Genomic DNA, 57,671 nt, shown 5'->3' on the forward strand with positions numbered 1-57,671 from the left:
ACTAGAAAGTTCTAATACTACTTTATCATTTTCTGCAATATCTTCTATTGAAGCAAAAAGTGGTGCTCCTATATTGCCTCCAACCCAAGTCTTATACCCTTGTTCTTTTAGCATACTATATATAAGAGATGTAGTAGTTGTCTTACCATCACTGCCTGTAACCCCATACACCTTGGCAGGACAATACCTAACAAACTCCTCCATTTCCGAAGTTATGTACGTTCCTTCACTTTTAGCCTTTAACAGACATTCACTATCTATTCTCATTGAAGGAGTTTTAAATATTACATCAAAGCCAGTTAAACGTTCTAAGTAATTTTCCCCTAAGGAAAGCTTAACTCCTTTAGCTTTAAATTCTAAAGCAATGTCTCCCAATGAACTTTCATCTTTCTTATCAAATCCAGTTACATTAGCACCTAACTTAACTAAGAAATGTATTAATGGAATATTGCTTACTCCCATACCAACTACAGCTACATTTTTATCTTTAATAAATTCCTTGAATTCGTTAAAACTTTTCTTCAAAATTACCCCTCCCTAATAGCTTAATCTATAAACATTAAAAGTTATAAATGCTCTCAATTATTAATATATATTGTGACTCAAAGTTTGAAACTCATCAGTTTTCATTATAACACGTTTCTGTAAACTGCAACACTTTTAACAGCTTCTTTTATAAATTATGATGCATAATATTCATTTAGCTTAAATATTATTATATGAAATCAATTTGAGGTGGCAAGCTATGGCAATATTAACAATGCTATTAACACTTCCATTTTTATTTATAGCCTATAAGAATAGAAAAGATACAGAAGAATATCTTTTATTGAAGCTTTTTGGAATTTGGATAGTCTGTCAACTATACATAATATTAAATAGTTATTATAGACTTCCTTTTGGACTATTAATCGCTGTATTCATTGTATATAAGTCTAAACAAAATAGATTTTCTAAATTTATATCACTAGCTATAGGTACTGTAAGTTTTCTAACCAGTTCGCTTATCTATGTAATATTTTATTAATATAATAAAAATCATCAAAATTGTTGGAATATATTTAATATAAAAACTTTATGCTTTTATATTGAAAACTAATATCCTTCTGTGCTATACTCTAGCAGTACCGTAAGGAAAACATTAATTTAATTCCCCAATTTAAATTAAACATATAATATATCCCCATGATAAACCCCATTTACACCGAATAGCGATATTCGGTATTTTTTTTACTTTATTTCTGTAAAATAAAACCTCCACCGTTAATTTCAGTGGAGGTTTTGCTCTTTTTAGAACTCTAATTTATTCTCTATAAACTTTTCAAGCTCATCTATGCTTATTCTGAATTGCTGCATAGTGTCTCTATCTCTTACTGTTACTGTATTATCTTCAAGTGTATCAAAGTCTATTGTAATACAGAATGGTGTTCCTATTTCATCTTCTCTTCTGTATCTCTTACCTATACTTCCAGTTTCATCATAATCTACGTTAAATTTTTTACTAAGTTTGCTATATACATCATTAGCTTTTTCTGAAAGCTTCTTTGTTAATGGCAAAACAGCTGCCTTAAATGGAGCTAATGCTGGGTGAAGATGAAGCACAGTTCTAGAATCTCCACCTTCAAGTTCTTCTTCATCATAGGCATCTGCCAGGAATGCTAGAACTACTCTATCTGCTCCTAATGATGGTTCTATGCAATATGGTACATACTTTTCATTTGTAGTTGGATCTAGATAACTTAAATCTTCTCCTGAATGCTCAGCATGCTTCTTTAAATCATAATCCGTTCTATCAGCTATGCCCCATAATTCTCCCCAGCCAAATGGGAATAAGAATTCAATATCTGATGTAGCATTGCTGTAGAAAGATAATTCCTCTTTAGCATGGTCTCTTATTCTTAAATTGCTTTCCTTCATTCCTAAGGAAAGTAAGAAATTCCAGCAGTGGTCCTTCCAATACTTGAACCAATCTAAGTCAGTTCCTGGAGTACAGAAAAACTCAAGTTCCATTTGTTCAAATTCTCTAGTTCTAAATATAAAGTTTCCCGGAGTTATTTCATTTCTAAAAGATTTACCTATTTGTGCTATACCAAAAGGAACCTTTTTTCTTGAAGTTCTTTGCACATTCTTAAAGTTTACAAATATACCTTGTGCAGTTTCTGGTCTTAGGTAAACTTCAGACTTTGAGTCTTCAGTTATTCCCATATAAGTTTTAAACATTAAATTAAACTTTCTTATATCTGTAAAATCTTTTTTTCCACACTTAGGACAAACTATATTATGTTCTTCTATATATTTCTTTAGTTCTTCATTGCTCCAACCATCTGCACTAGCTACTTCAGCTCCATTTTCTGTCATATGATCTTCCACAAGTTTATCTGCTCTAAATCTAGCCTTACATTCCTTACAATCCATTAGAGGATCAGAAAAACCTCCAACGTGTCCTGAAGCAACCCATACATCACTATTCATAAGAATAGCGCAGTCAACACCAACGTTATATGGACTTTCTTGAACAAATTTTCTCCACCAAGCCTTTTTAACATTATTTTTAAATTCAACCCCTAATGGACCATAATCCCACGCATTGGCAAGTCCTCCATATATCTCTGAGCCAGGGAATACATACCCTCTGCTTTTTGCTAGCGCAACAATTTTATCCATAGTCTTTTCTACAGCCATTGATATCCCTCCTATATTAATAGTTATATTATTACCAAAATTAACATAAAAATTTAGGTATAAAAAAAAGACCTATACCATAAGGGACGAAAAAATAATCTCCGCGGTTCCACCCTTTTTGGCATTAGCCCTACTTTCATAATTATTCACTCAAAAGCGCCGTTCATAACAGTCCTTTAGCTGTTTTCACCATCCACAGCCTCTCTAGAAAATTTCTGCTATTACTCCTCTTTCTCATTGTGACCTATAAATTTATATTTATATTTTACCAAAACTTAGATTTATGTCAATATATTCATTGATATATTATATGAAAAAACATTGATTCTATACACATATATAATATGTACAAAATCAATGTTTCTGTTTACTTCAAAAAATAAAATGGCTCCGTGGAGAGGACTCGAACCTCCAACCCTTCGGTTAACAGCCGAATGCTCCGCCATTGAGCTACCACGGAATGTTTATCACAATGAATATTATAGCATAACTTCATATTTTTGCAATAGTTTTTTATAAAAAACTTATATGTTTCTTCCACTATAGCTAATAGAATTCCACATTTTAATTTTTTCATACTTAATAATTAAAATAAAAAGTGAGGAGATATTCTCCTCACTTTAAAAACTATTGTTGTGGCTTCATTGTTGGGAAAAGAAGAACATCTCTTATTGAAAAGGCATCAGTTAAGAACATTATTATTCTATCTATACCTATTCCTAGTCCGCCTGTAGGAGGCATACCAATTTCAAGAGCATTCATAAATTCCTCATCAATTACATAAGCTTCATCATCACCAAGCTCTCTTTCCTTAGCTTGCTGCATAAATCTATCCCTTTGAACTATTGGATCATTTAATTCAGAGTAAGCATTACATACTTCTCTTCCATAGATGAATCCTTCAAATCTTTCTGTAAACTCAGCATTTCCTCTCTTCTTCTTAGTTAAAGGAGAGATTTCTACTGGGTAGTCACATAAGAATGTAGGTTGTATTAGCTTATCCTCTGCATATTCTTCAAATAGTGCATTAAGAATGTCTGCTTTTGTACAGTCCTTTATTTCTTTTTTAAACTCAAGATGCTTTTCTCTAGCTATAGTTTGTGCTTCTTCATCTGTTTTAATTTGTGTAAAATCTATACCTGCATATTCCTTTACTGCATCTACCATAGTTAGTCTTCTCCAAGGTGGAGTAAGGTCAATTTCTGTTCCTTGATATATAACCTTAGTGCTTCCGTTAACCTTTTCAGCAACATATGCCACTAAGTTTTCCATAATTTCCATCATATCATTATAATCTGCATATGCCTCATATAACTCAATCATTGTAAATTCAGGATTATGTCTTATATCTATTCCTTCATTTCTGAAGTTCTTCCCCATGTCATATACCTTTTCAAGACCACCAACTATACATCTCTTTAGATATAATTCTGTAGCTATTCTTAAGAACATATCAATATCTAAAGCATTGTGGTGAGTAGTAAATGGTCTTGCAGCTGCTCCACCTGCTATTGGTGAAAGAATAGGAGTTTCTACTTCTAAATATCCTCTATTATCTAAGAATTCTCTTATATATCTTATAATTTTAGTTCTCTTAATGAAGGTTTGCTTTACGTCTTCATTCATAACAAGATCAACTTCTCTTTGTCTGTATCTTAAATCAGGATCCTTTAATCCATGCCACTTTTCTGGTAATGGCTTTAATGATTTAGATATTAACTCAAAGCTTGTTATATGAACTGTTATCTCTTCTGTCTTGGTTTTAAATACAGTTCCTGTTATGCTTACCCAATCACCAATATCAAAGGATTTATACTCTTTTAATCTTTCTTCACCAACGTCATCTATCTTTATGTATACTTGTATTCTTCCTTCTCTGTCCTGTATGTGTGAAAATCCTGCTTTACCATGTACTCTCTTGGACATAAGTCTTCCTGCTACTGTAACCTCTTGTCCCTCTAAAGTATCATAGTTTTCCTTAACTTGTGTAGATGTATGAGTTCTCTTTACCTTATAAACATCAAATGGGTCTCTGCCTTCTGCTTGAAGGTCTGCTAACTTTTGTCTTCTTTGCTTTACAAGTTCATTAAACTCAGCTTCTTGCTGCTGTAAATTCAATTCCTCATTTGCCATTATTTTACCTCCTCTATTGGTTAGAAACACTGGATAATATACAGATTGCTAGTATATTATCCAAAAGTTTACTTTTGCTTTTATCTTAATGTTTCTTTTGTATAAATGACTCAACTATATAAGTACCCAGTATGAGACTAAGCACATTATCTTCTAATTTCTAAAATTTCGTATTTGCTTACTCCATCTGGTACTGGTATTTCTACAATTGCTCCTACCTTTTTGCCTACAAGACCTCTACCAACTGGAGATTCATTGGATATTTTATTTTCCATTGGATCAGCTTCAGCAGAACCAACTATAGTAAATTCCACTTCCTCATCAAAATCATAATCTTTTACTTTTACTATTGATCCAACACTTACAATTTCAGTTGAAACATCTGTTTCATCTACTACTGTAGCATTTTTTAGCATATTTTCTAATTGCATTATTCTTCCTTCAACAAAAGCCTGGTCATTTTTAGCTTCATCATATTCTGAGTTTTCGCTTAAGTCTCCGTAGCCTAATGCAACTTTTATTCTTTCAGTTATTTCTTTTCTTTTAGTAGTTTTAAGGTATTCTAGCTCATCCTCAAGCTTTTTAACACCCTCGTAAGTCATAACATATTTCTTTTCAGCCATTTTTTTCTCCCCTTCTAAATGATTTACTTATAATTCCCTTTACCCTGCAAAAAATTCATTTGTTTTATTTATATCTAACACACATTAAAAAGAATGTGAGCAATATTTATAATATAACGAATAATATCCCTAAGTTTTTAACTTAGAGAATCACCATTTACTAATCATTTAAGTAATTATAAATCAGCAACTGTTCATTGTCAACATTCTGAATTAATGTGATTATTCTTTTACCATATTATTGAACTTTATTTTATCCATAAAGACTCCATTATATTTAAGTGAAGCTTCTATATCTTTTTGATCCATCTGACTCAATATAGCTCCTAGAAGTTCCGCAGGTACTTCTAGACCATTCATCTCCCAAGGAACTGAGTATGTAACATCATTAACTGCATTATCCATAAAGCTTGGGTGAAACATATTGTTAATATACCATATTGACTTTTTTGAATTAACCTCAATTGATTCAGAGGTAATTATAAAATCTGCTGAGTCTAATGCGTATTTTACATCATTAGTTACTATTGGCGATACTCCATAATTAGCTATTATATAGTCGCTCAGAACTGAAGCCTTCTTAATATTTTTAGATAAAAGAACACAATACCTACTTTCTTTAGCTAGCTCAGAAATTATATTACTATTTATATTTTCAGCAGCATCATATATGACAATGCAGCTGTTTTTAATGCTCTTCTTCTTTAGTCTTAATAGCAGCTTTATGCTATTAACAACACTATAGGCAAACAATCTCCTCTGAAAATCATTTAGATATTCATAATCAAAGATTCTGCTTGTTTTTGGTGCTAGATTTACCTCTGTGCCTTTCATATACTTTCTAGCTATTTCCATATTTTTGGTGTATGCTCTCTTATTAAAATTTGGTGGAAGTTTTACACGAGAAATATTCATATTAAGATCTTCTATAAAACTTTCCCCCTCAAGGGTTATCTTAACCCTATCCTTTATACGTCCCAGGAAGCTGCCGTCCTCATAGTGCTTGTTCAAATCTGAACTAATATAAACAACAGGCCTCATTCTTCCTTCTCCTTTCACTGGTCGCACGGGGTAACTTGTCGATTGCCACCGACAAGTGTCCGGGGTAATTTTTAACGCTAATTAACATTAGCTAATTTTCACCTTCAACCCCGTAAATGTCCGTTTAGGACATTTACCTCCTTTATTATTTATACATTTATCATATTATGAATATATGTATAGAATAACAAAAAAAGAAGTTTTATAGTGTTTCTTTGTACTTTAATAATATATCTATTACATTTCCGCTGCTTTTTTCAGTATTAATTAGGTTCTTAACATCTGTGCAGTTTTTTATGCCTTTTACATACCAGCCTATATGCTTTCTCATTTCTCTAACAGCCTTATCTTCTCCAAAGTAATTAACAGCTAGCTTAAGATGCTTTATGCACATATCAACCTTTTCTACATCTGTTGGATAGATAACTTTTTCACTGGCTAAGGCTTGTTTTATTTCTCTAAAAAGCCATGGATTCCCCATTACTCCTCTTGCCACCATTATTCCATCACAACCAGTAGTGTTTACAATATCAACAGCAGCTTCTACACTAAATACATCTCCATTACCTATTACAGGAACAGCCACACTATCCTTGACCTGTCTAATTATATCCCAATCAGCTTTTCCTTCATACATCTGTTCTCTAGTTCTTCCATGCACAGCAATTGCATCTATGCCAGCCTCTTCCACTGCCTTTGCAAATTCTACAGCATTAACCTCACGTGAAGTAAAGCCCTTTCTAAATTTAACTGTTACAGGCTTTGGTGTTGCCTTCTTCATTTCCCTTATAATATCTTGGGCCAACTTGGGATTTTTCATAAGAGCAGATCCCTCTCCATTTTTAACTATTTTAGGAACAGGACAGCCCATATTTATATCTATAATACATATATCATCGTTATCATTAAACATTTCACAGGCTTTTGCCATAATGTAAGGGTCACTTCCAAAAAGCTGAACTGCTACTGGTTTCTCAATTTCCGATACCTTAAGAAGCTTCTCAGTATTTTCACTTCCATAATAAAGTCCTTTACTGCTCACCATTTCAGTATATACAAGGCCACAGCCCATCTCCTTGCAAATACCCCTAAAAACAATATCTGTAACTCCTGCCATGGGTGCTAAAAACACATTGTTTTTAAACTCTAAATTGGCTATTTTCACTAGATCACCTGCTCTTGATTTTTTTCATATATAATTCTTAAACCTTCTAAAGTTAAGTAAGGTTCTATTTTATCTATATGTTTTGATTCCTTAGCTATTAAACTAGCCAGGCCGCCAGTTGCTATTACCATAGCATTCTTTTCACCAACTGCTTCCATTTCCTTTTTCATCTTTTCAACTATATAATCAACTTGACCAATATAGCCATATATTATACCTGCCTGCATACTGCTAACCGTATCCTTGCATATAACTGCTTGTGGCATAATAAGTTCTACTCTTGGAAGTTTTGCAGCTCTTTCAAATAGTGCCTCAGAAGCTATCTTAATCCCAGGACATATGGTGCCTCCAAGATAGTCTCCATTCTTTGTAACTGAACAAAAAGTAGTTGCTGTACCAAAATCAATTAGTATGAGCGGACATCTGTACATTTCATGTGCAGCTACAGCATTTACAATTCTATCGGCTCCAACTTCCTTTGGATTATTATATTTTATATTTATTCCATTCTTTACTCCTGGGCCTACTACTAATGCCTCAACCTCAAAAAACTTTCTTATCATATGCTCAAGTGAGTACATTATATTTGGTACTACTGAAGATATAATAACTCCCTCTACATCTGATGGATCAAGCTTTTCTTGGAGAAATAATTGTATCACTTGAATACCATATTCATCGGAGGTTCTTTTAGAATCCGTAGATAATCTCCAATCTGCTATAAGTTCCTTCTTATTATACACACCTAAAACAATATTGGTATTTCCAACATCTAGAACTAAAATCAATTTACACACTCCTTATAAAACAAGAGCAGCATTTCAGCTGCTCAAGCTTATTTATTATAAACTTTACTCAACTCTAGTAATTAAAGCCCAATTTATAACTATAAAATTAACAATTTAATTTTAACAACTAACTAAATTTTGTCAAGTGAAACTTTGTCCTATTAAACCAAATGTAACCACAAACATAAAAAACCAATCTATAGATTTTAATATAATATCTATAGATTGGCTTTATTCACATTTTACCTATTTATATTAGCTATTAGAATAATCCTAGTATTGTTCCATCTTCAAGAATATCCATTCTTTCTGCAGCGGGAACCTTTGGAAGTCCTGGCATTGTCATAATATCGCCTGTTAGTGCTACTATGAAGCCTGCTCCATTTGATAATCTTACTTCACGAACCGTAACAGTAAAATTCTTAGGTCTTCCAAGCAGACTTGGATTGTCTGATAGTGAATACTGAGTTTTTGCTACGCAAATTGGAAGCTTATCCAACCCTAGCTTTTCAAACTCAGCTATTTGCTTTACTGCAGCTGCAGTAAAGGATACCCCATCAGCTCCATATATCTCTTTAGCTATAGTATTCATTTTTTCTTTAATTGATAATTTGTCATCGTATAAACATCTAAAATCACTGTCTGCACCATCTACTATTCTAAGTACACTTTCAGCTAGTAAAGTTCCACCTTCTCCACCTTTTTCCCAAACTTCAGTTAGTGCAACTTCTACTCCAAGCTTATTGCAGCTTTCTTCAATAAGTCTAAGTTCTTCATCGCTATCAGTTATGAATTTATTGATAGCAACTACAACTGGAACTCCATACTTTTTTATGTTCTCTATCTGTTTTTCAAGGTTAACAATTCCCTTTGCCAGTGCATCTACATTAGGTGTGCTAAGTTCATCCTTTTTAGCACCTCCATGATGCTTTAAAGCTCTTACAGTAGCTACAATAACTGTACATGCTGGTTTCAAGCCGCCATATCTGCATTTGATATCAAAGAACTTTTCAGCTCCAAGATCAGCGCCAAAACCAGCTTCAGTAACAACATAGTCTCCTAATTTAAGAGCTGTTTTTGTTGCAAGTAAACTATTGCATCCATGGGCTATATTAGCAAAAGGTCCACCATGGATTATTGCAGGTGTGTTTTCTAAGGTTTGAACTAGATTAGGCTTAATGGCATCTTTCATTAGCATAGCCATTGCTCCCTGAACCTTTAAATCTTTACAGAATACTGGTTCTCCATCTAAATTGTATGCTATTAAAATATTACCCATTCTATTCTTAAGGTCCATTAAATCCTTAGATAAGCATAATATTGCCATAATTTCAGAGGCTACAGTAATCATGAATCCATCTTCTCTTAAAAATCCATTAGCCTTACCGCCAAGCCCTACAACTATTTCTCTAAGTGCTCTGTCATTCATGTCCATTACTCTTTTAAAGGTTATTCTTCTTGAGTCAATTCTTAAGGCATTTCCTTGATGAATGTGATTATCAATGGCTGCAGCTAGTAGATTATTTGCTGCTGTTATGGCGTGCATATCTCCGGTGAAATGTAGATTAATGTCTTCCATAGGTACTACTTGAGCATTTCCGCCCCCAGCAGCCCCTCCTTTAACACCAAATACTGGTCCTAGTGATGGTTCCCTTAATGCAATTACCGCATTTTTACCTATTCTACACAATGCCTGTCCTAGTCCAACGGTAACTGTAGATTTTCCCTCTCCTGCAGGAGTTGGGTTAATAGCTGTTACTAGTATTAACTTGCCATCTGGCCTTTCTTTTCTCTTTTGGAGCACATCCAAGGATATTTTACATTTGTATTTTCCATACAAATCTATATCCTCTTCAGTTAATCCTAATCTTTCAGCTACGCTTACTATGGGTTCCATTTTAGCACTTTGAGCAATTTCAATATCGCTTTTCAAGGCTATCCCTCCTTCAGTAAAATATTATGAGTTTACCCTTTTCATAAAACAGCAAAGCTAACAATGTGTTTTGGTTGATTTTTATTCATAAACTCTTAAGAAAGAGTAAATTCCTTCATCAGTACTCTAATATTATATCATTGTTATAAGAATTTTAATACAATTACAAAAACAAAACTTTTATTCACAAAAAAAGATTAATGGCGTATTACGCCATTAATCTACTCTTTATGCATTATTAAATACTTCTTCAAATTCAACTGCTTCAAGCTTTTCTTTTTCAAGTAAGGCCTGAGCCACAGCATGCAGCTTATTGATATTCTCTGATAATAGCCTTTCAGCTTTATTATAAGCTTCATCAGTAAGCCTTCTTATTTCATTATCTATACTAGCAGCTACTTCTTCACTGAAGTTCCTGCTCTTTCCCCAATCTCTGCCTATGAACACTTCATCATGGCCTCCACCAAAGGAAATTGGTCCTAATTCATCACTCATACCATATTCCATAACCATTTTTCTAGCTATATTAGTGCTTCTGTCTATATCACTCTTAGCACCAGTACTTATGTCTCCAATAACAAGCTTTTCAGCAACTCTGCCGCCTAGTAAGCTTACCATCTCGTCCTTAAGTCTTGATTTTGATGTATAGGATCTATCTTCTTCAGGAAGATGCATTGTATATCCTCCTGCCATTCCTCTTGGAATAATACTAATCTGATGAACTGGGTCAGAATTCTCTAGGAATTTAGCAACTACTGCATGACCAGCCTCATGATAAGCTGTAAGTCTTCTATCCTTCTCACTTACAACTCTGCTCTTCTTTTCTGGTCCTGCCATAACTCTTGTTGCAGCTTCCTCCAAATCTTCCATTTCAATTAACTTTCTATTATTTCTAACTGCTAGAAGTGCAGCTTCATTTAATAGATTTTCAAGATCTGCTCCTGTAAATCCTGGAGTTCTCTTAGCTAATACATCAAGTTTAACACTTTCAGCTAAATGCTTGTTTCTTGCATGAACCTTTAAAATTTCTTCTCTTCCCTTAACATCTGGAGCACCAACAAGTACCTGTCTATCAAATCTTCCTGGTCTAAGCAGTGCAGGGTCAAGTATATCAGGTCTGTTTGTAGCTGAAATAATAATTATATTTTCATTAACGCCGAAACCATCCATTTCAACAAGCAGTTGATTTAAGGTCTGCTCTCTTTCATCATGACCGCCACCAAGTCCTGCTCCTCTTTGTCTACCAACAGCATCAATTTCGTCAATAAATATAATACATGGTGAACTTTTCTTTGCTTGCTCAAATAAGTCTCTTACTCTAGATGCACCAACTCCAACAAACATTTCTACAAAGTCAGAACCAGAAATGCTGAAAAATGGCACCCCAGCTTCACCAGCAATAGCTTTTGCAAGTAAAGTTTTACCTGTTCCTGGAGGTCCAACTAATAGAATTCCTTTAGGAATTCTAGCTCCCATCTCAATATATCTCTTTGGCTGTTTCAAGAAGTCAACTATTTCTTGAAGTTCTTCCTTTTCCTCATCGGCACCAGCCACATCATCAAAAGAAACCTTTTTTCTGTCCGGAGAAGCCATTTTAGCTCTACTCTTTCCAAAATTCATAACTCCTCTATTGCCGCCACCGCCTTGAGATTGCTGCATAAACATAAACCAAAAGGCAACTAACAGCACAATTAAGAGAATTGTAGGTAGATATTGAATCCACATTGGTATATTAGTAGGTCTTACATATACCTCTTGCACATCACCATTCTTAGGATATTGGCCAATAAATTGGAATAATCTTTCTGATGGAACTACAGTTTCAAAACTATTTCCATTTTTAAGACTTCCAACAACAGTCATTTTATCTTCTCGAACTTGAAATTTAGTTACGTTATTATTTATCCATTCTTTTTGAAAATCATTAAAGTTAATCAAAGTAGCACTTTTGCCAGTCTCTACTAAAGCAAGAGCTGCAAAAATAACTATTATGAGAACTATAATCCAGGCCATTACACTTGAAAACTTCTTCATACAGGCCCCCCTCTCTTTCTAGTTAGTCTATATTGTAAAATTGTATCATAATGAATTTTTGTTTACAATAAAATTAAAAGAAAATTACTATTAATTATTTATAAATTTCTTCTTTCAATATTCCTATATATGGTAAGTTCCTGTACTTCTCTGCATAATCAAGTCCGTATCCAACTAAAAAATAATCTGGCACAGTAAATCCTGTATATTTAACATCTATATGTGCCTTTCTTCTTTCTGGCTTATCAAGCAGACATACAATTTCAAGGCTGTTTGGTTTTCTTCCATTTAGATATTCAATTAGATATTTTAATGTAACTCCACTATCAATAATATCCTCTACAATAAGTACATCTTTTCCTTCAATCTCAAAATCAAGATCCTTCAGAATTCTAACTACACCTGAGGATTTTGTAGAACTGCCATAGCTAGATACTGCCATGAAATCCATGCTGCAAGGGATAGTTATTTCTTTCATTAGATCAGACATAAACATTACTGAACCTTTAAGAACTCCAATAAGTACTAATTCTTTTCCATTATACTCTTCACTTATATTATGCCCTAATTCTTTAATCTTTTCCCTAATCTTATTTTCATCCATTAGTATTTCTTTAATATCTTCTCTCATGTTAGAAAGCACCTCTTTCAATTTTAATTTCTAATACATTTTTTGTATCTTTTGTTATTTTAAATTTATCACTGAGTCTATAACCTACAATCCAAGCTATATCTTCTCCAAAGCATATAAGTGGTATACTGTCCCTTTCTGGCTGAGGTATTTTTAAATCAATAAATAAGTCCTTTAACTTTTTACTTCCCCTCATACCCAATGGAGTAAACCTATCGCCGTCCTTTCTTTTTCTTAATAACATTTCACCTTTTATCTTGTCAAAATCAAAATACTTTATATAGTTCTGTTCCTTAACGTTAATTTTTCGCTTATCTAGAAGCAGCTGCAAGGTAACAGTTATATTTAATTCCTCTATAAATTTTGAACAGTTTACTTCTAATACATACTCATTATTTAAAGTAACTTTTTTATTTTCTTCTCTTATATATAATTCAATATTCCCATAATTATTTTGGGCTATTATATTTTCTGGCAGCACAACCTTTTTACCAGTTGAATTATTTTGAATATGAATTATATCGTAAATATGTACCTTTTCAAAATTATTCAAGCTTCCTTTTAAGGATAAAAGCGCATGCCTTATTACCCTAGTAATTACAGCTTCATGTTCTTTAAAAGCATCCTTGTTTATTATAACCTTATCACAATTCTTATCACAATACTTTTTAAAGCTTTGAATAGAAATATATTCTAAATAATCATTATCTGTACTAACAGTTTGAGATAATCTATTTAAAGTATTAACTATATCTTCATTAAAATTTTCTTTTATATAAGGTATAAGTTCCAGCCTTACTTTATTTCTTGCATAAATATTTTCTAAATTTGTTTTATCTATTCTAGGCTTAAGATTATTTTCCATACAATAATTTTCAATTTCATCTCTTGTAATATTTATTAGAGGTCTTATAAATATATTCCCTCGAACAGGCTTAATTCCTACTAACCCTTCAATACCTGTACCTCTCATTATTCTCATAAGCACGGTTTCAGCCTGATCATTAGCATTATGAGCAAGTGCAATCTTATCTGCATTATGCTCCTTCATTAATTTGTGAAAAAACTCATATCTTGCCTCACGCCCTGCACTTTCAGATGATAAATTTCTTTCCATTGCAAGCCTATTTATATCTACCCTCTTACTAAAGAATTTTATATCATTTTTTTTACAGTATTCTTCAACATATTTTTCATCTTCATCTGCTTCTTTTCCTCTAAGGCAGTGATTTACATGTGCAGCTATAAGCTCTAAATTGAATTCATCCTTTAATGTATGTAAAATATGAAGAAGGCAAATAGAATCTGGTCCACCGGATACCGCTACAATTATTTTATCTCCATTTTTAAGCATTGAATACTGCTTAATAGCCTTTAAAACCTTATCCTTCAAAGCTAACACATCCCTATATTAGTATTATACGGCTTATTATAACATAAAAAAGAAAAAAAAAAGAAGAAATGAAGTATATTGATTTTATCCCTCATTCCTTCATTATGTTTTAATATAAACTATAAACCTTTGATACAAGTACTGTCATGTCATCCTTTATCTTTTCGCCGCTTAGCTCTTTTGCCTTATTTATTAGCTGTTCAGCCAGCTCCTTTGGATTACTGCAGCTTGTTTTACCTAAAAAGTCTACTACCCAATCTTCTTTCCCCACATGTTCATTATCATAATCAAGCATGCCATCGCTAACCATAACTATTATATCTCCATTTTTAACTGTCTTTTTCACAATATCTATATCTACTTTATCCAAAATTCCCATTGGTAAAGTCTTGGACTTAATTGTCTCTATTCTATTTCCAGATTTAATAAAGCTTGCTACTGCCCCAACTTTCATAAAGTCTACTTCTCCAGCATATAAATCTACACTGCTTAAATCTACTGTAGAGAACTTTTCGTCTTCAGAGAACTTTAATGTCATTATAGAATTTACAGTGTTTATAGCAGTAGCCTTGCTAAATCCAGACTCTGCAAACTTTTCTATTAATTCTACTGCTGCAGTACTCTCCTGCTCTGCTTGAGGTCCTGAACCCATTCCATCACTTATTATTGCCATATAGGTTCCATCGTTTAGCTTTCCAAAGCTGAAGCTATCCCCACTATATTTTTCTCCATCCTTACAGAGACGTCCTGCGTATGAGGACACATGAAACTTAGGCATTTCTTCAAAGGTAATAGAACAGCTCTTTTCCTCAGTATGTATACTGCACCCCTCATCACTAACACACATTGGCCTATCTAATACCTCATTTAATAATGGTAGTATTTCTTTTACACAAAGCTGACTTCCTCCACAAGGATCCATAGTAAGTTTTACTACAGTCCTATCATTTTTATCGTTATAACAAAATATATCTCTATATTTTATTCCTTTTTTCTCAAGCACTCTTATTATATTGTTTTCTGCCTCACAATTGAATTTTATATCAGCATTAAATTCTTCAATTATTTCACCAACAGATGCAGCCATATTGTTTATTTGTGCTGCTAAGAGCTCCCTTCCTTCACTTAGTCTTGTTCTCCACATTTCATTAATAATATAATTATTTACTATATCCTCTGTATTTTGAACTAAAGCAGTTCTTTTTACACATTTTCTTTCAAGTTCCTTTGGTATCACCTTTCTTTTTTCTTGAAAATTTTGTATCAAATCTCCAAAAGCACTATATGTATAGTAGGTTTCTCTCTTCCAACACATAGCTTTCATATTGCAATTGCTGCAAACTCTGTCAGCTAAGTTTTCAACAAGTGCAGTACTCTTATTTTTCATAGCCAGTTTATCATTATCAGCTAGATTCTCCAATATGTCAGACATATTATATAGTACCTCTGAAAAACTATCCAATCTCTTTATAAAAATGTTTTTTACTTTTTCAACATATCCTTCACTCAAGTCCTCCTGCTTCTTTTCATAATCTAATTCTAAAGCTAGCTTATCATATATCTTCTTTGGAATTGAGTAAAATACCAAACAAGCTATTAATGCCTCTATAATTTTAAAGGCTGCTGAAGTTTCAGTTTTTGAGTAAATATTAATTATTAGAAAGGAAACTATATAAGCAAGTCCAGTTAGTACTTTTCCACTATCCTTAAAGATTCCTGAGATAAGTCCACAAAGTCCATATACACTGACATACATCATCATATTATTCGATCCCATGCCTACTATAACGCCTAATGCAACTCCGCTTGCTGCTCCTACTGAACTTCCTTTTATATAGCTTACTACTAAAATAAATCCCAATGCTAAAACATTTCTAACTGACACACCATAAATTGATGCTCCCCAGGTTCCAGCTACTACTAGAGAAGCTGTTACTGCCATACTTATTATTTCCTCATTATTGAATAAATGTTTACTTTTCAAATCGGAAAAGCAAGTTATTGAATAATTGATAATATAATATAGTGGATAGATGCAAGCAATTTCGAAAAAAGTAGTAAATAGTGTAACTCCCAAAGTTACTTTACCAACTAATAGTTTAAATAGAGTAAACTCTACAAACATCACTACAAACATCATTATTAGCTTTTTTCTTTTATTTATGTCATCTACTATGTAGCTTAAAACTGTTATGGTTCCTATAACAGTCAAATATGCCGGTAAGTATTTAACATTATTGTACAAGGATGCATAACCAACAAGAGTACCACAGCCTACAATAAGAGTAATCTTTTCCTCCTTATGCATCAGCATAGATAGCAAGAATGCAATTCCAAAAGGTGCCATAAAATTAATCAGCATAACCCTGCTTATTAGCAGCGAAATAAAAAAGTACATCAGTACTTTAATAATAAATTTTAAATCTACCACCTTTTTATTAGTTTGCTTGTCCACTTTAATAGTTCTTTGATAAGTCAAAATATCTGCTCCGTACTGCATTCTTATAACCTCCACATCTTAATTACGTTGTTTTTATTATAGCAGAGGTATCAGGAAATAATTGTCATTTACTAGGTGGCTTATTTTTTTTTTATGGACATTTATCACTAACATTTTTCAAATAATTACTATATGTAGAATTTACTGTTTTTAGAACCAAAAGCCAAAATTTATTTGATATACAACACTTTCTTGGATTTAAGCATTTTTATCATAAGTTAATTAACTATATGTTAACTTACTATATTTATGAACAATTAGCCAAAAATATGTCGTACTTTAAAACTTTTTTATTTTTATGCCGTCAATATTCTCTTTAAATAAAAGATATGTCACATAAAAAAAATTACTGCAAATTTATTGTAAAATGGATAGATATAAATTTTAATAAAAAGAAGTTTTACATAAACATGTTTACCAAAAAAACAAAACTCACAGAATAATCTGTGAGTTATCTGGTAGCGGAAATAGGACTTGAACCTACGACACATCGGGTATGAACCGATTGCTCTAGCCAACTGAGCTATTCCGCCATACTATTTAATTTAATTGGTTGCGGGGGTAGGACTTGAACCTACGACCTTCGGGTTATGAGCCCGACGAGCTGCCAGCTGCTCCACCCCGCGATATTGGTGCTGAAGACCGGAATCGAACCGGTACGGTGTATTACCACCGCAGGATTTTAAGTCCTGTGCGTCTGCCAGTTCCGCCACTTCAGCATTTGGTAGCGGAAATAGGACTTGAACCTACGACACATCGGGTATGAACCGATTGCTCTAGCCAGCTGAGCTATTCCGCCATATTATTAAATTAATTGGTTGCGGGGGTAGGACTTGAACCTACGACCTTCGGGTTATGAGCCCGACGAGCTGCCAACTGCTCCACCCCGCGACATTGGTGCTGAAGACCGGAATCGAACCGGTACGGTGTATTACCACCGCAGGATTTTAAGTCCTGTGCGTCTGCCAGTTCCGCCACTTCAGCATATCGTTTCTTCTGACGACATGATTTATTATATATGATATAGTATCTAATGTCAACACCTTTTTAAACTTCTTTTTCAAATCACTATTCATGTATTATAAGCAAGGTTTAAACCCCTGAAATAACTAGGTTTATCCTTAAAACCATTTAGAACTACAAGAGAATTATTTATTGTAGATAATTTATTATTGTAGAAATTAAAAGGAACCTTAATTGGTTCCCCTATTTTAATAATTTGAACTTTTTCTATATCCTCGTCCCTTTGAATCCTGATGCTTCTTTAGGTCTTGAAATCTTTCCTCACTATCTTTTAGGAATTTAGATAATCTATCTTCAAAATTCCCATTGCCTTTGTTCTTTTCAGAACTCCAATCTACTTCTACAGGTCTTACAGATTTTTTCTGCGGCATAGCTTGCTTAATGGATAGACTTATCTTACCATTATCATCCACTGAAATAACTTTAACCTTTACTTTGTCTTGTTCCTTTAAATGATCTCTGATATTTTTTACAAAGGTATCTGCCACCTCAGAGATGTGAACTAAACCTGTTTTCCCATCCACTTCAACAAATGCGCCAAAGTTTGTAATGTTAACCACTGTACCTTCAAGGATACTTCCTGTCTGTAAGGTCATATTAAAAAGACTCCTCCTTAAAATAATGTTTTATATTAATATAAATTATAAACTATGTTAGCTATTTTTTATTTATTACAGGAGTCTCACCTTCCTTAATCATTTGAAGTCTTTCCCTCGCAAGCTTTTCAATATATGCATCAGTTTTAGACATCTTTATTTCATCCTGTAATTTCAAATTTTTATCTTTTGCTTTTGAAAGTTCTTGATTCTTAACTTTAATTTCAGAGTTAATTTTAGCAATAGAAATTTGAGTACCTATTAGTACATAAGAAACATATAAAAGAGCCGCTATAAAAATTATTCGTTTAAATCTAAACTTCTTTTTCATATGTATTTTCTCCTTTAACACAAAAAACTAAAAAGCCTACTCAAATAATTATTAACTTAAAATAATAAAGCTAAGTCTCATACATATATTTTAAATTCATTTTATGTTTTCTTCAAGTTATTTCTTAATGATTTTTTTCTTATTTTTAAATTTCACCTTATAAAAGCCAATCTTAAATGGATATAATATAGTATTCATGAAAATTCTTGATATCTTTCCAATAGAATTAAATATTCTATACTGTATTATCAAAAATATTTTACTTATAAATACCATATATATAAGTAAACCTATAGCAATAAACATGTAAGCATACATTCCAAGATGTGTGCTCTTGGTAAAAACTAAAAAAATGAATACTACTATTGCAGTAAAAATCCAAAATAAGGTATCTTCAATAAAAGTCACTACTTTATTTGGGTTTTTTAATCCCCTCATAATTCTATATAGATCAAATAATCCTCCCGTTATTACCCCTGCCAATAAACAAAAGAAAACTAGCCTTGCCTGTACACTAATTGGTAATATCATAATAACCTCTACTTAAATAATTTAGCGATTATGCTTTCTTTATCTTTTTTTGCCTCAGAACCCGTATAAACACAGGAATTAACGGTACCAATTATTATTACTTCTCCATTTTGTACATCAAGCTTATTCATCTTAAGCCCCTCCCCCTTTACAGTTAAGGAACCTAGAAGTGTGTTTAGCATTATCTGATCCTCATTAAAACTAATGACCTCTACTACTCCACTTAAGATAAGTCTCTTTCTGTTTTCAAGAGTTAAATTGGTTTTTTTATCTTCTATCCTTATTTCTTTTTTTACTTCCATGTTATCCTCCCTTGCATACATTTGTGTACATAAAGGATAAATATCTTTTATGTCCCCACTTGTAATTATTTATATGCAATGGAGCGTTTATATATTACAAGATAGCCACCTCAAAGCTGGAGCAGTGTTTAAAACCTCACAGCCATTACTTATTCTTCGTCTGTGTCTTCCTCACCAGCTAGAAGTTCATACATAGCCTTAGCATCCTCTTTTCTTACGTGCTCAAGAGTGCTTGTTATTCTTGCTTGTAAACTTTTAGCAGCAAACTTTATTTCTATAATGTCCCCTTCTTTAACTTCTGTTCCTGGTTTTGCAACTTTATTGTTAATAGACACTCTTCCAGTCTCACAAGCCTCTTTTGCAACTGTTCTTCTCTTTATAATTCTAGATACCTTTAAATATTTATCTAATCTCATCTCTATCCCTCACTACAATAGATAATAATATCCGAATTTGGATAAATAAAAAAACCCAGATGGAAATCTAGGCTTTTTATTGAAAAAGTTATTTGTTGTCTACCTTTTCCTTGAATTCTTTTCCTGCTTTGAAAACTGGAACTACTGAAGCTGGAATGTTTATTTCTTCTTTAGTTCTTGGGTTTCTTCCAACTCTTGCAGCTCTTTCTCTAGTTTCGAAAGTTCCAAATCCAACTAATTGAACTTTTTCTCCTTTAACTAAAGCTTCTTGAACGCTTTCTATGAATCCTTTTAAAGCTGTTTCTGCATCTTTCTTAGTTAATCCACTTTTCTCTGCTATGCTTGTTATTAATTCTGCTTTGTTCACTTTTGTACCCCGGTATCAAAATCATAGATTAAACTATGATATTTATCTTATGGGCCTTTAAGATATGGCTTATCACCATCAACCAGGTTTTTTCACCTCCTAAAAAACTAAATTATTTTACAGCCCATTTTTTTATTGGTTATTTAATAAATTGGATTTATTTATAATTATAACCATATACTACACTGTTAGTCTAGTAATTTCTACTATATTCTTCATAAGTTTAAAAAATCCTTCTTTTTAGGCTATTTTTTATAACCTTTTTGCTTCCTCCCAGAACTCATCCATCTGTTCCAGGGTCATTTCTTGAAGTTTAAGACTTTTTTGGGAAGCCTTATCTTCTATGTATTGAAAGCGATTAATAAACTTCTCTATAGTATAATTTAATGCAAACTCAGGGTCAATGTCAAGGAATCTTGATACATTTACGGTAGAAAATATCAAATCCCCTACTTCTTCTTGTATTTTTGCCCTATTATTGCCTTTATATACATTCTTTACTTCCTCTAATTCCTCAATTATCTTATCCATAGCTGCTTCTACATTATCCCAATCAAAGCCAACCTTCTTAGCCTTTGCCTGAACCTTTTCTGCTCTTGTTAGGGCTGGTAGACTTCTCGCAATAGCTTTTAATTCTTCAGTATAGGTTTTAAGCCCTTTTTCTTTCTTTTTTATCTCTTCCCAATTACTTAATACTTGCTCTGAAGTATTGGCAATTGCATTTCCAAAGATATGAGGGTGTCTTTCGATCATTTTATTGCATATTCCCTCTGTTATATCATAAATATCAAAATAGCCTTCTTCCTTACCTATTCTTGCATGGAAAACTACTTGAAGCAATACGTCACCAAGTTCTTCAATAATTTTATCGTCATCCTGTTCATCTATTGCTTCAACTACCTCATAGCATTCCTCTACAAGGTACCTCCTTAAGGTTTCGTGAGTTTGCTCTCTATCCCACGGACACCCATCTTCACCTCTTAAAGTGTCCATTATTTCCACTAAATCATGAAAATCTCTTACATTATTTAAATCTTTAGGAATATATACGGAAGTAAGATAATCGATATCCTCCTGTCTATCAAGTTCATATAAAGGAATTTTTCTAACACTCTCTAGATCCTTAACTCCTGCGGCTCTTACAAAATATATTTCCATATCGTCTCTATAGTACTCTGAAAGAGCAAGCTTAACTTCTGAAGCTATAAACTTATCATAAACTTGAGTAATAACAGTTCCAATTCTTTTATCTAACACTTGATTTTTTATATCAAATGCATCTACTATCTTTATTCCTTCTACTGGATCGATCTTTAATGCCTCCATCATTGCATCTACGAAGCTAACTGCTGGTAATATATTAAGATCAATGTTTTTTTCCTCACAGCGTTTTATTAATATATTAACTGATTTCTCCGCCACTAGAGGATGCCCTGGTACAGCGTAAATTAAATTTTCATATTTATCATGTTTTTCAATCAAGTCCTCTACAATAGCATTGTATACCTGATCAAAACTATCAAGTGTATCATATTTTTCATCATAGGTTTCAAATTCAATACCTAAGCTCTTAATATACTCAATATTAGGATGCTTATAAGTTCTTAAATAAACCTTGCTGCCTTCCCTTAAAGCCTCTACTGCTCCCATTGTTAGTGCGTCCTTAGAACCAGGTCCAAGCCCTATTACTTTTATCATGTGCTGTTCTCCTTACTTTCTTAAAAATCTTTTCTTTATGTAGCTATATTTAAACACTCCTAGTAATAAAATTAATAATCCATATACCAATGCCCCTCCCAGAACAGAAACCACACAGGAAATTGCATTGCTTACTGTATAATTATAGACATTCATATAAATAAATACAACCGCAATTATCATTAAACATGAAGCTAAGGTTGGTTTTATAATCACATCAAAATAATCCAAAGATATTTTTAAGTTTTTCTTCATAATCCAAATATTTAGTAAAGCTGCGACTATATACCCACAAATACTTCCTACTACCGCACCATATATATTTACACCTGGAATAGGCACTAGTACAAAATTTATTATTACCTTTACCAAACAGCCTATACCAAGATTTATAACTGGAGTTATATATTTCCCCATACCCTGCATAATAGCTGTACTAGTTTGGGCCAAAACTATAAAAGGTATTGTTAGAGCCAAATATTGAAGTATTTTGTATCCTGCAGCATGTCCTGGAAAAATTAAATTCACTATAGGCATGGCCATAAAATAAAGTCCCAGCGTAGATGGTATGGCAATTACCATTGACAGCTTCATTGCCATATCTACCTTACCAATAAGCTCTCTTCTTCTATTTAATAAATGTGCTTCTGCAATCATGGGAACCAAAGAAGTGCATAGGGCCATGGACAAGGTCAGCGGAACACTAACTAATACAAAGGCCTTTCCAGTAAGTTGTCCATATAAAGTTGTAGCTTCTGAATAGTTAAAGCCTGCTTGTAAAAGCTTTTGAGGAACTAATATAGAATCTATAAGACTCATTATAGTCCCCACTGTAGCACCTAGTGAAATAGGAATTGCTGTATATAATAGTTTTGTAAGAATAATTCTATCCTCTCCTGACTTCCTCACTTTAAATTCTTTTCTTACCTTAAAATATCTACTTATAAGATATATCCCTGCCAATATTCCACCAGCAGCAGCTCCAAAAGCAGCCCCTCCTGCTGAATATTCTATACCTTTAGGGAGGAGGATAAAGGCAAGTCCAACTCCTACGCAAACTCTTCCAAGCTGCTCAATGATTTGTGATACAGCAGTTGGATACATATTTTGAAGGCCTTGAAAGAAGCCCCTAAATGCACTCATCATAGATATCACTATAGGTGCTGTTGAGATACCTAAAAGAGAATAATAGGCCTTATAATCCCACTTAAAAAATGCTATGAGCTGATTTGAAAATGCTAAAAGTACAGCTGTAAAGCCGCCACCAAGTATAACCATAAGCAGCATTGCCTTTTTTAATACAACTATGCTGCCATCCTTATCACCTACAGCCACTTTTTCAGATACCATTTTAGAAACAGCTACTGGAATACCGGATGCTATAGCTATAAAAAAAGTGTATAGTGGATAAGACATTTGATAGTAGCCTATCCCTTCATCTCCTATGAGCATTATAAGCGGCCATCTAAAAAAGAAACCCAAGAACTTGGCCACAATTCCTGCAATACCTAAAATAAAAGTACCCTTGATCAATGATTGTTTTTTCATTTATTTCCCCCTCCACCCAGTCACTAAGCAATTTATCTATTTCCCAATAGTAATTTGTCCATTAAGGCCCACTAGGAACCTTAATGCCTAAATTACTCCATCAAATTATAAATATTTATATTCCAAAAATATTATTACTTTTTTCCATTGAACTTGAATATTTTATTTAGATATTGTCAAGAATTGAAGTTGAGCAAAAAACAAATGGCAGACATGCTGCCATTAGCGTTCTGCCACTATTGTTCCATTTGCTTGCCCAAGAAGGCTGATGCAGTTTCGGCTAATTTTAACTCTAGTTCTCCGAGCTTTTCTCCTGACTGCTTAGCTAGTATTATTACAGCCCCAATTGCATCTCCTTCTGATACTATAGGAGAAATTATTTGGGCATTGTATTTTGTTTCAGCTTCTTCATCATCATAAAGGGCTAATACTTTATTTCCACCTTCTCCAAGCATTACTGTTTTCCTGTCTTCCATTGCTCTTTCAAGTTCGTTGCTTATCTTCTTTTCTAAGTAATCTTTTTTTGGTGCTCCACTTGCTGAAATAATAGCATCCTTATCAGCTATAAGCACTATATGTCCTATTGATTGTTGAAGTGACTCTGCATATTCCTTTGAAAAATCGCTTAACTCACCAATTGGTGAATATTTTTTGAGGATAACTCCACCTTCTCTATCAGTGAATATTTCTAATGGATCCCCTTCTCTTATTCTCAAAGTTCTTCTTATCTCTTTAGGAATAACTACTCTTCCTAGATCGTCTATACGTCTAACTATACCAGTAGCTTTCATTTATAACTTACCTCCTATAATTTAGAATAAAAATATATAAAACTTAGTTGTATTATTATTATCTTTCCAAATGTGAAATTTATACACAGTTATACTTAAAATTAAAAGACGATGCCATAAGACACCGCCTTTATTATTATTTTACATATTCTTTTCGTAATACTTTACATTTGCATCTTTCTTCCATTGTTCAATAGTATCATTAACTTTCTTTTGCTTTTCTGAAGTTAATAAATTGTTTCTTATATCTTCCTTAACAGTTTCAAACTTTTTAACTGGATACTCTTCTTTCTTTATGTCCTTTATAACATGCCATCCAAAGGAAGTTTGAACAGGTTGAGATATAGTTCCTTCTGGAACAGCAATGGCAGCAGTCATAAAGGTCTTATCATAGTTAGCATCATTGTATTCAATAAATCCTAAGTCTCCACCGCTTTCCTTAGCAGCTGGCTCAGTTGATACTTCCTTTGCTACCTTTGCAAAATCTTCACCCTTATCTAATCTTTCTTTTACTTTCTTAGCTTCATCTTCAGTTTTTAGAAGTATGTGGGCAACGTGAATTCTATTTGGCTTTTCGGTAAATTCAGTTTGATTTTGGTCATAGTACTCTTTACACTTAGCATCATCAACTTTAACGTCTTTTGTTATATCATCAGTTACTTTTCCAATTATAACATTATCTTTTATATATGCTTTTAAAGACTCTTCAGTATAACCAGCTTGCTTTAAGGCATCCTTAAATTTAGTTTCGTCGTTATAAGCCTTTTTAATATCGTCATACTGCTTATTTATTTCTTCAGTTAGCTTTGCCTGTTCAGGTACAAGTTTCTTTTCTTGAGCCTTTTGCAGAACAATCTGTTGAGCTATCATTGAATCTAAAACTTGTTTCTTTTGCTGATCAAGTAATTGTTTTGCTTGATCATTTGTTGCATAATTATCACCATATTGAGCCTTTAATTGGGTAATAACTGGAGCCATTTTCTCATCCAATTGAGCCTTTGTTATAGTTACTTTACCAAACTTAGCTACAGGGCTCTTTTTTATAGCTTCTGGTGTCTTAGACACCATATTGCATCCAACTGCAGAAATAGTAAAAACTGCTACAGCTGCTGCCATCATAAGTTTTCTTACGTTTTTCACTCTAATTCCCCCACTCTTTATTATCGTATTATTTATTATAATGTTTTTTTTTACACAATACAAATTAATTTTATCATAAACTTAGTTTATTTCAACCACACTTGTAAACTTTTCCAATAATTCCTTTAAATTTGAAATCAGCTCCTCCTTCTTTATGGTATCAATCTTGTATAGAAGCAAAGGCTTTATATCATTTTTAAAAGCCATTTTTCTATTATAATTTTTTATTATATAGTCTACCAGCTTTTTATCAAAACTATCCTTAGATTCAAATGTAAATATAATTTCATTACCTTTTTCCTTTATTTCCTCAATTCCAATTGCTCTTCCTAAACTCCTTATATAGGAAATATTCATAAGATTATACACCGATTGAGGAATATCTGAATATCTATCTTCAATTTCCTCAATAACATCCATCATATCGTCATAAGAGCCTATTGCAGCTATTTTCTTGTATATTTCTATCTTTTGAACCTCATCGCTAATATAGTCAGCTGGAATATAAGCATCAACTTTTATTTCTACAGTAGTTTCTATTGGTTCCTTTTCAATGTCACCTCTTATTAATCTGACGGTGTCCTCTAACATTCTGCAATATAGATCATATCCTATAGCAGCCATATGTCCGTGCTGTGCAGAGCCCATCATATTTCCTGCTCCTCTAATCTCCAAGTCCTTCATTGCGATTTTAAAGCCTGAACCAAGCTCTGTAAACTCCTTTATTGCCTTAAGTCTCTTTTCAGCAACTTCAGTTAACACTTTATCCTTTTTATAAGTTAAATAGGCATATGCTATTCTATTAGAACGGCCTACTCTTCCACGAAGCTGATAAAGCTGAGATAATCCCATTTTATCTGCATCACATATTATTATTGTATTAACATTAGGTATGTCCATTCCAGTTTCTATAATTGTTGTACAGAGCAATATATCGTAATTATGCTTCATATAATCCACTACTACAGTTTCTAATTCTCTTTCTGTCATTTGGCCATGAGCTATTGCTATTCTTGACTCTGGAACCAATTTTGAAAGATAAGCTGCCATATCCTTTATGGATTCTACTCGGTTATAAACAAAATAAATTTGCCCGCCCCGATTTAGTTCCCTCATAATAGCATCCCTAATTAATTGATCATTAAACTCTACAACATAAGTCTGTATAGGATACCTTTCCTCTGGAGGAGTTTCAATTACACTTATATCCCTTACCCCTACTAATGACATGTGTAAGGTTCTAGGAATCGGCGTAGCAGTTAATGTAAGTACATCTACATTTTTCTTAAACTCTTTTATTTTTTCTTTGTGAGTTACGCCAAATCGCTGTTCTTCATCTATTATTAAAAGTCCTAAATCTTTAAACTGTAAGTCCTTTTGCAGAATTCTATGAGTGCCTATTAAAATATCTACATTGCCTTCTTTTAAGGCCTTCAAGGTTGCTTTTTGCTGTGCTGAAGTCCTGAATCTGCTTATCATATCTATTTTTACAGGAAAATCTGAGAATCTCTGCATCATGTTATTATAATGCTGTTCTGCTAAAATTGTTGTAGGTACCAAAAGGGCAACCTGTTTGCCATCCATTACAGCTTTAAATGCAGCTCTTATAGCAACTTCAGTCTTTCCATAGCCTACATCGCCACAAAGAAGTCTATCCATAGGCTTATAAGATTCCATATCTTTCTTTATTTCTTCTATTGCACTAAGCTGATCTGGTGTTTCCTCATAAGGAAACTCTTCTTCAAATTGTTTTTGCCATACAGTATCCTTATTAAATTTATGGCCTCTAAGGGTTGCTCTTGCAGCATAGAGTTTCATTAAATCCTCAGCAATATCTGCTATTGACTTTTTAACTTTACTCTTAGCTTTTGCCCATTCATTTCCGCCTAGCTTACTTACCTTTGGTTCTTTACCTTCAGTACCTATATATTTTTGAACCAAATCTAATTGATCTACAGGAACATAAAGCTTATCACCTGAAGCATAGCTTAGCTCAAGATAATCCTTTTTATGTCCATCTAGCTCCAGCTGCCTTACTCCTTTAAATACCCCTATACCGTGATTTGTGTGAACCACATAATCACCTGGCTTTAATTCAGTAAAGCTTTTAATTTTCCCTACACCCTTTTTAGGTGTTTTATTTATTTTTCTCTTGGATTCACCAAATACTTCCTTATCTGAAATTACACATAACCTTAAATCCGGATATTCAAAACCTTTGAGCTGATTTCCAAAGGTTATTGCAACCTGACCATTTTGTAAATCATTTAGCACATCACTATAAATACTTTCAATTCCCCTATCCTTTAGGGTGCTGACCAATCTTTCACCCCTTGGCCTTGTACCTGAAAGTATTATAGTTCTAAAACCTCTAGCCTTTTTATCCTTAATATCTTCAATAAGCAAATCTAGTTGTCCATGATAGTTATGCAATGTAATTTGCGAAAAGGACACTATTGACCTTGGAGGCAATACCGCATTGGACTTAGGTATCATAGTTAAAGTTAAAACATCACTTAAACTAAGTCTCTCCATTATTACTTCCTTTTCAATTAAAAGCTTTCCTTGTTTAGGAAGTATATTTCCCCTTTGCAGGAAGCCTTTATAATTTTCTTCAAATTCAAAATAAACGCTATCCAGTTTACCTTTACATCTTTGAGCATCATCTATTATTATAAATGCATCAGCCATGTAGTCTAAAAAGCTGGAGGTTGTTTTGTAAAAGTACGGAAGAAAACTATCTATAGTTTCAAAGGTCCAATTATTTTTTAAAGACTCTAGGTTTGTATTTATAGCAGCTGTTATTCTATCAATGGTTTCTTTATCTTTTTTTCTGTTAAGACCATCCAATACAGATTTTAAATCTTTTTCAATATCTGAAATGGCATTTTCCATGCTTTCCTTATTAAAAATCATTTCTTTTGCAGGAAATATTTCTACAAATTTAACCTTCTCTATGCTTCTTTGAGATTCAGTATTAAAACTTCTTACAGAATCAACTTCATCACCAAAAAGCTCTATTCTGTAGGGCACAGCAGAATAAGGGGGATATATATCCATTATTCCTCCTCTTATAGAAAACTGTCCCTTACTTTCAACTATATCAATTCTTTCATATCCACAATGAACTAATTTTTCACTCAAATCATCAAGGTTTATGGTATCTCCAAGTTTAAATTTAAAAGTATACTTCCTATATAGCTCCGGTGGAATATAAGTAGAAGCCAAAGCTTCTATAGATGCTACAACAATCTTTTTCCCTGGCTGCATCATCTCTTTTATTACCTTTAGTCTTTCCCATCTTAAATCTCCTGATATGGCATCTACATTATAGAAAACCACTTCTTTTGTAGGAAAGTAGTATACATTAGGATAATAAAAGGATAAATCCTCGTATAGGTTCTTAGCCTCAACATCACTATGAGTAAACACCATAAAAGGCTTGTCTAACTCTTCAAACACTCCATTTATAAGATAACTTCTAGCAGACTCAGATAGTCCATAAACTCCCACTGGAAATTTATTTCCTTCTATAGCATCCATTATTGTTTTAAATTCTCGGCTTTCTTTCAAAGGCTTCATTAAACCATTTAGCCTCATTGTAACACCTCTCAAACTGCCTGTTTCATTATAACTTGAAACCATTATACTTATTCATAGCCTCTGTTATTCCGTCTTTTATAATAGATTCAACTGCTTCAATACAATGTGGAAAAAGCTGTTCTAAATTTTCTCTATCTTCTTTAGAAAACCTGCTTAACACATGGGAAACTAGATTATCCTTAGGCTGTCCTACTCCTACTTTAATCCTTGGAAATACATCAGAACCTAGATGTAATATTATATTTTTAATCCCATTATGACCACCAGCACTTCCCTGTGGTCTTATTCGCATTCTTCCTACCGTAAGACTTATATCATCATAGAGAACTATAATATTTTCCTTAGGAATCTTATAAAAACTAGCTGCTTCACTAACACTCTCTCCACTTAAATTCATGTAAGTAGATGGTTTTAAAAGAAGTACCTTTTCACCAGCTATGCTGCCTTCTCCGCAAGTCCCTTTAAATTTTATCCTATTCACACTAATATTATACTTTTCAGACATTAAATCTATAATATCAAATCCTACATTATGTCTTGTATGTTTATACTCAGTTCCCGGATTACCCAATCCAACTATTAAAAACATTGCTACCACTTCTCCTGTATTACAATTATTCCTATAATCATATTATATGATACCCTAAAAAAGCAAAATAATAAAGAGACTTTGAAAGTCTCTTTACACTAATGTTAGCTACATTATTGCCTTTCAGAAAGAGTAACATCAAAACTTAAAACTTTTCCTTCTCTCAATACTTTGCATGTAATAGTATCTCCTGCCTTATGCTTCCAAAGTACTTCCTGAAGCTGTTCATAAGTTTCAATCTTGGTCTTGTCAAGCTCTATAATTATATCTGTCGGTTTTATTCCAGCAGTTTCTCCTCCAAGTCCACCAGTTACTTCCTGAACATACACACCTTTAACCCCATTATTCTCTTGAGGAACCGCAGTAAATCCAACTATACCTAAAACAGCATTGGGTCCTACCTTCTGCTTATCACTAGGTTTTGCTCCATTCATAATCTTTTGAATTACATTCTTCGCTTCATTAATAGATATAGCAAAACCCATTCCCTCAGCATTCACATTTCCACCAATTTTTAAGCTGTTTATTCCAATTATTTCTCCTGCCTCATTACATAGAGCTCCTCCGCTATTTCCTGGGTTAATGGCTGCATCTGTTTGAAGCACCTTATAGGTGGTAACTCTGCCTTTATTATCCTTAATCTGAAGTTTCCTATTTGTAGCACTTATTATACCTGCAGTTACACTTCCAGCAAACTCATCTCCTAAAGGGTTTCCTATGGCTACTGCCACATCTCCCGCCTTAACTTTAGAAGAATCTCCAAACTTAGCTACTGGGAAATTTTCACCTTCAATTTTTATTACAGCTAGATCAGAACTTGCGTCTGCGCCTACAAATTTAGCTTGAAGCGGCTTACTTCCATTGGGAAGCTTTATATACACCTTATCAGCACCTTGAATTACATGATAATTAGTTACTATATACCCTGACTTATCAAAGATAATTCCTGAACCGCTATCTTGATTTACATCCCCAAAAAAACCTTCTACAGTATTGTTCACACCAACCACTGTTGGCCCAACAGTTTCAGCCACCATAGTAATTGAGTTTTTAGGCAATTTTGCAGTTTGTGTATACCCATTTTTCTGTTCCAAGAGAGATTGATTAGCCTGATTAGTTTGAGTATATGGAGAAGGTGATGAAGAATACTTTTTATCTACAATAATTGCCGAGGTCACCCCACCAGATACCGCAGCTACTAAAATAAATGCTATTCCCTTAAAAAAACCCTTTATCCTAGGCTTTCTATTATCTTTTCTAAATTTAATTTCTCCGCAATTAGTAATCTGCTCCCATGGAACGTCCTTTATCTCTTTGTATCCATCATTCTCCATAAAATTCCCTCCTGAATCCTTCTTTATATTGGATTGTAAAGCTAACTTAATTCAAAACACTTCATAGGTGGTCAATAACTGTAAAGCGCTAAGTCTTTCACTACAATATCATTATAATAAAGGATTTTTACATAACTGTGAACAAACTGTTATATATTAATTACATTTGATCATTTAACTCTTTTCAAAGTGAAGGTAAAAATAACCCCTTCTCCTTCTCTATTTTCAACCCATATATCTTCCCCTAGCTGAGTCAAAATATTTCTAGCAATTGGTAGTCCTAGTCCCGTACTCATTTTTGCAGTTCTAGACTTATCCGCTTTATAAAATCTATCCCAAATATGCGATATATCTTCCTTAGAGATTAAAGGTCCATCATTAAAGACAGTTACTAATACCTTATCTCCCTTAGTCTTTGTACATATTTTGATATTTCCGCCTTCGCTTACATACTTAATTGCATTATCAACTAAGTTTGTAAGTACCTGAACAAGTCTATCCCTATCTCCAGCAATATATAAATTATCTTCAGCAAAACACACATCAACTTTTAAGCCCTTGGCCTTAATTTTTGTTTCAAACTTTATAACTGTTATCCTTATAAGTTCATTAATATCCAATTCCTCTATTCTTAATCTAAACTGACCTGCTTCTATTGCTGAAAGATCTAGCAAATCGTTTACAAGCCTAGTTAGTCTCTGAATTTCCTCATAAGCTATAGATAAATAATAATTTTCCTTTTCTTTAGGTATAACTCCATCTAATATTCCTCCAATAAAGCCTTTAATTGATGTAATAGGCGAACGTATTTCATGTGATACATTAGAAATAAATTCTCTTCTATGATTCTCCACTTTTTCAATATTATCTGCCATTGAATTAAAAGATTCAGCAAGCTCTCCTATTTCATCATTCGAAATAATTTCTACCCTTTTTTCTACCTCACCTTTTGAAATCTTCTTAGCTACTGAATTTATTTTAGCTAAAGGAGCAAGAATGATTTTCTCAGAAAAGTGATAAATGATGATTGATGATACAATTATAGCTAAAAGAGCGGAAAACCATATAATCCTATATACATTTTTTAGTGGCTCCTTTAATTGACTTAGCGGAGTTATCATTATTACCGAGCCAATAAAGCTTCTATCTTCTATTACTGGCATTATATAAATATGAGATGGTGTGGATAGTATATTCTCGTAAGTCCCTTTAATCTCCACTGATTGTTTTAATCTAAGCGTATCAAGATCACGTTGAAAAACTTGTTTTCCAATGAGCTGCTGATGATTTTTATTGGATACCTGATTAATGAACCCATTATTGTCCGTAATCCATATGTCAGCATTGGAGCTAGTACTTAATATATATAATATTTTTTCCCAATCTCTTTCAGTTACGTTATTATCTTGAGTCACAAATTTGTCTACTGCATAAGGCTTAATAAGCTCAGCATTAGATTCAAGCTGGTTCTTTCTTTGTTGAAAATAATAATTCTGAAACCAAAGGGAAAGAACGGTAGCTATTATAAAAAAGCTTAATGCTACAATTATGGTATAAGCAGCTACCATCTTAGAAAAAATTCCTTTTTTCATTTACTTCACCTCAAACTTATAACCAACGCCCCACACAGTTTCTATCTGCCAATTTATTCCTCCAGGCAGCTTTTCTCTTAACCTTTTAACATGAACATCCACAGTTCTTGAATCTCCTGGGTAATCATATCCCCAAACTTCACATAAAAGTTGTTCTCTAGTGAACACTCTATTTTTATTATTTGCCAGATAATGAAGTAATTCAAATTCCTTAGGCGGCATTTTAATTTCTTGTCCATTGTATATTACGTTATAAGAATTTACATCAATAACCAAATCCTCAAAGCTTAATACTTCTTTATTAATAGAATCTACATTATATCTTCTAAGTACTGCCTTTGCCCTCGCCAAAAGTTCCTTTGGTTCAAAAGGCTTTACTATATAGTCATCTGCGCCAAGTTCAAGTCCAAGCACTTTATCAAAGGTTTCACCTTTTGCTGTAAGCATTATAACTGGAGTTTCATGTTCTCTTCTAATCCACTTAAGAACATCTATCCCATCTATATGAGGAAGCATTATATCCAGTATTACCAAATCAGGCTTATATTCTAAAAACATCTCCTGGGCAGCTCTGCCGTCATAACATACTCTTGTGGAGTATCCGGCACTGTCCATGTACATTTTTATAACCTCACATATATTTTCATCATCATCTACAATAAGAACCTTTCCAATTGAGCCTTCCATAAATAATCCTCCTATTGTTTCTTTTAATATAGAGTAATTATAATTTAACACACTTTTGTATACTTAATAATAGTATACTTAAAAAAGTTACAAATAATTTACTAATAAAAAAACATATCACCACATTAAACTATGTAGTGATATGCTTATATAGCTTATATTCTATTCTTCAAATAATTTGCTTACAGAAACATCCTCGTATATTCTTCTTATAGCTTCTGCAAATACTGGAGCCACTGATAGAATATTTATCTTTTCAAGATTCTTTTCTTCTGGAAGCTTAATTGTATTTAATACAGTAAGTTCTTTAATAGCACAATTTTCTAGTTTATCTATTGCAGGTCCTGAAAGTACAGAGTGGGTACAACAAGCATAAACTTCTTTGGCCCCCATATCTCTCAATACATTAGCTGCATTTGCAATTGTTCCTGCAGTATCTATCATATCGTCAACCAATATAACTGTTTTGTTTTGAACATCACCAATTACATTCATGATTTCTGATACATTTGCCTTTGGTCTTCTCTTGTCAATAATAGCTATTGGCGCATGAAGTTTATCAGCAAATTTTCTAGCTCTAGTAACACTTCCAAGATCAGGTGAAACAACCACTACATCATCTCTGTCTTTAAAGCCTTTTTCTATATAATACTTTGCAAGAATTGGAGCTCCTAATAAATGGTCAAGTGGTATATCAAAATACCCTTGAATTTGTGCAGCATGCAAGTCCATTGTTAAAACCCTGTCTGCACCTGCAGCAGTTATAAGGTCAGCTACAAGCTTAGCTGTAATTGGATCTCTAGCCTTTGCCTTTCTATCTTGTCTAGCATAACCATAGTAAGGTATAACAGCTGTAATTCTTCCTGCTGAAGCCCTCTTAAATGCATCAATCATTATTAAAAGTTCCATTAGATTGTCATTTACTGGAGCATTAGTAGATTGCACTACAAATACATCTGTTCCTCTTACAGTTTCATTGATATTAACAGATATTTCTCCGTCACTAAATGTTGCAACATTTGAGTTTCCTAGTGGTACACCTAACATATCAGCTATTTGCTGAGCTAACTCTGGATGTGAATTCCCTGTGAAAATCTTGATACTTTTGCCATGGGTTATCATCGGTTGACCTCCTTTTTTTCGATAAGACCGTAATTTACATTATCGCGCCTCATAATCGTACATGTTTTTTATTTTTAAAATTTCTATTTCTTAAGTCCCTTTTTCTCTACCCAACCCTCAATGTTGGTTTGTCTTTCTCTTGCTATCGCAAGCGCTCCTTCCGGAACCTCTTCTGTTATTGTTGATCCTGCTGCTGTATATGCATTATCATTAACTTTTACAGGTGATACCAAGTTAGTATTGCAGCCAATAAAAACATTATCTCCTATAATAGTCTTATGCTTTTTCTTACCATCATAATTTACTACTACAGTTCCGCAGCCAAAATTGCAAGCACTGCCTACTTCTGCATCTCCTATATATGTTAAATGTGATACCTTTGTATTATCACCAATACTTGATTTTTTTATCTCAACAAAGTCCCCTATTCTTGCATTCTTACCAATAGTACTCTCTGGTCTTATGTATGCATAAGGCCCTACGGTAGTATTCTCACCAATATGACTTTCTAAAATCACTGAACTTTGAATATGAACACCACTTTCAATAGTACTATCTGTAATTCTTGAATTAGGATATAACATACAATTTTCTTTAATTACTGTTTTACCTTCTATAACATTACCAGGATATATTATAGTATCCTGTCCAATTTCTACATCACTACCTATATAAGTAGTATCTGGATCTATTATTGTAACTCCATTTTCCATATGCTTTTTATTAATTCTTTGTCTAAGAATCTTTTCAACTGCTGCAAGCTCTACTCTTGAATTGACCCCAATAGTTTCCTCAAACTCAGTAACCATTGCTCCTACCTTTGCACCTTCACTCTTTAAGATCCCTATTACATCAGTCAGGTAGTATTCTCCTTGAGCATTATTATTAGTCAGCTTGCTAAGTGAGAGTAAAAGGCTTTCTATATCGAAGCAATACATTCCTGCATTAATTTCCTTTACTGCAGCTTCCTCAGAATTACAATCCTTTGCCTCAACAATTTTTTCTACTTCATTATTTTCATTTCTTATTACTCTTCCATAAGCTCCTGGATTTTCAATAACAGAAGTGAGTATTGTAGCTTTGAAAGAACCTTCTTCATGAAACTTCAAAAGATTTTTTACAGTTTCTTCTTTAATAAGAGGTGCATCCCCTGTAAAAATAGCTACTATACCTTTTTTGCCTTTTAGAAAGTCACTAGCACACATAACAGCATGTCCTGTGCCCAATTGTTTATCTTGAAGTGAGTAGGATACATTTTTAATTTCAGTAGCAGCTTTAACCTTTTCTGCTCCTCGTCCCACTATCACATTGACTTCTTCCATTTCAGCTTTTCTCATTATGTCTATGACGTGGTTTACCATTTCCTTACCACAGACCTTATGCAGCACCTTAGGAGTTTCAGATTTCATTCTCTTTCCTTCACCTGCTGCTAATATTGTAGCACATTTATACATTATACCCCTCCTGTTTACATATTTATAGAGAATATTTTATAAATATAACATATTTGTATTGTTCTAATTTATATATTAACACCACACACTGTAGTATTTTCAATATATTCCAACAAAACAATATAGTATAAACTATTTGATAATTTGTATAACATATTGTTACACAAAACACCCTCTATATTATATTTTATATATCGCCTTTTTTCAACCTTAGTAAACATTAAAAAATATTTTGAATAAACCTCCAAAAAAATAAAACCTTTTTTAGAGGTTTCTACAAAAAAATAAAAAGGAGCTTAAACTCCTCTTTATTATTCTTCCGCTACTGTGGCTTCATCATTTTTTACTTTTTCGTATTCATCCAAAATAGCACTTTGAATTCTTTCCCTGGTTTGGGTATTTATTGGGTGAGCTATGTCTTTGAATTCTCCGTCTGGAGTCTTCCTGCTTGGCATAGCGATAAAAAGTCCATTTTGTCCTTCAATAACCTTTATGTCATGAACAACAAATTCATTGTCAAAAGTTACTGAAACAATAGCCTTCATTTTACCCTCAGCAGCAACTTTTCTAATTCTAACATCAGTAATTTGCATAATATCCCACCTCCACGATGCTTATACAATATAATTCTGCATTTTTTATAATATTCCTTCTAATTTTTCAAAATATTTATTAATTTTTTGAATTTTTTATTTTTTGAAGGCATTTGACGGCTGAACTATTGCTGCTCCATTATCATCGAGTCCGCTATACTCTACTATAGATATATACTCCGGCACCAACTTTTCTGTAGTTTCAATATCTTCAATTAGTACACCTATACTAAGAAGTTCACTGTCAAACTCTTTTAAAAGATTAATAATGCCAAGTGCAGTACCACCAGCCTTCATAAAGTCATCTATAAAAACACATTTACTTCCTTTTTTAATTGACTTTCTTGAAAGTGACATGGTTTGAATTCGTTTTGTAGAACCAGTAACATAATTTAAACTTACTGTGGTTCCTTCAGTAACCTTATTATCCCTTCTTACTATAACAAGCTGCACACCAAGATTTTTTGCAACTTCAAAAGCAAGTGGAATTCCCTTTGTTTCAACAGTAACAACATAATCTACTTCTAAGTTATTAAATTTAGAAGCTAATATAACCCCTGCCTTTCTTATAATTTGGGGATTATACATTATGTCTGTCATATATATATAATTGCCTGGTATTATCCTATCCTTTTCCTTTAAAACATTACATAGTTCCATAGCAAAACTTTTGCTTTCGTCTTCTGAGATTCCACAAGTATATCTTACCCCACCTGATGCTCCAGCAACAGTATCCACTTTTCCAACAGAAAGCCTTGCTATAGTTTCTCTTACTATAATCAAATCTTCACTAATAGTTGACTTGGCTGCATTAAAAAGCTCTGTAAAAGTATTTAAAGTTATTACCTTGTTAGGATTCTCAAGTAATATTTTTGTAATAGCTGAAACCCTTTGATTTCTACTGAATTTATCCATTTTATCACCTATATTCTTATCGTTAACATTTTTTTACGAATTATACACAAAAAAATTCTTATATTATTCATATTTTATTCCATTTCCATATTATAATCAATAAAAATATTCCTTTAAATGTGTTGATTTTCTTTATTTTTGTATATAATGGTATAATGAAGTGTTTTTAAGGAGTTGGTTTCATTGTCATTTGATTTTATAAAAGATAAAAATACTAAGGTACATTTTATAGGCATAGGCGGAATAAGTATGAGCGGCCTTGCAGAAATACTATTAGAAAATGGTTACAAAGTTTCAGGTTCAGATAGGAAAGCATCAAATATAACTGATAAACTTTCAAGGCAGGGCGCTGAAATTTTCATAGGTCATGACGCTGATAATATCAAAGATACAAATTTAGTAGTTTATACTGCAGCTATATCAGAGGATAATCCTGAGCTCATTCGTGCTAAAGAATTATCTCTTCCGTTAATGGATAGAGCCGAGTTCCTTGGTGATATTATGAAAGGTCATAAGTATAATGTTGCGGTGTCAGGAACCCATGGCAAAACTACAACTACTTCTATGATCTCGCATATAATTATGAAAGCTAATCTAGATCCAACAATTTTAGTTGGAGGCGAACTAGATTTAATTGATGGTAATGTTCGTACTGGAAAAAGCGAATATTTTATTACTGAGGCCTGCGAATATAAGGCATCATTTTTAAAATTCTTTCCTTATATAGGGGTTATCTTAAACATTGAAGCAGATCATTTAGATTTTTACAGAGACATATATCATATAAAGGATACTTTTATAGAATTTACAAAGCTCATACCAAAAGATGGCTACTTGGTTGCTTCAGCTGAAGATAAGGTATTAAAAGAAGTAATCCCTCATGCTAATTGTAATGTAATAACTTATGGCATAGAAGAAGGCTTTATTAGAGCCAAGAACATAACCTATAACGATAGAGGATGTGCGAGCTTTGAAGCTTATAAAGGAGAAGAAAAGTTATTTGACGTTCATATGAATGTACCAGGAAGACATAATGTTCTCAACGCACTTGCCAGCGTATCAACAGCTTTATGCCTTAACATTGATGATAAATTTATATCAGAAGGCTTAGAGGGCTTCTATGGAACTCATAGACGTTTCGAAATTAAAGGTACAAGGAATGGTGTTACTGTAGTGGATGACTATGCACACCATCCAACTGAGATAAAGGCTTGCCTAGGAGCTGCAAAGAACTATCCTCACAAAAGGATTTTCTGTGTTCATCAACCTCATACTTACACAAGAACTATAACTTTATTTGATGATTTTGCAAATTCCTTCTTTGATGCAGATGAGATTATCTTAGCAGATATATATGCAGCAAGAGAAAAATTTAGCAGTAAGGTAAGTTCTGATATGCTTGGTGATGCCATACGTGATAAAGGACTTCCCTGTAAGAACTTCCACAGCTTTGAAGAAATTGTAGCCTATCTTGAAACTAGGCTAGAAGAAGGGGATATGTTAATAACTGTTGGAGCTGGAGATGTATATAAAATTGGTGAAATGTATTTAGCTAATAAATAATGTTATATTTTTTATTGTATAAATGAAGACCGCTATTTAAGCGGTCTTCATTTATATTCATCAATAATTAGCACACATACTGATGAAATATCTATGAAAATCTAAGTTATTAGTTAACTCTGGGTGAAAAGAGGTTACTAGAATATTATCTTCTCTAGCTGCCACGATATTGTCATTAACTTTATGAATAATATTTACCTCGTTTCCTGTGGACATAATATATGGAGCCCTAATGAAAACCAATGGAATTTCTTTATTGCTTACTTGCCCAATAACTTCGTTAGTTACAAAGCTGTCAAGCTGACTCCCATAGGCATTTCTTTTTACTTTAATATTCATTAACCCAAGATAGGACTCTCTTTCACCTTCTATTTCCTTTGCCAGCAGTATCATACCCGCACAAGTTCCATAGGTTGGCATACCCATTAATATACTTTCCCTAAGCTCTTCAATCATCCCTCTTTCTCTTAACAGCTTACCCATAGTGGTACTCTCACCACCTGGAAGAATGATCCCCTGAAGAGTCTTTAATTGCTCAGCATTTTTTACCTCAACTACTTCTACATCAAGAGCTTTTAAATGCTTTATATGTTCAATAACACCACCTTGAAGTGCCAACACCCCTATCCTCACGTTACCAGCCTCTCTCTGCATATCTATTACTAAGTTCTCTTACATCAAGGCCGTTCATAGGCTCTCCTAAATCCTCAGAAATTTCTGCAAGCACTTTAGCATCATTATAATAAGTTGTAGCAAGTACTATAGCCTTAGCTCTCTTCTCTGGATTTGCAGATTTAAATATTCCTGAGCCTACAAATACCCCTTCTGAACCAAGCTGCATCATAAGTGCTGCATCTGCTGGTGTTGCAATTCCCCCGGCTGCAAAATTTACCACAGGAAGTTTCCCCTCTTTCCAAACATACTTAACTAAATCGAAAGGTGCTGACATATCTTTTGCTATAGTCATAAGCTCTTGCTCAGGTGCATTCTTAATCTTTCTTATTTCTTCTACGATACATCTCATATGTCTTACAGCTTCAACTACGTTACCAGTTCCAGCTTCTCCTTTAGTTCTTATCATTGAAGCACCTTCTCCAATTCTTCTTAGTGCCTCTCCAAGATTTTTAGCTCCACATACAAATGGTATTTTAAAGTCCCTTTTGTTTATATGATAAGCCTCATCTGCAGGAGTTAATACTTCGCTCTCATCAATATAATCAATCCCTAGAGCTTCAAGAATTTGAGCCTCTACAAAATGTCCTATCCTAACCTTTGCCATAACAGGTATAGAAACTGCAGCCTTTATCTCCTTTATCATCATAGGATCTGACATTCTAGCAACTCCCCCCTGCTTTCTTATATCAGAAGGAACTCTCTCTAGTGCCATAACTGCACAAGCTCCAGCTTTTTCAGCTATTTCTGCCTCTCTCGGATTTACTACATCCATAATAACGCCGCCCTTTAGCATTTGGGCTAAATTTTTGTTTAATTCATATCTCTCCATAAAAATACCCCCTAAACCTTTTTCCAAATTATTCAACAAAATCATTATACAACCGTTAATTGGTTTTTCAAAATGTATCCATACACTTTAACACAGTGAACTATCCTTATATTTTCTAATTTGCTATGACATTTCATAAAGGCATAAAAAACCATTACTTTGAAAGTAATGGTTTTAATGTTATCCTTTATGCTTTTTACTTATACTTCTTACTTCTTACTCTTTACTTATTTACAAACTCCGGCTTATAACTGGGATATTCTTTAGCCAGCCTTTCTTTAAAGTACTGTTCATATGCCGCCTTAGCCACAGATGCAATATCTCCTCCGTGACCTCCGTCAAAAACAACAACTGAGACAGCTATTTCTGGATTATTGTAAGGAGCAAAGCTTATGTACACACCATAAGAGGTTCTACCTATTTTTTCTTGACCTTCTTTGTAGGTTGCTGAACCAGTTTTTCCACCAGTTTCTATAGGAAAGTTACTAAACACACTAGATGCTGTACCTTCTTCACTAACGGCTCTCATGCCCGATCTCACTGCTTCAACAGTGGAAGGCTTGAGATTTAACTTTTCAACTACTTCAGGTTTAGTTTTTTCAACTATATTTCCACTAGGATCCTTTATTTCATCTACCAGATGAAGTTTATACCTGGTGCCTCCATTAGCCAAGGTTGCAGCATAATTTGCTAGCTGTAGAGGGGTAAATGTGCTAATGCTCTGCCCTATAGCAGCATCGTATATATTTTCTGGAGTTGTAGCTTCTGTATGTCCATCAAATACTGCTATAGCCTGAATTTCATTGGCTATTGCACCTATTTCAGTTTTTGATACCTTTATATCTTTATATTTCGAATCTTCGCTTACAAGCTGAGAAATTAGATTTTTACAATTATCCATAGAAAAAGTACCTGCCTTAACAGCCTCTTTTACTATTTTCTCCAATTCATCTTTAATCTTTCGTGTTCCCTCAGTGTCATTATCACTGCTATACAAATCAATCGGGGTAAATCTACTATTATATCTAGCTCCTTTTCCTGATTTTAAAGTGCTTTGAATGGCCCACCAGGTACTATTGGCAAATCTTTCTTTTATAGACCAAGTGTTAAATACCTGCCCAAAGTTTTCTCCTATTTCTATTCCCGTTGATTTCATTGAATTAGCATTTGGTTTTGCACCTAGCCCAAGCTTATAGGCATATTCAGAAAGTATATCGTCATTGTACTGCTCTCTTAATCGCTGTGCTACAGTCATAAAATATGGGTTACTGGATAGAGCCAGTGCACTTTTTAAATTTACAGGTCCATTTACTATACCTTGAAAATCTATAGGTTTAATCTTTCCATCTGAAAAAACGCCTTTATCCTGTATTATTTCGCCTGTATTTATAACACCAGTTTCTAGTCCAGCAACTGCTGTTACAGGTTTAAATGTGGAGCCTGGAGGTACAAGAGAATAAGCAGCATAATTGTAGAGTGGTTTAGGAAGTATATCATCTGGGTCATATCTCAAATTTGTGTCTTTGTAAATAGGAAAAATACTATTTAGTTTGTCTTTATCATACCCCATTTTTGAAGCGTAGCCCTCAAAATCAGGAGTAAAATATTTTTTGTATTGTTCAGTACTCAAACCCTTAACAAAATCATTAGGATCAAACCCAGGTCTGCTTACCATAGCAAGTATTGCACCAGTATTTACGTCAACAACAACTGCAGCACCTCTAGTAGCATTTGTTGTATCAACATCATTCTTTCTTCCTCTAGCTTGGAGGTCCTTCATTGCCTTATCCATGGCACTTTCCAAAACCCTTTGCATTTCAATATCAAGAGTAAGCTTTATATCATTTCCAGGGTGTGATTCCCTCTCCCCTAGTTCCTCTAGAACTCTTCCATATTTATTTAATTTTACTATTTTTCCGCCTTTTGAACCTTTAAGAATATTTTCATATGCCTTTTCTATCCCTGAAACACCGATATAATCAGCATTAACATCATATCCTTTTTCCTCATATTTATCTTTATCATAGGAATTAATTTTAGAGATATAGCCCACTACCGCCGCCGCAGTTTCTCCCTCTGGATACTTTCTTACTGGCTGCAAAGTTATATCTATTCCTGGTAAATCATTTAACCTTTGTGAAATTATAAAAGCAGTATCTTTACTTATATTAAAAGCTATAGTTATAGGTTTGTATCCTGAATAATATTGCAATTTTAGTGCATCCTTTACTAACATATATTTTCTTTGCAAATTCAGGTCATAGCTTAATTTATCCACCCCACACTTTAATGTTAGTTCCTCTAATACTTTTTTATACTCCTTAGAATCTTTTTTTGCTTCAACATATCTATTGAGCAAATCCTTGATATCAGAAGCAGAAGAAAGCTTATACTTTTTTACTAAACCTTCAATACACTGATTAGGATTTAGTTTATACAGTGAAAGCTCATTAATGAAACAATCCTTTGGAGTTAAATCATAAAAATCTACTAGATACTCAAAAGTTTCCTTTGGTGTATATTTAAAAAGCTGTTCATCAATTTTTTCCTCTTCTTCATCTGAATACTTTTCCTTTTCTTCTAGTACTCCCTTATCAACAAGCTCCTTTTTAGCTAGTCCATTCATTCCCCTATCTCTTTTAAAAAGCCTCTCCACCTTTTTCTTTTCATCATCATCCTCAGCTTTAAACTCAAATCTATAATCATTTATCTTTAATGGAAATTCATCTTTCAGTCCTTCGCCGTTTTCATCAAGTATTTTAAACACTGAGTTCATTGTATCAAAAAACTTTAATTTACTCTCATTAGTCTCTGTGTATATAAGATTATAGCTTTGATAATTTGCTGCCAGTTCCACATTGTTTTTGTCAACAATTTTCCCCCTAGTAGCATAGTCAGGTATTTCAATTTTAGCACGATTATTTACAGCATCCTTATAATAATCCGCCTTTACCACTTGTAAATAAGCTAGTCTTCCTGCCAGCAGGGTAAAAATAAAAACTATTGTAATTATTAGCGAAATATGCCTGCTCCCTTTTTTTCTAACTTTCTTCATAACATCTCACCCTTTTATCTCATAATCCTATATATTAAAATGTTGCCCAATTTCAATGCATTATATAAATTCACCCTGACATTTTCTATATAGTCCACCTCTAACCTTTATGTTCAGGTCATTTATGTATCACATTCAAATATTTGGCATATATATAATATCACTTACAGTTATATTTTTCCATACAATACCTATGAAATATTTAAATTGTATGCATATCGTCATTATTAAGAATATTTTTTCGAAATTTGTACAAAACTTTTTGTTGACAGAAACTTCTAATAGGCGTATCCTTAAATGGAAGTAATTAATAAATTATCAAAATAATTAAAGGAGGTAGGAAAATGTTAAACAGAAATTTATCTATGATTAATTTAGCAGCGTCATTTAACTTTACAAGTGCGAATGGCATCTCTATGCCCAAAAACATTTTTGATAGCCCTGCCTCTAAATCGGTACTTTTACCGTGATTAGAAACCTATTTCATTAATAGTGAATTATAGGTCATGGGCTACCAAGTCCATGGCCTTTTTATATGCTTTTAATAGGTATTTCTATATACTAAAGCATGTACACTGACCATGGAAAAACCATGGTTTTTTTATTTGCAAAAATCTATGTTATAGCTCAATAAGTATGTTAGAAGCTTAAGCCGGCATACCTTTTAATTCTTATTGTAGCCTACACATTTTTAATTTTTTCTTAGGCAGTATTCATGGAGTTAGCTCTAAAATTTAGTTTCTGTCTAGAAGGGGGGAATTTTTTTGAAGCGCATTTTTAAATATGTATGGAAGTACAAACTATTAGTAATAATACCTTCTATTGCAATGGCAATAGCAATCTTTTTAGATAATTTTAATCCATACCTTCAAAAGTTAATCACAGACAAGGTTTTTATTGGTAATGAATATAATATGCTGTGGCCACTACTTTGGGGATTTATAGGAATAACTTTAGGAAAAGCTGTATTTGGCTATGTTAAAGAATATCTCTTTGATGTGCTTTCTACAAAGATAAGTATAGATATAAAAAAGGATTTATTTGATCACATACAAAGCTTACCTTTTAACTATTTTGACAGTATGAATACTGGAGAACTTATGTCAAGAATAGGGGAAGATGTAGATAATGTTTGGAGAAGTATATCCTTTGGAATGAGATTATTTGTTGAAAATGCTATTTACTTTATAACAGCAACTGTTCTATTGTTCTTATTAAACTGGAAGCTCACAATTGTATGCGTTTTAGCAATGCCTCCAATTGCTTATTTGGCTCTTAGTTTTGAAAAGAAAATAGGAGAATCCTATGATAAGCTTAGTGACCAGGGGGTTATCTTGAATACAGCAGCACAAGAGAATATTGCAGGAGTTAGACTTGTTAAAGCCTTTGCTAGGGAAAAGCATGAAATTTTAAAATTCCTACAACTTAACAAGGATAATTTCAATTTAAGCATGGAGCAAAATAGGATTATAGCAAACTACTTTCCTCCAATAGAGTTTTTATCTAATATATCTATAGTATTTCTAGTTGTTCTAGGTGGATATTTTGTAATGGGCGGGTCAATGACAATAGGTACCTTAGTTGCCTTCAGCGGTTATATATGGAATCTTATATGGCCAATGAGAATGCTTGGCTGGCTTACAAATCTTCTAGCTCAAACTAATGCCTCAGCTAAAAAGATAATGAAAATAATGGATATCGAACCTGCAATTAAAGATACTGATGATTCTTATAGACTAAGCAATATAAATGGGGATATTGAATTTAAAGATGTTTCCTTTAAATATAACGAAGATTATGTATTAAAAAATGTAAACCTTAAGGTTAAAGCAGGAAGTACTGTAGCTATTATGGGAACTACAGGTTCAGGTAAATCATCCTTAATAAACCTCATAGGAAGATATTATGATGTTTCCGAGGGCGCTATATATATCGATGGTTATGATGTAAAAGAAATTTGTCTAAAGGATTTAAGAAGCAGAATGGCAATAGTTCCTCAAGATACTTTCTTATTCTCTGAGAGTATTGAAGAAAATATTCGCTTTGGTAAAAATGATGCAGACTTTGATGAGATTAGGGAAGCTTGCAGGCTTGCCTGTGCTGACGATTTTATAGAAGAGTTAGATCAAAAGTATGACACTGTAATTGGTGAAAGAGGTATAGGCTTATCTGGTGGTCAAAAGCAAAGATTATCCATAGCTAGAGCTCTTATAAACGATTCAAGAATTTTAATTCTTGATGATGCTACTTCAGCTCTTGATATGGAAACAGAATATAGACTTCTAAAAAATCTAAATGAAAAGAAGAGTAAAGCAACTACCTTTATAATAGCTCATAGAATTTCAGCAGTAAAAAATGCCGACCAAATTATATATGTTGATAAGGGCCATATTATAGAAAGAGGTACACATGACGAGCTAATTGCTAAAAAAGGAAAGTATTATGAAGTTTACTCAGAACAATTTAAAGATTTTGAGGACGTAGAAACTGTAGAAGGCGAGGTGGGATAATGGCTAAAAATACAGTTAAACAAGATGAAGATTTAAAAAAAGTTTCCAATACTGAAATTACAAAAAGACTGTTCAGCTATTTAAAATCCTATAAATTAAAAGTATTCATAGTAGTATTACTTTTAATTTTTGTAATGGTAGTAAATATAATAAACCCATATTTATTAAAAGTAGCCATTGACGTTAATATAAAAAATAATAATGTAAGTGGTCTTTTAATTATTGGAGCTGCCATGATTATACTAAACTTTATAGCTATGATAGCTTCCAGAATAAGAATTATAAAGATGGCTTCTATTACTAACGACATTCTTTTAAAAATAAGACACGATTTATATACTCACATTCAAAAGTTATCTTTTTCCTTCTTTGATAACAGGCCTGTAGGTAAAATACTTGCTAGGGTAATAGGAGATGTTAACTCTCTTCAAGAGTTATTCAATAACAGTGTAACTAACTTTATTCCTCAAATTTTAACTGTTATTTGTGTTGGAGCTATGATGTTTTACTTGAACTTCAAGTTAGCACTTGCTTCAATCATCTTACTTCCTATTCTAGCCTTTTGTATGTTCTCTATAGAGACCTTCTCAAGAAAAAGATGGCAGAATTATAGAAAAAAACGTTCAACCTTTAATGCTTATACTCATGAAGATTTTTCTGGGATAAGAGTAGTTCAGGCTTTTGCTAATGAAGAAAAAACTTCAAAAACCTTTTTAAAACTGGTAAAAGATATGATGGACGGATTCATTAGTGCAGTAAGGCTTAACGACCTGTTTTGGCCTTTAGTAGATACTTCTTGGGGACTCGGCATGGTTATAGTATATTGGTACAGTGCTAAGTTAATGGGTTCTCATAGTATTACTATAGGTACAATAATTGCATTCACTATGTATATAGGCATGTTCTGGAGACCAATCCTTGAAATAAGCAACTTTTACAACACCTTAGTAATGAACTTTGCCGCAGCTGAAAGAATATTTGAAATAATGGATATTGAACCAGATATTATAGATATTCAAAATGCGGTAAAAATGCCTAAAATTAAGGGAACTGTAGAGTTTAAGAATGTAACCTTTGGTTATGAAGATGCTGTAGTTCTCAATAATGTAAGTTTTAAAATAAATCCTGGTGAGACCATAGCTTTAGTAGGTCCTACAGGTGCAGGAAAGACCACTATTGTAAATCTAATAAGCAGATTCTATGATGCAAATGAAGGGGAAGTGCTCATTGACGGTAAAAATGTTAAGAACGTGGATTTAGAATCTCTTCGAAGTCAAATGGGAATAATGCTTCAAGATACTTTCTTGTTCTCTACAACTATTAAGGAGAATATTAGATATGGTAAACTTGATGCCACTGACGAAGAAGTAATAGCTGCTGCTAAAGCAGTAAATGCCCATGAATTTATAATGAATCTTGAAAACGGATATGATACAGAGGTAAATGAAAGAGGTTCAAGACTTTCAGTAGGTCAAAGGCAGCTGATTTCCTTTGCAAGAGCTCTTCTTGCTAATCCAAGAATATTGATTCTTGATGAAGCTACTTCAAATATAGACACCTTTACTGAAAAACTTGTACAAAAGGGCATCCAAAAATTACTTCATGGCAGAACTTCTTTTGTAATAGCTCATAGACTTTCTACCATAAGGGACTGCGATAAGATAATGGTTGTAGATGATGGTCAAATAGTTGAAGCTGGTACTCATGATGAACTTATGAAGCTTGGCGGACTGTACAATAATCTGTATATGTCTCAATACAAGTTCTTAAGCGAAGGGGCATAATAGTCTCACAGTTAAACTAATTTAAACAAAAGCACAGCTGAGTCAGCTGTGCTTTATTATATACTTTTATATTCAAACAATATGAGTAAAAAAACTTATAAGCAATTTTATAGAACCTTACCTAAGAAATCCTTGGTTCTTGGATGTTCTGGGCTTGTAAATATCTTTTCTGGGTCTCCCTCTTCAATTATATTTCCTTCATCCATAAATAAAACTCTGTCTGCTACCTCTTTTGCAAAGCCCATTTCATGAGTAACCACCACCATGGTCATGCCTTCAGAAGCAAGCTCCTTCATAACATCCAGCACTTCTTTTACCATTTCTGGGTCAAGCGCTGAAGTAGGCTCATCAAATAACATCACATCAGGTGACATCGCTAGTGCTCTTGCTATAGCTATTCTTTGCTTTTGACCACCAGAAAGCTGTCCAGGATAACTATTGGCCTTATCTTCTAGTCCAACTCTTTTAAGCAAATTAAGAGCTATCTTTTCTGCTTCATCTTTAGAAAGCTTTTTAACCTTTCTTGGAGAGAGTGTAATATTATCAAGTATAGTCATATGTGGAAATAGATTAAACTGTTGAAAAACCATCCCCATTTTTTCTCTTTGCTTATTTATATCATTTTCTTTACTTGTTATAGAAACTCCTTCAAAAACTATCTCTCCACCTGTAGGCTCCTCAAGAAGATTTAAGCATCTTAAAAAAGTACTTTTTCCTGAACCACTAGGTCCAATAACTACAACAACTTCACCCTTTGAAATTTCTACATCTATTCCTTTAAGCACATGAAGTTTATCAAAACTTTTATTAAGATTAGTTACTTTAATCACCAGCTCTCATCCTCCTTTCAACAGCACCCATAATTTTAGAAAGTGTGAAGGTCATTACAAAATACATTAGTGCTGCTATTATAAGCGGCTCAAATGGTCTAAAGGTGTTTCCTCTTACAGTATCAGCATTATACATAAGCTCGTGGATTCCTATAACAGATACTATTGAAGATTCCTTGATAACAACTATAAATTCATTTCCTAGTGCAGGAAGTATATTTTTAATTGACTGAGGTATTATTATATACCTCATTGCCATAGATTGAGTCATTCCAAGTGAACGAGCTGCTTCCATTTGTCCTTTATCTATAGCTTGAATACCAGCTCTTATAATTTCAGCAACATATGCAGAGCTATTAATAGATAGCGCTAGTACTGCAGCAACTAAGTCTGGTAGGTTTACTCCTAATAAATTAGGTAGTGCGTAATAAATTATATATAATTGCACAAGTACAGGTGTACCCCTAATAAATTCTATATAGGCTGTTGATATTAAATTTAAAAATTTTGATTTTGATATTCTCATCATAGCTAAAAACAATCCTAGTAAAACACCAAATAGAACTGTAAAAAAAGCTAATAATAAAGTAAACTTTGCTCCATTTAAAAAGAACAAATAATATTTAGGTAAAAAATCAAAGTTCACTAATCTTCCTCCTTACAATAATTTTTGGGTTCCATTTAGGAACCCAATTTATTATTCAACTAATTTATTTGCATCAGTTACGAATTTATCTATTGTTTTTTCATTAGTTAATCTCTCTAAGGTCTTATTAATTGCATCTACTAAATCTTTATTTCCTTTTTTAACTGCAGCTGCTGAACCAGCATCCTCAGTTTTTAACTTTAGATCAGCGATTACTAAGTTTTTATTTGCATTTACATAGGAAGTTGCAACTGGTCCTTCTATGATAGCTGCATCATATTTCTTTGTATTTAATGCAAGTACTATATCTGAAATCTTACCTAAGGCTTGAGCCTCAGCACCTGGTAATTGGTTCTTAGCTATATCCTCTTGAATAGATCCCTTTTGAACTCCTAATTTCTTTCCCTTTAAATCATCAGCAACTTTTATCTTATCTTTATCCTCTGCTCTTACAACAACCTTTTGTTCTGCCTTATAGTATATGTTTGAAAAATCTACGCTTTTTTCTCTCTCAGGAGTTGGAGTCATACCAGCTAGAACTATATCAATATTTCCTGCATCTAATGCATTTAAAAGTCCTTTAAAGTCCATATCCTTTATTTCTAGCTTTACTCCAAGATCCTTTGCTATTTCTTTTGCTATTTCAACATCAAATCCAACTATTTCATCCTTGCCATCTACTGACTTATGAAATTCGTATGGTGGATAATCAGCGCTAGTTCCTAATACCAATTTTCCTGCTTTCTTTATCTTATCAACCTTTGTTTCCTGCTTTGTAGTTCCTGCATTTGCTGATGCACTTGAAGCCTTTCCACATCCTGCAAATCCGAATACAACTGTGCTTGCCACTAATAGTGCTAATAATTTAGATGATTTTTTCTTTAACATTGTAATTCCCCCTACTTAATTTATTTATTAAATTCTTTGCGTTATTTACTGCTTTGAATATTTATTCTTCTCTACATGGATTATTATACATTCTTATTTATAATTATGCAATACTTTTAAATAAATTTTTTTATTTTTTTATTTTATTTTTCAGTAATATTTTCGTATTTATCTGCATAAAGCTTGTATAATCAACAGCTTATCTATGATTTTTTTGTAAACGTTCACAAGTTTGCAGAACTATTTTATTATATAGCAACAGTTCTTTTATGCATAAACAATGTATATTCATGTATGATTATGATACTCTAAAACTTATTTTAATCAGTGTAAAATTCATAATTTCGGGTAACAATAAAAATATACTTATGTTACTCACGTAAAAATAAGATTAGTATTATGCTTAGGAGGATTAATATGAGGAATTTCGTACTATCCGCAATTGCAGATATATTTTTAATTCTAATTTCGTATTTTGTTTTTAGAAGTGTTATAAGCGGTCCTACCAGACATAGATTATATGAAAAATTCCTAGGCTCATTTGCAAAATTTGTTATAGGAATTTTTGTAGCAAGTCTTTTAATTACATCATTAACTGCTCTTGTATTATATAGAACTAGATATATTGTATACATTAATATTGTAGCCCCTGCTCTAGTATCTATACTTGTTGGATTTGTAGTTTCTACAGTACCTACAAGAGGTGCAGGCGATAATGAAAAAGAAAAGAAAATGTAATAAAAACCTTATTGGGTAAGAAGTAAGAAGTAAGAGTGAATAGTTAGGTAAGCCCTGCATTTCTCTTACATATCACATATACTTCTTACCTTTTCTCTTTTATTGTTGAATTTTACTTCCATATTTAATATAATAAATGTATAATATTGTAATTACATCGGGGTGTAGCGCAGCTGGTAGCGCGCTTGGTTCGGGACCAAGATGTCGCAGGTTCAAATCCTGTCACTCCGACCACAGCAAAAGCCTTGCAGCATTGTATGCAAGGCTTTTTATTATTACTATCTTATTTTCTATGCTCTACCAAATCAATTGATCCAAGAACTATGTGAGCAAGGCCAAAGCCTACCACTCCTGCTGCTATCATTGGTGCTATGTCTGTTTTTCTATACTTTGTAGCTGTAACTGCTGCGCTTGCTGTAGTAACTGCTGCTCCTAAAACTGTTGGGATTAATCCTTCTTTTATATCCATAATATGCTCTCCTCCTTATGTGAAATCCATTAGTTGCTAACCGTCTTTTTTCGCTTAGCTGTCATAAAAACTTTTAAAGTACTACATTAATATAATTGGTAATATAACTTTTTTAATACTAGTAAAATACTTGAATAAAAAAAGATAAGTGGTATTAAAACCACTTACTTATTACACTGCCTTATATTATCTATTGTTAATACTATCTTCTGATGGATCTATAGTTTCCATTTCAATAATATTTTCTACTGTATTTAAGGCATGCGGAGCCATCTGAAGCTGTTCAATTGCTTCGTCAGCCCTGCTAGCTGCTTTACAAAGAGCAGCTGTAAAAAAGCCTACCGAACCTCCCAAAATAAAAATCAATAAATCTGCAAACATACAACCAAGTCCTTTCAATAATAATACTCATATTTTGCCTATTATTAATAATCAAACTTATTGTGTGTGAAAATCATTTTTTTATGCATGGAATTGGTAAAATTTTTAATTTTAATTTTTTATATATCCTAAAGACTTGATCAATATTCCGTGCTATAATGATTTTACAATTTAAAATATTCACAATGTTTGAACGTCCCATTAATGTCCATTAAAGGAGGTAATTTAATGCTTTCCAATTATCATGAAATATTTAAGACGGTTATTAAAGCCTATTATGAAGATAACTTTGAAGAAAAACTTCAACAAATATTAGACGAGCCTGGAATAGACAAAATTAAAACCAGCAGGATAATAGCTTCCTTATGTGGTGTTAGCGTTGAATATAGCGACAACTTTGTAAACGATTTAAAACGAGCTTTGAAAAATAATGACATAACTAGTCCTATAATAAATAGGATCGCTGACTGCCCAATAGAATGTATAGAAACCCAAGGAAAAACCTTCTGTGAGGCCACCTGCTCTTTTGATGCAATTTTAGTGGATAAAACTAATCACTTAGTAACCATAAACGAGACTAAATGTATAAGCTGTGGTTTTTGTATAGAGGCATGTCCAAACAAAGTTCTGATGGACAGAAGTGAATTTATACCTTTAATTAAGCATTTAAATAAAAGAAGCTGTTAATACTTTAATCAAGGCTAAAGCTTTATATTCATAAAGTTTTAGCTTTTTACTTTATTAATAGATATTTGCATTTAAATAAAGAGTAGAATAAAATATAATAAAACTTGGTAAAATAAACTAGTGTTTTTATGACAAAGGAGCTGGTAAAATGAAAGCAAAGCATAGTGAATTATTTAAGGAAATTGTGAATTCTTATTATAATGGTAATTTTGAAGAAAAAGTAACTTCTATATTATCCTCTCCTGAAGTAAACAAAGAGGTCTTAGCTGCTGAAATAGCTTCACTTTGTGGAGTTGAATTAGACTACAGCAATAATTACATAGAAAATCTAAAGACTGCTATTAGAAGTTATGAGTCATCTCACCAGGTGGTGAACAAAATTAAGACTTGTTCTATGGATTGCATAGATGAAAATGGCAAGACAGTTTGCCAAAAGAGCTGTCCTTTTGATGCAATATTCATTGATGATGAAAGACACACTTCATCAATAGATCATGACAAATGTACCGGCTGCGGCTTTTGCGTAGAAGCTTGTCAAACTGGTGCTTTAGCTGACCGGGTTGAATTTCTTCCATTAGCTGAGCTGCTAAGAAAAAAAACTCCAGTTATTGCTGCTGTAGCTCCAGCTATTACAGGCCAATTCGGTAAGGATGTATCAATATACCAGCTCAGAACTGCTTTTAAAAAATTAGGCTTTACAGAGATGGTAGAAGTAGCCTTTTTTGCTGATATGCTTACTTTAAAAGAAGCTGTAGAATTTGATGAACACGTAAAGGATAAGGATGACTTTTTAATAACCTCTTGCTGCTGTCCTATGTGGGTTGCAATGGTCAAAAGGGTTTATGGTGACTTAGTTAAACATGTTTCCCCTTCTGTGTCTCCAATGGTTGCAGCCGGAAGAGTAATGAAAAAACTAAATCCAGATTGCAAAGTGGTATTTATAGGACCATGCATTGCTAAAAAAGCAGAAGCAAAAGAAAAGGATCTGCTGGGTGATATTGATTACGTACTAACCTTTGCTGAACTAAAGGACATTTTTGAGGCTTTGGATATAAATCCAGCTGACTGTGCTGAAGACTTTTCTGAGGAATACGCTTCAAGAGGGGGTAGACTCTATGCAAGAACAGGTGGAGTATCTACTGCTGTAAGTGAAGCTATTGAAAAGTTGTTTCCAGATAAATATAAATATCTTACTACCACTCATGCAAATGGAGTTAAAGAGTGCAAAGAAATGCTTGCAAATGCTCAAAACGGCATTGTAAAAGCTACCTTTATAGAAGGTATGGGCTGCATTGGAGGCTGTGTAGGCGGACCTAAGGCAATAATTCCGAGAGCTGAAGGTACCGAAAGAATTAATGAGTTTGCAGAAAACTCTGAGATAAAAGTAGCTGTAGAAAGCGATTGTATGATAAGTATTCTAAAAAAGCTTAATATAGAATCTGCTGATGACTTTAAACACAAAGAAAAAATAGAAATATTTGAAAGAGAATTTTAGATGTACTGCTAAAAAGGGTGTCTCACCAGACATTCTTTTTTTATGTTATAGATTGTTTTTTCAGTGATAATTATGCCATTCATATTTTATATATTTCATGTTATACTTACCATGAGGTGATACACATGCTTAAAAATATTAAGGCAGCTATATTTGACATGGACGGAACTCTGGTAGATTCTATGTGGGTATGGTCAAAAATTGATATAGAATTCCTCAAAAAAAGAGGTATAGCTCTCCCTAGTGACCTGAAGGATAATATTGAACACCTAAGCTTTACAGACACGGCTAAATATTTTAAAGATAGATTCAAGCTTCAAGAAAGCATAGAAGATATAATGAAGGAATGGAATGACATGGCCTTTGAAGAATACAGCAAGAACATTAAACTTAAAGCTGATGCTGATAGATTTCTTTCCTCATTGAAAACTGCTGGTATAAAAATTGCTCTAGCTACTAGTAATTCACAAATGCTTTTAGAAGCATCTCTTAAAAACAATGGAGTTCTTCAATATTTTGACGTTATAACTACAACTGATGAGGTTGCTAGGGGAAAAAACTTCCCTGATATTTATCTTTTGACTGCTAAAAGACTAGGAGTAACCTCTGAAGAATGTATTGTATTTGAAGATATACTTCCTGCAGTTAAGGGAGCAAAGGCAGCTGGAATGAAGGTAGTTGGTGTCTTTGATGAATACTCTGAGCATCAAAAAATAGATATTATTAATACTGCAGATTACTTTATTAATGAATATAAAGATATCATAGAAGCAGTATAAAACTCATTTCTAGCCATATAAATTTTTAAAGAGCTCTTCAACTAATAGATTTTTATATTATAAATGCAATAGCGATATTTAAAAAGCAACATGAATATATTTATAATGTATAGTAAATTAAAGGAGCTTTTTTAATGTTTATCGCGTTATTATTCTTTATCCTAATAGCTACTTCAGCCTTCGGCTATTTTTACTTTATGGGCAAGCTCAATACCCAAAGAAAACAAATAGTAGTGCTCTCAAAACAGAATCAGGAGCTTATAAAAAAATTAAGTATAATGAAAGCTCATGAAAGGGAGTATGAAAACAATACCAGCAGCTTTAATAACAGTGATGTTTCTTAGTAGCTAGTATTCTATTAACAAAACAAATGAATATAGTAAATAGCACTTATAGGAATTTGGTTCTTTTATAATATTCTTTATAGGATATTATAAAAGAATCAAATTCCTTTAATTTTCAGTATATCCGTAGTCACCTGATTTATATTGTTATAATCTTATACAATTATCAAAATATTTCAAATATTGTATAATTGTATTTGACTTTATTCTAATTTATGATACAATATAATAAAAGTCGACAAAAATCGAGTATTATCTGTATTTTTTTATATCAAATATTTCACTTTCTGTTAGTTGTATATTAGCTATGAGATTTAAAAACTCTACAATTCATTTGAAGCATTTTTCAAATGAAAACACTTCCAAAAATAAAGCACTTAAGCAATTCATCTTTTTAATTATCTAAGGTATCAAATAATAAAAATAAATAATAATTTTTTAATTTTATGGAGGAACAGCAATGGGAAAAGGTAACATTAATATATCTGACATCCAATTAAAAGATATATTAGATTTAGAGGTACTTCAAAGATTTCAGGATAATTTTGCAGAAAGTATGGATTTAGCAAGCGTAACCGTAGATATAAACGGTAATCCAGTAACTAAGCCAAGCTCCTATACAAGCTTTTGCATTGATTACACTCATTCAACAAAAGCAGGTGATGACAGATGTGCTCTATCTCATAAAAGAGGCGGAGAAGAAGCAGCAAGAACTGGACGACCTTATATATATACCTGTCATGCAGGTCTTATAGATTTTGCAGCACCTATTATTGTAGATGGGATACAAATGGGAACAATTCTTGGCGGACAAATATTAACATCAAAACCTGAAGAAACCGGCTTTAGAAAGACTGCAAGAGAAATAGGTGTAGATGAAGATGCATATGTTAATGCTGCTAATAAAGTAAAAATATCTACTGAAAAGAACGTTAAAGCTGCTGCAGAAGTTCTTTTTATAGTGGCAAATGCTTTATCTAAAATTGGATATCAGCAGTTAAAATTAAAGAACACAAGTGATGATCTAGTTGAAAGCTTTTCACAGATTTCTGCAACTATGGAAGAACTAGCATCAACTTCTGTTACCATTACCGAAAACCAAGAGACCCTTAATAAAGAAATTATAAATGTAAAGAATATATCAGCCCAAATTAACGAAATATTAAATTCCATAAAGAGCATTGCAGATGAAACAAAAATGCTGGGATTGAATGCTGCAATTGAAGCAGCAAGAGCTGGAGATGCAGGAAGAGGCTTCAATGTTGTTGCAACTGAGATTAGAAAATTGTCACAGAGTTCAAAAGAAACAGCTATGCAAATAGTACAATTGACTTCTCATATAGAAAACTCTGTTCAAAATACTTTAGAGATCTCAGAATCAACAATGGCAAATACTCAACAGCAATCAGCTGCAATTGAAGAAACAACTGCAAGCCTTGAAGAGCTTATGGAATTAACCACTGAGCTTAATGAAATGGCTAATGAAAAATAGCATAAACTTAATTTCATATTAATATTAATATAAAGAAAAAGGCATTCGTCTTAAAAAGATGGTGCCTTTTTTTACGCAAACTGTAAAAAAGTATAAAATCACTGTAAAAATTATCTATCCCCCTAATTATAGGAGTGATACAATATACATTATCTTAGTAATAAAAAATATCATTTATTGGGGCATCTTTAAAGGGGGAGAATTCATGAAAAAAAGTATATCTGTTATAACCACTTGCATTTTACTTGTAACAATTGCTTCCGGTTGTGGAACAAAAGGTAATTCTAAAAGTACTGCTGCCTCTGCGGAAAAGGAAAAGATTACGCAGCTAAAAACAAAACTTGATAAAGAATTTACTGATTCATGGGGCGAAGATGCCTTTAGTGGATATGTGTATATTTCGAAAAAAGGAACTGTGCTTTTGGATAAGGGATATGGAAAAGCTGATTTTGATAAAGGTACAGATAATACAAAGCAAACAAAATTTGATGTGGCTTCAATAACAAAGCAATTCACTGCTACTGCTATAATGCAGCTTCAAGAAAAGAAGCTTTTAGATGTAAATGATACGGTTGATAAGTATATCCCTGCCTTTCCTCATGGAAATCAAATTACTATTCATCAATTATTAAGCCACAGTTCTGGACTGCCAGAGCATCCCTTAGATTTTGATATTAGAAAATTTAGACCTTCTTATAAGGATTTCGGTAAAGATGGTAAAAGCGAGAATGTGAAGCTTACCTTCGAACCAGGAAAAGGCTTTCTATATAGTAATACAGGCTATATACTGCTAGGCTATATAATAGAAAAGGTTTCTGGTAAAGCACTAGATTCCTACTTGAAGGAAAATATTTTTACGCCACTAAATATGAAAAACACTGGATATAAGAATCCAGATGGGCAATTAGATAACCTAGCAACTGGGTATGTAAGTTCAACCAAGGAAAAAGC

General features: G+C 33.0%; 50 protein-coding genes, 8 tRNA genes and 1 other annotated feature (2 of these 59 only partly in view). Of the genes, 12 read left to right on the top strand and 46 right to left on the bottom strand.

What is annotated here, in order from left to right; genetic code table 11:
- Nucleotides 1-525 carry the 5' portion of a UDP-N-acetylmuramoyl-L-alanine--D-glutamate ligase gene (gene murD, locus bsdE14_RS06890; RefSeq protein WP_264849204.1) on the bottom strand. Its footprint begins 855 nt before the window's first position, so only the first 525 of its 1,380 coding nucleotides appear in the window; the start codon lies at nt 523-525; the stop codon falls past the left edge of the window.
- Between the two features lie 220 nt (nt 526-745).
- Between murD and bsdE14_RS06895 the strand changes: the two genes are divergently transcribed.
- Nucleotides 746-1,027, top strand: coding sequence for a hypothetical protein (locus bsdE14_RS06895; protein ID WP_264849205.1), 282 nt, complete (start codon nt 746-748; stop codon nt 1,025-1,027).
- A 263-nt stretch (nt 1,028-1,290) separates the two neighbouring features.
- Here bsdE14_RS06895 and bsdE14_RS06900 read toward each other — a convergent pair whose 3' ends face one another.
- From bsdE14_RS06900 to purR, 37 genes are all read right to left on the bottom strand, one after another.
- On the bottom strand, nt 1,291-2,682 hold the full coding sequence (locus tag bsdE14_RS06900; protein WP_264849206.1) for a glycine--tRNA ligase: 1,392 nt from the start codon (nt 2,680-2,682) through the stop codon (nt 1,291-1,293).
- Between the two features lie 79 nt (nt 2,683-2,761).
- Nucleotides 2,762-2,929 (bottom strand) — a binding site (T-box leader).
- Nucleotides 2,930-3,067: 138 nt separating this feature from the next.
- Nucleotides 3,068-3,142: transfer RNA gene (locus bsdE14_RS06905), tRNA-Asn, on the bottom strand.
- A gap of 167 nt (nt 3,143-3,309) precedes the next feature.
- Nucleotides 3,310-4,815 (bottom strand): lysine--tRNA ligase, encoded by a 1,506-nt coding sequence (gene lysS, locus bsdE14_RS06910; protein ID WP_264849207.1) that lies wholly within the window; start codon nt 4,813-4,815, stop codon nt 3,310-3,312.
- 146 nt (nt 4,816-4,961) lie between these two features.
- Nucleotides 4,962-5,438, bottom strand: coding sequence for a transcription elongation factor GreA (gene greA, locus bsdE14_RS06915; protein ID WP_264849208.1), 477 nt, complete (start codon nt 5,436-5,438; stop codon nt 4,962-4,964).
- 222 nt (nt 5,439-5,660) lie between these two features.
- Nucleotides 5,661-6,479, bottom strand: coding sequence for a hypothetical protein (locus bsdE14_RS06920; RefSeq protein WP_264849209.1), 819 nt, complete (start codon nt 6,477-6,479; stop codon nt 5,661-5,663).
- A gap of 202 nt (nt 6,480-6,681) precedes the next feature.
- Nucleotides 6,682-7,644, bottom strand: a complete 963-nt coding sequence (gene dusB / locus bsdE14_RS06925) for a tRNA dihydrouridine synthase DusB (RefSeq protein WP_264849210.1) — start codon at nt 7,642-7,644, stop codon at nt 6,682-6,684.
- Complete coding sequence (locus bsdE14_RS06930; RefSeq protein WP_264849211.1) at nt 7,644-8,432, bottom strand: type III pantothenate kinase; 789 nt, start codon at nt 8,430-8,432, stop codon at nt 7,644-7,646. Before bsdE14_RS06930 ends, dusB begins: the two co-directional genes overlap by 1 nt.
- Before the next feature lie 262 nt (nt 8,433-8,694).
- Nucleotides 8,695-10,365, bottom strand: a complete 1,671-nt coding sequence (locus bsdE14_RS06935; RefSeq protein ID WP_264849212.1) for a formate--tetrahydrofolate ligase — start codon at nt 10,363-10,365, stop codon at nt 8,695-8,697.
- Nucleotides 10,366-10,593: 228 nt separating this feature from the next.
- Nucleotides 10,594-12,399: an ATP-dependent zinc metalloprotease FtsH gene (ftsH, locus tag bsdE14_RS06940; protein ID WP_264849213.1), complete on the bottom strand. Its 1,806-nt coding sequence runs from the start codon at nt 12,397-12,399 to the stop codon at nt 10,594-10,596.
- Between the two features lie 94 nt (nt 12,400-12,493).
- Complete coding sequence (gene hpt / locus bsdE14_RS06945) at nt 12,494-13,030, bottom strand: hypoxanthine phosphoribosyltransferase (protein WP_264849214.1); 537 nt, start codon at nt 13,028-13,030, stop codon at nt 12,494-12,496.
- A gap of 1 nt (nt 13,031) precedes the next feature.
- Entirely contained in the window at nt 13,032-14,423 is a 1,392-nt protein-coding gene (gene tilS, locus bsdE14_RS06950) for a tRNA lysidine(34) synthetase TilS (RefSeq protein ID WP_264849215.1), read from the bottom strand.
- 109 nt (nt 14,424-14,532) lie between these two features.
- Complete coding sequence (gene spoIIE, locus bsdE14_RS06955; protein WP_264849216.1) at nt 14,533-16,923, bottom strand: stage II sporulation protein E; 2,391 nt, start codon at nt 16,921-16,923, stop codon at nt 14,533-14,535.
- A gap of 456 nt (nt 16,924-17,379) precedes the next feature.
- Nucleotides 17,380-17,456, bottom strand: a tRNA-Met gene (locus tag bsdE14_RS06960).
- A gap of 17 nt (nt 17,457-17,473) precedes the next feature.
- A tRNA-Met gene (locus bsdE14_RS06965) sits at nt 17,474-17,549 on the bottom strand.
- A gap of 4 nt (nt 17,550-17,553) precedes the next feature.
- Nucleotides 17,554-17,642 (bottom strand) — tRNA-Leu (locus bsdE14_RS06970).
- Nucleotides 17,643-17,645: 3 nt separating this feature from the next.
- Nucleotides 17,646-17,722: transfer RNA gene (locus bsdE14_RS06975), tRNA-Met, on the bottom strand.
- Between the two features lie 16 nt (nt 17,723-17,738).
- Nucleotides 17,739-17,814: transfer RNA gene (locus bsdE14_RS06980), tRNA-Met, on the bottom strand.
- 4 nt (nt 17,815-17,818) lie between these two features.
- Nucleotides 17,819-17,907 (bottom strand) — tRNA-Leu (locus bsdE14_RS06985).
- Between the two features lie 227 nt (nt 17,908-18,134).
- On the bottom strand, nt 18,135-18,542 hold the full coding sequence (locus tag bsdE14_RS06990) for a S1 domain-containing RNA-binding protein (RefSeq protein ID WP_264849217.1): 408 nt from the start codon (nt 18,540-18,542) through the stop codon (nt 18,135-18,137).
- Nucleotides 18,543-18,603: 61 nt separating this feature from the next.
- Nucleotides 18,604-18,873, bottom strand: coding sequence for an FtsB family cell division protein (locus bsdE14_RS06995; protein WP_264849218.1), 270 nt, complete (start codon nt 18,871-18,873; stop codon nt 18,604-18,606).
- 117 nt (nt 18,874-18,990) lie between these two features.
- A complete protein-coding gene (gene yabQ / locus bsdE14_RS07000; RefSeq protein WP_264849219.1) occupies nt 18,991-19,404 on the bottom strand; it encodes a spore cortex biosynthesis protein YabQ in 414 nt (137 codons plus the stop codon).
- A gap of 8 nt (nt 19,405-19,412) precedes the next feature.
- Complete coding sequence (gene yabP, locus bsdE14_RS07005; RefSeq protein ID WP_264849220.1) at nt 19,413-19,706, bottom strand: sporulation protein YabP; 294 nt, start codon at nt 19,704-19,706, stop codon at nt 19,413-19,415.
- Between the two features lie 149 nt (nt 19,707-19,855).
- Nucleotides 19,856-20,122, bottom strand: a complete 267-nt coding sequence (locus tag bsdE14_RS07010) for an RNA-binding S4 domain-containing protein (protein ID WP_264849221.1) — start codon at nt 20,120-20,122, stop codon at nt 19,856-19,858.
- Nucleotides 20,123-20,210: 88 nt separating this feature from the next.
- Nucleotides 20,211-20,489 carry an HU family DNA-binding protein gene (locus tag bsdE14_RS07015; RefSeq protein WP_264849222.1) on the bottom strand — a complete coding sequence of 93 codons (279 nt, stop codon included), beginning with the start codon at nt 20,487-20,489 and terminating at the stop codon, nt 20,211-20,213.
- 252 nt (nt 20,490-20,741) lie between these two features.
- A complete protein-coding gene (gene yabN, locus bsdE14_RS07020; protein ID WP_264849223.1) occupies nt 20,742-22,187 on the bottom strand; it encodes a bifunctional methyltransferase/pyrophosphohydrolase YabN in 1,446 nt (481 codons plus the stop codon).
- 12 nt (nt 22,188-22,199) lie between these two features.
- Nucleotides 22,200-23,735 (bottom strand): putative polysaccharide biosynthesis protein, encoded by a 1,536-nt coding sequence (locus bsdE14_RS07025; RefSeq protein WP_264849224.1) that lies wholly within the window; start codon nt 23,733-23,735, stop codon nt 22,200-22,202.
- A gap of 236 nt (nt 23,736-23,971) precedes the next feature.
- A complete protein-coding gene (gene spoVT / locus bsdE14_RS07030) occupies nt 23,972-24,526 on the bottom strand; it encodes a stage V sporulation protein T (protein ID WP_264849225.1) in 555 nt (184 codons plus the stop codon).
- Between the two features lie 141 nt (nt 24,527-24,667).
- Nucleotides 24,668-25,666 (bottom strand): peptidylprolyl isomerase, encoded by a 999-nt coding sequence (locus tag bsdE14_RS07035; RefSeq protein ID WP_264849226.1) that lies wholly within the window; start codon nt 25,664-25,666, stop codon nt 24,668-24,670.
- Nucleotides 25,667-25,747: 81 nt separating this feature from the next.
- Nucleotides 25,748-29,266, bottom strand: a complete 3,519-nt coding sequence (gene mfd / locus bsdE14_RS07040) for a transcription-repair coupling factor (RefSeq protein ID WP_264849227.1) — start codon at nt 29,264-29,266, stop codon at nt 25,748-25,750.
- A gap of 28 nt (nt 29,267-29,294) precedes the next feature.
- Complete coding sequence (gene pth, locus bsdE14_RS07045; protein ID WP_264849228.1) at nt 29,295-29,858, bottom strand: aminoacyl-tRNA hydrolase; 564 nt, start codon at nt 29,856-29,858, stop codon at nt 29,295-29,297.
- 113 nt (nt 29,859-29,971) lie between these two features.
- On the bottom strand, nt 29,972-31,192 hold the full coding sequence (locus bsdE14_RS07050) for a S1C family serine protease (RefSeq protein ID WP_264849229.1): 1,221 nt from the start codon (nt 31,190-31,192) through the stop codon (nt 29,972-29,974).
- Between the two features lie 170 nt (nt 31,193-31,362).
- Complete coding sequence (locus tag bsdE14_RS07055) at nt 31,363-32,784, bottom strand: sensor histidine kinase (protein WP_264849230.1); 1,422 nt, start codon at nt 32,782-32,784, stop codon at nt 31,363-31,365.
- On the bottom strand, nt 32,785-33,471 hold the full coding sequence (locus bsdE14_RS07060; protein WP_264849231.1) for a response regulator: 687 nt from the start codon (nt 33,469-33,471) through the stop codon (nt 32,785-32,787).
- A 162-nt stretch (nt 33,472-33,633) separates the two neighbouring features.
- Complete coding sequence (locus bsdE14_RS07065; RefSeq protein ID WP_264849232.1) at nt 33,634-34,593, bottom strand: ribose-phosphate diphosphokinase; 960 nt, start codon at nt 34,591-34,593, stop codon at nt 33,634-33,636.
- 83 nt (nt 34,594-34,676) lie between these two features.
- Nucleotides 34,677-36,047: a bifunctional UDP-N-acetylglucosamine diphosphorylase/glucosamine-1-phosphate N-acetyltransferase GlmU gene (glmU, locus tag bsdE14_RS07070; RefSeq protein WP_264849233.1), complete on the bottom strand. Its 1,371-nt coding sequence runs from the start codon at nt 36,045-36,047 to the stop codon at nt 34,677-34,679.
- 311 nt (nt 36,048-36,358) lie between these two features.
- Entirely contained in the window at nt 36,359-36,640 is a 282-nt protein-coding gene (gene spoVG / locus bsdE14_RS07075) for a septation regulator SpoVG (protein WP_264849234.1), read from the bottom strand.
- 96 nt (nt 36,641-36,736) lie between these two features.
- Nucleotides 36,737-37,555: a pur operon repressor gene (purR, locus tag bsdE14_RS07080; protein ID WP_264849235.1), complete on the bottom strand. Its 819-nt coding sequence runs from the start codon at nt 37,553-37,555 to the stop codon at nt 36,737-36,739.
- Nucleotides 37,556-37,738: 183 nt separating this feature from the next.
- Here purR and murC point away from each other — a divergent pair, with 183 nt between their 5' ends.
- The gene (gene murC, locus bsdE14_RS07085; RefSeq protein WP_264849236.1) at nt 37,739-39,118 is read left to right on the top strand and encodes a UDP-N-acetylmuramate--L-alanine ligase; all 1,380 of its coding nucleotides are present in this window, start codon (nt 37,739-37,741) and stop codon (nt 39,116-39,118) included.
- 60 nt (nt 39,119-39,178) lie between these two features.
- On the opposite strand, the gene pdxT is transcribed toward murC, so the two are convergent.
- From pdxT to bsdE14_RS07100, 3 genes are all read right to left on the bottom strand, one after another.
- Nucleotides 39,179-39,751 carry a pyridoxal 5'-phosphate synthase glutaminase subunit PdxT gene (gene pdxT / locus bsdE14_RS07090; RefSeq protein ID WP_264852235.1) on the bottom strand — a complete coding sequence of 191 codons (573 nt, stop codon included), beginning with the start codon at nt 39,749-39,751 and terminating at the stop codon, nt 39,179-39,181.
- A gap of 1 nt (nt 39,752) precedes the next feature.
- Nucleotides 39,753-40,622: a pyridoxal 5'-phosphate synthase lyase subunit PdxS gene (gene pdxS, locus bsdE14_RS07095; RefSeq protein ID WP_264849237.1), complete on the bottom strand. Its 870-nt coding sequence runs from the start codon at nt 40,620-40,622 to the stop codon at nt 39,753-39,755.
- Between the two features lie 223 nt (nt 40,623-40,845).
- Nucleotides 40,846-43,677: a penicillin-binding transpeptidase domain-containing protein gene (locus bsdE14_RS07100; protein WP_264849238.1), complete on the bottom strand. Its 2,832-nt coding sequence runs from the start codon at nt 43,675-43,677 to the stop codon at nt 40,846-40,848.
- Nucleotides 43,678-44,441: 764 nt separating this feature from the next.
- On the opposite strand from bsdE14_RS07100, the gene bsdE14_RS07105 reads away from it, so the two are divergent.
- Both bsdE14_RS07105 and bsdE14_RS07110 read left to right on the top strand, forming a co-directional pair.
- Nucleotides 44,442-46,187, top strand: a complete 1,746-nt coding sequence (locus tag bsdE14_RS07105; protein ID WP_264849239.1) for an ABC transporter ATP-binding protein — start codon at nt 44,442-44,444, stop codon at nt 46,185-46,187.
- On the top strand, nt 46,187-47,971 hold the full coding sequence (locus bsdE14_RS07110; RefSeq protein ID WP_264849240.1) for an ABC transporter ATP-binding protein: 1,785 nt from the start codon (nt 46,187-46,189) through the stop codon (nt 47,969-47,971). The genes bsdE14_RS07105 and bsdE14_RS07110 overlap by 1 nt, the downstream gene beginning before the upstream one ends.
- 107 nt (nt 47,972-48,078) lie before the next feature.
- Here the strand turns inward: bsdE14_RS07110 and bsdE14_RS07115 are convergent, their stop codons facing one another.
- The 3 genes from bsdE14_RS07115 to bsdE14_RS07125 are packed head-to-tail and all read right to left on the bottom strand — an operon-like array spanning nt 48,079 to nt 50,335.
- Entirely contained in the window at nt 48,079-48,801 is a 723-nt protein-coding gene (locus bsdE14_RS07115) for an amino acid ABC transporter ATP-binding protein (protein ID WP_264849241.1), read from the bottom strand.
- The gene (locus tag bsdE14_RS07120) at nt 48,794-49,447 is read right to left on the bottom strand and encodes an amino acid ABC transporter permease (RefSeq protein ID WP_264849242.1); all 654 of its coding nucleotides are present in this window, start codon (nt 49,445-49,447) and stop codon (nt 48,794-48,796) included. Before bsdE14_RS07120 ends, bsdE14_RS07115 begins: the two co-directional genes overlap by 8 nt.
- Before the next feature lie 51 nt (nt 49,448-49,498).
- Nucleotides 49,499-50,335 carry a transporter substrate-binding domain-containing protein gene (locus bsdE14_RS07125; RefSeq protein ID WP_264849243.1) on the bottom strand — a complete coding sequence of 279 codons (837 nt, stop codon included), beginning with the start codon at nt 50,333-50,335 and terminating at the stop codon, nt 49,499-49,501.
- A gap of 417 nt (nt 50,336-50,752) precedes the next feature.
- On the opposite strand from bsdE14_RS07125, the gene bsdE14_RS07130 reads away from it, so the two are divergent.
- Both bsdE14_RS07130 and bsdE14_RS07135 read left to right on the top strand, forming a co-directional pair.
- Entirely contained in the window at nt 50,753-51,073 is a 321-nt protein-coding gene (locus bsdE14_RS07130) for a hypothetical protein (RefSeq protein WP_264849244.1), read from the top strand.
- A 158-nt stretch (nt 51,074-51,231) separates the two neighbouring features.
- Nucleotides 51,232-51,307: transfer RNA gene (locus bsdE14_RS07135), tRNA-Pro, on the top strand.
- 49 nt (nt 51,308-51,356) lie between these two features.
- Here bsdE14_RS07135 and bsdE14_RS07140 read toward each other — a convergent pair.
- Both bsdE14_RS07140 and bsdE14_RS07145 read right to left on the bottom strand, forming a co-directional pair.
- Entirely contained in the window at nt 51,357-51,542 is a 186-nt protein-coding gene (locus bsdE14_RS07140; RefSeq protein ID WP_264849245.1) for an asparagine synthase, read from the bottom strand.
- A gap of 186 nt (nt 51,543-51,728) precedes the next feature.
- Nucleotides 51,729-51,923, bottom strand: a complete 195-nt coding sequence (locus tag bsdE14_RS07145) for a hypothetical protein (RefSeq protein WP_264849246.1) — start codon at nt 51,921-51,923, stop codon at nt 51,729-51,731.
- Nucleotides 51,924-52,151: 228 nt separating this feature from the next.
- On the opposite strand from bsdE14_RS07145, the gene bsdE14_RS07150 reads away from it, so the two are divergent.
- The 6 genes from bsdE14_RS07150 to bsdE14_RS07175 form a co-directional block, all read left to right on the top strand.
- The gene (locus bsdE14_RS07150; protein ID WP_264849247.1) at nt 52,152-52,610 is read left to right on the top strand and encodes a 4Fe-4S binding protein; all 459 of its coding nucleotides are present in this window, start codon (nt 52,152-52,154) and stop codon (nt 52,608-52,610) included.
- Nucleotides 52,611-52,758: 148 nt separating this feature from the next.
- Nucleotides 52,759-54,105 carry a [Fe-Fe] hydrogenase large subunit C-terminal domain-containing protein gene (locus bsdE14_RS07155; protein WP_264849248.1) on the top strand — a complete coding sequence of 449 codons (1,347 nt, stop codon included), beginning with the start codon at nt 52,759-52,761 and terminating at the stop codon, nt 54,103-54,105.
- A 125-nt stretch (nt 54,106-54,230) separates the two neighbouring features.
- A complete protein-coding gene (locus bsdE14_RS07160; RefSeq protein ID WP_264849249.1) occupies nt 54,231-54,884 on the top strand; it encodes an HAD family hydrolase in 654 nt (217 codons plus the stop codon).
- Nucleotides 54,885-55,018: 134 nt separating this feature from the next.
- Nucleotides 55,019-55,228 (top strand): hypothetical protein, encoded by a 210-nt coding sequence (locus bsdE14_RS07165; RefSeq protein ID WP_264849250.1) that lies wholly within the window; start codon nt 55,019-55,021, stop codon nt 55,226-55,228.
- Nucleotides 55,229-55,688: 460 nt separating this feature from the next.
- Complete coding sequence (locus bsdE14_RS07170; protein ID WP_264849251.1) at nt 55,689-56,720, top strand: PocR ligand-binding domain-containing protein; 1,032 nt, start codon at nt 55,689-55,691, stop codon at nt 56,718-56,720.
- A gap of 205 nt (nt 56,721-56,925) precedes the next feature.
- Nucleotides 56,926-57,671, top strand: partial view of a serine hydrolase domain-containing protein gene (locus bsdE14_RS07175; RefSeq protein ID WP_264849252.1) — the 5' portion only. 352 nt of this gene lie beyond the right edge of the window; 746 of the gene's 1,098 nt are visible here — the first part of the coding sequence; the start codon lies at nt 56,926-56,928; its stop codon lies off the right edge, out of view.

Origin of the sequence: Clostridium omnivorum (genome assembly GCF_026012015.1) — a bacterium.
In the GTDB taxonomy this organism is placed as follows: Bacteria; Bacillota; Clostridia; order Clostridiales; family Clostridiaceae; genus Clostridium_AX; species Clostridium_AX omnivorum.

What these genes read in the sequence shown, in the direction of transcription:
- bsdE14_RS06895 (WP_264849205.1), top strand. Translation starts at nt 746, where the DNA reads ATGGCAATATTAACAATGCTATTAACACTTCCATTTTTATTTATAGCC.
- bsdE14_RS06900 (WP_264849206.1), bottom strand. Translation starts at nt 2,682, where the DNA reads ATGGCTGTAGAAAAGACTATGGATAAAATTGTTGCGCTAGCAAAAAGC.
- lysS (WP_264849207.1), bottom strand. Translation starts at nt 4,815, where the DNA reads ATGGCAAATGAGGAATTGAATTTACAGCAGCAAGAAGCTGAGTTTAAT.
- greA (WP_264849208.1), bottom strand. Translation starts at nt 5,438, where the DNA reads ATGGCTGAAAAGAAATATGTTATGACTTACGAGGGTGTTAAAAAGCTT.
- bsdE14_RS06920 (WP_264849209.1), bottom strand. Translation starts at nt 6,479, where the DNA reads ATGAGGCCTGTTGTTTATATTAGTTCAGATTTGAACAAGCACTATGAG.
- ftsH (WP_264849213.1), bottom strand. Translation starts at nt 12,399, where the DNA reads ATGAAGAAGTTTTCAAGTGTAATGGCCTGGATTATAGTTCTCATAATA.
- hpt (WP_264849214.1), bottom strand. Translation starts at nt 13,030, where the DNA reads ATGAGAGAAGATATTAAAGAAATACTAATGGATGAAAATAAGATTAGG.
- spoIIE (WP_264849216.1), bottom strand. Translation starts at nt 16,923, where the DNA reads ATGCAGTACGGAGCAGATATTTTGACTTATCAAAGAACTATTAAAGTG.
- bsdE14_RS06990 (WP_264849217.1), bottom strand. Translation starts at nt 18,542, where the DNA reads ATGACCTTACAGACAGGAAGTATCCTTGAAGGTACAGTGGTTAACATT.
- bsdE14_RS06995 (WP_264849218.1), bottom strand. Translation starts at nt 18,873, where the DNA reads ATGAAAAAGAAGTTTAGATTTAAACGAATAATTTTTATAGCGGCTCTT.
- yabQ (WP_264849219.1), bottom strand. Translation starts at nt 19,404, where the DNA reads ATGATATTACCAATTAGTGTACAGGCAAGGCTAGTTTTCTTTTGTTTA.
- yabP (WP_264849220.1), bottom strand. Translation starts at nt 19,706, where the DNA reads ATGGAAGTAAAAAAAGAAATAAGGATAGAAGATAAAAAAACCAATTTA.
- bsdE14_RS07010 (WP_264849221.1), bottom strand. Translation starts at nt 20,122, where the DNA reads ATGAGATTAGATAAATATTTAAAGGTATCTAGAATTATAAAGAGAAGA.
- yabN (WP_264849223.1), bottom strand. Translation starts at nt 22,187, where the DNA reads ATGATAAAAGTAATAGGGCTTGGACCTGGTTCTAAGGACGCACTAACA.
- bsdE14_RS07025 (WP_264849224.1), bottom strand. Translation starts at nt 23,735, where the DNA reads ATGAAAAAACAATCATTGATCAAGGGTACTTTTATTTTAGGTATTGCA.
- spoVT (WP_264849225.1), bottom strand. Translation starts at nt 24,526, where the DNA reads ATGAAAGCTACTGGTATAGTTAGACGTATAGACGATCTAGGAAGAGTA.
- mfd (WP_264849227.1), bottom strand. Translation starts at nt 29,266, where the DNA reads ATGAGGCTAAATGGTTTAATGAAGCCTTTGAAAGAAAGCCGAGAATTT.
- pth (WP_264849228.1), bottom strand. Translation starts at nt 29,858, where the DNA reads ATGTTTTTAATAGTTGGATTGGGTAATCCGGGAACTGAGTATAAACAT.
- bsdE14_RS07050 (WP_264849229.1), bottom strand. Translation starts at nt 31,192, where the DNA reads ATGGAGAATGATGGATACAAAGAGATAAAGGACGTTCCATGGGAGCAG.
- bsdE14_RS07055 (WP_264849230.1), bottom strand. Translation starts at nt 32,784, where the DNA reads ATGAAAAAAGGAATTTTTTCTAAGATGGTAGCTGCTTATACCATAATT.
- bsdE14_RS07060 (WP_264849231.1), bottom strand. Translation starts at nt 33,471, where the DNA reads ATGGAAGGCTCAATTGGAAAGGTTCTTATTGTAGATGATGATGAAAAT.
- bsdE14_RS07065 (WP_264849232.1), bottom strand. Translation starts at nt 34,593, where the DNA reads ATGATAACCCATGGCAAAAGTATCAAGATTTTCACAGGGAATTCACAT.
- glmU (WP_264849233.1), bottom strand. Translation starts at nt 36,047, where the DNA reads ATGTATAAATGTGCTACAATATTAGCAGCAGGTGAAGGAAAGAGAATG.
- spoVG (WP_264849234.1), bottom strand. Translation starts at nt 36,640, where the DNA reads ATGCAAATTACTGATGTTAGAATTAGAAAAGTTGCTGCTGAGGGTAAA.
- purR (WP_264849235.1), bottom strand. Translation starts at nt 37,555, where the DNA reads ATGGATAAATTCAGTAGAAATCAAAGGGTTTCAGCTATTACAAAAATA.
- pdxS (WP_264849237.1), bottom strand. Translation starts at nt 40,622, where the DNA reads ATGGAGAGATATGAATTAAACAAAAATTTAGCCCAAATGCTAAAGGGC.
- bsdE14_RS07100 (WP_264849238.1), bottom strand. Translation starts at nt 43,677, where the DNA reads ATGAAGAAAGTTAGAAAAAAAGGGAGCAGGCATATTTCGCTAATAATT.
- bsdE14_RS07110 (WP_264849240.1), top strand. Translation starts at nt 46,187, where the DNA reads ATGGCTAAAAATACAGTTAAACAAGATGAAGATTTAAAAAAAGTTTCC.
- bsdE14_RS07125 (WP_264849243.1), bottom strand. Translation starts at nt 50,335, where the DNA reads ATGTTAAAGAAAAAATCATCTAAATTATTAGCACTATTAGTGGCAAGC.
- bsdE14_RS07130 (WP_264849244.1), top strand. Translation starts at nt 50,753, where the DNA reads ATGAGGAATTTCGTACTATCCGCAATTGCAGATATATTTTTAATTCTA.
- bsdE14_RS07140 (WP_264849245.1), bottom strand. Translation starts at nt 51,542, where the DNA reads ATGGATATAAAAGAAGGATTAATCCCAACAGTTTTAGGAGCAGCAGTT.
- bsdE14_RS07145 (WP_264849246.1), bottom strand. Translation starts at nt 51,923, where the DNA reads ATGTTTGCAGATTTATTGATTTTTATTTTGGGAGGTTCGGTAGGCTTT.
- bsdE14_RS07150 (WP_264849247.1), top strand. Translation starts at nt 52,152, where the DNA reads ATGCTTTCCAATTATCATGAAATATTTAAGACGGTTATTAAAGCCTAT.
- bsdE14_RS07155 (WP_264849248.1), top strand. Translation starts at nt 52,759, where the DNA reads ATGAAAGCAAAGCATAGTGAATTATTTAAGGAAATTGTGAATTCTTAT.
- bsdE14_RS07160 (WP_264849249.1), top strand. Translation starts at nt 54,231, where the DNA reads ATGCTTAAAAATATTAAGGCAGCTATATTTGACATGGACGGAACTCTG.
- bsdE14_RS07165 (WP_264849250.1), top strand. Translation starts at nt 55,019, where the DNA reads ATGTTTATCGCGTTATTATTCTTTATCCTAATAGCTACTTCAGCCTTC.
- bsdE14_RS07170 (WP_264849251.1), top strand. Translation starts at nt 55,689, where the DNA reads ATGGGAAAAGGTAACATTAATATATCTGACATCCAATTAAAAGATATA.